We start from the raw sequence: 57,100 nt of genomic DNA on the forward strand, positions 1-57,100 counted from the left end.
CGTTGAGCGGCGTGCCTGCCGCGCGGATCGTGCGCAACTTGGCCTTATAGGCTGCGGCCATGGGCAGGGCAGGGATCAGCGGTGTGACGACAGCCATCGCATCGGGGGTTCCGATCTCGCGATCGATCTCGTCGATGATCTGGTCCGGCGGCGTTTCGGGGGCGAGGTTGAGCCGCCACATCGCCATTTCCAGCATGGTCGCAGGGCGGCGTGCCTCGAAGGCGCTGCCCAGACTGTTGCTTGTGCCGTTATCGGGCGGTTCGATCGCACCCATGCGGTTGGCGGCGACATCAGCGGCTTGTGCCGCAGCAAAGACCTCCAGTGCCCGACGGAAACCCTTGCCCGCATCAAAGGTATAGAGTTGCGAGAATTGCGGCACGTCGCAATAGCCCAACTGGTCGGGATCGGCACCGGTCTGGGCCATCCATGCGGTCAAGAGCGGAAGACCTTCCCGTGGGAGCGGACTGAATTTCGCCTGGCCCAGCTCGGTGGTCAGGGTGAAGCCGCCCGCCGCGTTGCCTGCCACTTTCGCACCGTTCATCCGGCGGATGAGGGGCTCGAAATAGAGCTTCTGGTCGGCGGTCGGATCGCCTGACTTGCGGTTGGCATCGCTCGGCTTGTCATCACGGGTCACGTTGCGGTCGGTCACCTTCAGCGTGCCGTCCTTCTCGCTATAACGCAGCTTCAGCCCGTCCCAAAGCATGTCGCAATAATCGGTGTCGCGGCAGGCCGTGGCATCGGGGGGCGTGATCGACGCATAGGTCACCGTGATCGTCGTTCCGTCGACCTGCAGATGGATATAGCGCGGATCGGTCTTCTCGGTATCGAGAATCGGGGTCGCCAGAAGATAGCCGCCATCAGGCAGGGCATGGGCCATATCGGCCCAGAGCAAAGCAGGAATCAGACAGAAAAGCGCACGCATGCCAAAGATCCGGAAGAACTCCTTCTTTCGTAGCCTGCGCCGCGTTCGCTGCGCAAGGCCGCAACGCAGATAAAACGTTTCATGCCCGCCAATATTACAACCGGACGGCGTATCCTGTGGCGATCAGACCGTGGGATAGGCTTCGGCTTCGGCCTCTTCCAGATCGATCCCCAGCGCCTCTGCCCCGAGTTCCAGATGTTCGGCCAGAAGAGGGTTGTCCAGAAGATACTCGGCCGTCGGAACAGAGGCTTCGGTCCGCGCCATTTCGATCGCGTCCTCGAGGTCTTCGGCGTCATAGGTGTCGCGTCCGATCCACATGATCGCGGTCAGGTCGGCCTGCTCGTCCTCGTTCATGGCGGCAATGAAGCCCTTCAGCTCACGCGCCTTGCCGCTGCCGGGGATATCGGCATCGAATTTACGCGCGCGAAGGATAACAGTGGCAAGTTTGGATGGGGATAGCGTCAGCATGGGTTTGTCCTCCATATGGGTCAAGTGTCGCGCTATCTCCAGCATCGGGCAAGTAAAATCAGCGGGCCCCTAATCTTGCGACGTATCGTCAGCCAGAAGCGGCGAGGACAGGGTGCGCGGATGCGCCTCGACGAAGGTGGGGCTCTCCAAGGTGCTCTCCTCGGGCACTACGCCCATCACCTCGAAGCGCCGCGCCGCCGGCAGGACCCGCCCCTCGAGCGAGCCCACGGCCTTGTTATAGCGGTCCACCGATTGCGTCAGCGCGCGGCCTATCCCGTCCACATGGGTGCCAAAGACCTTCAGCCGGTCATACAGATCGCGAGCGGTTTTCTGCACCTCCAAGGCGTTACGCGCCATACGCTCCTGCTGCCAGCCATAGGCGATGGCCTTGACCAGCGCCATCAGCGTGGTGGGCGTGGCAATCAGCACCTTCTGCGCGAAGGCGTAATCGATCAAACTGGGATCGGCTTCGGCCGCCGCCGATACGAAGGTCTCGCCAGGGATGAACATCACCACGAAATCGGGCGTTCCCTCGATCTGGGACTGGTAGGATTTGGAGGCCAGCTGCTTCACATGGGTACGGATATGGCTGGCATGGCGGGCCAGCTGGGCCGCCTGCTGGTCTGGTGTCTCGGCATCGAGCGCATCCAGATAGGCCTCGAGCGGCGTCTTGGCATCCACCACGATCGAGCGCCCGCCCGGAATATGCACCACCGCATCGGGGCGGCGCGCGCCGTCATCGGTCGCCAGATGCTGCTCCAGATGGAAATCGACATTTTCCGTCATTCCCGCCATCTCGAAGACCTGTTTCAGCTGCATCTCGCCCCAGCGGCCACGGGTCTTGGGCGCGCGCAGAGCCTGCACCAGCTTGCGGGTTTCCATCCCCAGATGGGCCTGCCCCTCGGCCAGCGCCTTCACCTGGTTATGGATCGCGCCATAAGCCTCGCCACGGGCCTTTTCCAGCTCGGCGATCTTGGTGCCCATCTCGCCCAGACGCTGGTCGAGCGGTTTTACCAGATGCTCTATCGCGGCGCGGCGACGGTCGAGCTCTTCCTGCGCGCCTTGGCTGTGGGTCTGGAACCGCTCCGAAACGAGCTTCAGGAACGCTTCCGAGTTCTGCTGCAACACACCCGAGGCCACATGCGAGAACCGGTCCTCGATCTCGCGCTTCATGCCGCGCAGCTCCTCGAGCCGCGCCTCATGCTCGCGCTTGAGCGAGTGGAAGGCCTGCTCGGCCTGCACACGGTGGCGGTATTCGCCTTCCAGCCGCGCACGGGTCTGGCGCAGCTCGTCCATGACTTCCGGCAGACGCTGGGAATTGGCTTCCTCGACCAGAAGCGCCTCGCGCATCCGCCGCGCCTCGCCTTCCCATGCGCGGGTCTGCGCGAGCGAGGCTTCCGCACGGCCCGCGCGGCGCAGGGTCGCCACCAGCGCCAAAAACAGCAGGGCCGCCAATGCGGCCAGCCCGAGAAGGAGAGGATCGTTCATCAAATGTTCCAAAGGCGGTGTCCGTTACACATAAAGGCCGGAGATCAGGTGCGGCCGAAAAGCCGCTCGATATCCGAAAGCTTCAACTCGACATAGGTGGGGCGGCCATGATTGCATTGACCGGAATGGGGCGTGGCCTCCATCTCGCGCAGGAGCGCGTTCATCTCCTCGGCGCGCATCTGACGCCCCGAGCGGATGGAGCCGTGACAGGCCATGCGCGACAGAACCGCCTCGATCTTGGCCTGCACCAGCTGGCTATCGCCCAGATCGGAAAGCTCATCCAGCACATCACGCAGCATCGCCTCGGCATTGATCTCGCCCAGAATCGCGGGGGTCTCGCGCACGGCAATGGCGCTGCCACCAAATTCCTCGATGCTCAGGCCCAGTTTGGACAAGGTATCGGCATGGTCCAGCAGAAGCGCCGCATCCCCTGCCGACAGCTCGACGATCTCGGGGATCAGGAGCGCCTGTGCGGGCACGCCGTTTTCGGCCATCTGGCGCTTGAGGCGCTCATAGACGAGCCGCTCATGGGCGGCATGCTGGTCTACGATCACCATCCCGCGCTCGGTTTGGGCCACGATGTAATTCTCGTGGAGCTGCGCACGCGCCGCGCCCAAGGGGCGGGCGGTCAGATCGGGGGCGGCGGGGGCAGTTTCAAACCGCGCCGACGGGGCGTCATAGGTAGGCTGCGCTTCGTGGAAGGCCGTGGTTTCCGCGAAGCCTTCCTGTGGGGGGGAGGGACAGGCTGGCGCAGGGTAGGCGGGCGCGGGACGGAAATCGGGCGCTTGGGCGGCATAGGCGGCGCGGGTCGCGCCCATGCTGGGCCGGTCCATCTGGTAGATGCGGGCAAAGGTCTGCTGCGCCGCCGGTTCTGGTCGTGCTTCGGGCCGGAAGGCCGCCAAAGTCGCATCGGCCACGGTGGTCGAGGCGCGATGCCCCGCCCCCCCCAGCGCCGCCCGCAGACCCGAAACGATCAGCCCGCGCACCACTTGGGATTCGCGAAAGCGCACCTCCGCCTTGGCAGGGTGCACGTTCACATCAACCCGCTCGGGATCACAGCTGATAAACAGCGCCGCCGCCGGATGCCGCTCGCGCGAGAGGAAATCCATATAGGCCGCGCGCAAGGCGCCGATCAGCATCTTGTCGCGCACGGGGCGGTTATTGACGAACAGGAACTGTTCCACCGCGGCACCACGCGAATATGTGGGCAGCGCCGCATAGCCCGTCAGCCGCACCCCCTCGCGCTCGGCGTCGATCGGGATCGCATTATCGGCAAATTCGCGGCCGATCACGCGGGCCAGCCGCATCCCCAGCGCATCGAACATCTCGCCCTGTTCGGCATCGAACCGGAAGATCTCGCGCTCGCGCTTGCCATCGGTTACATCGCGCAGGGTGAAGCTGATCTTGGGTTCGGCCATCGCCAGACGCTTCATCACATCCGAGATCGCCTGCGCCTCGGCACGGTCGGTGCGCATGAATTTCAGCCGCGCGGGGGTCGCGTAGAAGAGATCACGCAGCTCGACGACGGTGCCGCGGTTCAGTGCGGCCGGTTTCACGGCCCCGATCTGCCCGCCATTCACGGTGATGGTGGCCGCGTCAAACCCTTCGGCGCGCGAGGTGATGGTCAGCCGCCCGACCGATCCCAGCGAGGGCAGCGCCTCGCCACGGAAACCGAAGGTGTGGATGTTCAGCAGATCCGATCCGTCGATCTTGGAGGTGGCATGGCGCGAGAGCGCCAGCGGCAGATCCTCGGCAGTCATGCCACAGCCATTATCGGTGATGCGGATCATCGTCTTGCCGCCATCGGCATAAGCGACATCCACCCGCGTGGCGCCCGCATCGATGGCGTTCTCCACCAGTTCTTTCACGGCGGAGGACGGGCGCTCGACCACCTCGCCTGCCGCGATGCGGTTGGCGGCGGCGTCGTCAAGCTGCCGGATGACGGGGCGCATAGAATGCGTAACGGGGGGGTGCATATTGGGGGTGTCGAGCGTCATGCCACCAGACCTAGCATAAATGAAGCCCGTCCGAAACGGGTCCGGACGGGCTTTTCTGTGGATATCTGGCAAGCGGGTGTCGGGGCCTACTCGAGCCCTGTGGGTTTGCCCACAACCACGAATCGCAGATCATCGGCCTTCAACAGGCGCTTGGCGACACGGGCCACATCGTCCTTGGTCACCGCGTCGATCTTGGCATTGCGGGTGTTGATATAATCGGCGGGCATGTCAGAAAGCTGCATCCCCGCGAGAATCCCCGCGATCTGGCCATTCCCATCGAAGCGCAACGGGTAAGCGCCGGTCAGATAGGTCTTGGCATCGGTGAGTTCCTTATCGGTGATATCACCGGTGGCGGCCTTGGCCCATTGATCCTTCACCACCTTGATCGCCTCGGCGGTCTTGTCATTGGCCGAGGAGAACCCGCCCTGCCATGTCTTGGCCAGATCCTGATCGACGAGATAGGTGTAGATACCATAGGTCAGCCCGCGCTTCTCGCGCACCTCGTCCATCAGCCGCGAGGAGAACCCGCCCGCACCGAGGATCTGGTTGAGCACGAAGGCCGCGAAGAAATCGGGATCGTCCATACCGATACCCGCCTGACCGAAGACCACCACCGATTGCGGTGTGTCGAAATCGACGACTGTGGTGCCACCGGCCAGTGCGAGTTTGGCGGGGGCAGGCATATCGGCACCCGTGGCGGGCAGATCGCCCAGAAGATGGTCCAGCATCAGGCCCAGCTGGGCGGCGGTGATATCGCCAACAGCCGAAACCACCATGCGGTCTTTCGCCATCACGCGGGCTTTCGCGTCGAACATATCCTCGCGGGTCAGTGCCGCCACGCTATCGGCCGTGCCGTTGATCGAGCTGCCATAGGGATGGTCGCCAAACGCCTCATGGGCGAAGGTCTTGGAGGCGAGAGCGTTCGGATCCTGCGCGTTGGAGGCGATGATGGCCTGCACCTGACCGCGCACACGATCCACCGCCGACTGGTCGAAGCGCGGATTGATCAACGCCTGCCGCAGCAGATCCACCGCCTGATCGCGGTTCTCGCTGAGCATCCGCGCACTGATGGTCAGCGTGTCATCGCCCACATCAAAACCGAAATTGGCCGCCAGCCCCTCTTCGGCGGCGGCAAAATCCTGCGCCGACATATCGCCCGCGCCCTCTTCGAGCGTGGCGGTCATCAGATTGATCTCGCCGCGTTTGTTGGGCGCATCGAGGCTCGCGCCGCCCTTGAAACTGATGCGCAGCGCGGTGAAGGGGATGTCATGCGCCTCGACGAGCCATGCCTTGATGCCGCCCTCCGAGGTCACCTGCTGGATGTCGAGCGCACGGGCAGGCACCGAAAGGGTCAGCGCGAAAAGACCTGCAAGCAAAAGCCGGATCATTGTTGGGGTGCCTCCGATGCCGCAGGTTTGTCGAGATAGCCGGTCACGGCGTTGCGCTTCACGAGCACGTCCTTGGCCGCTGTCATGACATCCTCGGGGGTGACAGCCTCCAGCACGTCAGGCCAGTCCTGCACATCCTCGATCGAGAAGCCCTGCGCGAGCGCGGAACCGTAGCGTTGGGCCATGCCCTGAACGTCATCCTCGGCATAGATCTCGCTGGCATGGATCTGGGTCTTGATCCGCTGGAACTGGTCAGGATCGATCCCGTTGGCCATGAACTCTGCCAGCGCCTTGTCGAGCGCGGCTTCCGCTTCAGGCAGTGTGACATCGGCGGCAGGCACGACCGATAGGCCGAAGGTCGTCTTGTCCACAGACAGCCCGTTATACCACGCATTGACGAAGATCGCCTCGCCGGTGCCGAAGATCAGCTTGCGTCCCAGCACGGAGGTCTGCGAATTGCCGCCCAGGAGATCGGCCAAGACGGTCAGGGCCGCGGCTTCCTTCTGGTCGCCCGGATTGCGTTCGGGGGCCAGATAACTGCGCGTGAGCGAGGGTTGGGCCACACGCGGATCGCGGAAGTCGATCTTGCGCTCGGCCAGCTGGGTGGGCTCTTGCGGGCGCACACGCGGCGGCAGATCCGGATTGGCGGGGATCGGGCCGTAATATTTCTCGGCCAACGTCTTCACCTCCTCGGGAGTGACATCGCCCGCCACTACCAGAACGGCGTTATTGGGCGCGTAATAGCGGTGATACCATGCCAGCGCATCCTCACGGGTCAGCCCTTCCATCTCGGCACGCCAGCCGATGATCGGGGTGCCATAGGGCGAGTTCTGGTATTGCGCGGCATTCACCTGTTCCGAGAATAGCGCCTGCGGATTGCTATCGGTGCGCTGCGAGCGTTCCTCGAGGATCACCTGACGTTCGGTCTTCCAGTCATCGGGCGAGATCTGCAGATGCTGCATGCGGTCCGCTTCCATCTTCATCACCAACTCCAGCCGGTCGGAGGCGATGCGTTGGTAATAGGCGGTGTAATCATCGCTGGTGAAGGCGTTATCCGAGCCGCCATTGGCGGAGACGGTCTTCGATAGTTCGCCCGGCGCCATTGTGTCGGTGCCTTTGAACATCAGATGTTCGAGATAATGCGCAATCCCCGATTTTCCGGCCATCTCATCGGCAGCGCCCACCTTGTACCAGACCATCTGGACAACGGCAGGGGCGCGGTGATCCTCGATCACTACGGTCTGTAACCCGTTCTCCAGAGTGAAAGAACTGACCTCGGCCGAGACAGCGGGAAAAGCTGTCAGGGCAAAGGCAGCAGCAAGCCATGCGCGCACCATCGGGACCTCAAACGTTTTGCGCTACATTGTAGACAGAACCGTTCCGTCGCAAGCGGATTGACGGTGAGTTGATGGATAACTCACCCGAATAACGCAGAAATTACGATATTTGCAGCGTGGACGTCGCTATTGCGCGGCCTGAGCCGTTCCCGAAGGTGGTGCCGAAGGCGTTGCAACATTCAGGCGACGCCAGCGTTCCAGCTCGGTTTCCTGATTGAGGGCCATCGGCGCATAAGCTTTGTAATACAGGGTCTTGCCGGTAATGCGGTCCAGAAGGCGGCCACGGTGATCCTTGCGGTAGTCCAGATCGGCGGCGGCCAGTTCCTGACGGATCGACGGATCTGTGCCTTTGCGTGCCGCATAGCTGACAAGCGCACCATCGGAGTTGCCACGCGCATTCGGATTGCCGCCAAGAGCCGCGATCGCATCGGCTTCGGGTGTGGGGTCAACCAGATTGGACCCGCCCGGCGTGGGCGGCGGCAGGGTATTGAGATCCGTGGGCATCTGGAGCGCTTTGGTCGGCACAATGGCAAACTCGTCCGGCCCGGGCCGGTTGGTGCGCAGGTTCATCAGTTCGGGGACAGTCGAGCTGCCACAGGCGCTCAACAGAAGAAGCCCCGAAAGGGCGATCCCGAGATTTGATGCTGCCGACATTGGCCACTCCCTCATCGATACTGCCTCGTCATAACCTAAACTCCAGCGGGCGTCACGCCCCTTTGGCCGGTCCTTTTTTTCCGCGCGGATCATTGCCCGTGAAAAGGGCGAGCCCCACCGCCCCGACGAAAATCGCGATATCGGCGACATTGAAAGAAAACGGGTTCTGCCAGCCGGGCAGGGAGGTGTTGATGAAATCGGCCACCGCGCCATAGGCGATACGGTCGATGACATTTCCCAGCGCGCCTCCGATAAGCAACCCCGCCGAGACCTGCACCAGCGGACGCTGCGGCTTGCGCGCGATCCAGATGCCGACCCATGCGGCAATCACCAGCGCCAGCGCGATCAGGATTAGGCGGGTATAATCGGTATCGCCCGAAAACAGACCGAAATTCACGCCCCTATTCCAAGCCATGCGGAAATTCAGGAAGGGCGGCAGCACGTCGATGGCCAGTCGCTGGTCGAGCTGCATCAGATGCACCACGATATATTTCGATGCCTGATCCAGAACCAGAATAACAAAGGCCCAAAGAGCTGCCAGACGCATAGGTGATCCCTTTTCCAATTACCCCCCCTATGCCCTGAAAGCGGGGATGGGGCAAGGCACCCCGCGGGGCGATGGCGTTTTGGTGATGAGGATCAACCCTCTTCGGGGGGAGCGTCCTTGGGGGCACTGCGTTTGAACAGCACCACGCTCAGCCCGATGCCCAGGACGCACAGGACAAGCGGCGCGATCATGAAGAGGACCGAGAGCGCCAAGGCGGTTTCATGCGTGCAGGTGGTATTGGCGCAGGTCAGGCTGACCAGCAGCGGCGCGAAGACGAGACTGATGAGCCCCATGAGGGCGCTGATCACAAGGAGGATGATGGCGAAAGCGCGCATGGCGGATCGTCTTTTTGGAAGTGGAAACGGGCGGGCCGCGATGGCCCGCCCGAATGCAGGTTCAGTGGCGGAAGTGGCGCATGCCGGTGAAGACCATCGCCAGACCGCGCTCGTTGGCGGCGTCGATGACCTCCTGGTCACGCATCGAGCCACCCGGCTGGATGATCGCGGTGGCGCCGGCCTCTGCCGCGGTGATGAGACCATCCGCGAAGGGGAAGAACGCATCCGAGGCGACAACCGAGCCGATGGTCGGGGTCTTGTCGAAGCCGCAGGCCTCCATCATGTCCTCGGCTTTGCGCGCGGCGATGCGGGTGCTGTCCACGCGGCTCATCTGGCCTGCGCCCACGCCCACGGTCGCGCCGTCCTTGACATAGATGATCGCGTTCGACTTGACGTGTTTCGCGACTTTCCATGCAAACAGAAGGTCTTGCAGTTCCTGCTCCGACGGCTTGCGCTCGGTCACGACCTTCAGATCGTCGAGCGTGATGATGCCATTGTCCTTGTCCTGCACCAGAAGGCCACCGGCCACCTGACGGTAGGTGGTGATCGGCGCATAGACATCCGGCAGGCCGCCGGTTTCCAGAAGGCGCACGTTCTTTTTCTTGGCGATGACCTCTTTGGCCGCGTCATCGACCTTCGGTGCGATGATGACCTCGGAGAAGATCTTGGTGATCTCTTCGGCGGTCTCGGCATCGAGCGTCTGGTTCAGCGCGATGATGCCACCGAAGGCCGAGGTGCGGTCGCAATCGAACGCGCGTTTATAGGCTTCGATTACCGTTTCGCCTGTGGCCACGCCACAGGGGTTTGCGTGTTTGATGATCGCAACGGCCGGTTTTTCGGTGCCGAATTCCGAGACCAGCTCGAAGGCCGCATCGGTGTCGTTGATGTTGTTATAGGACAGTTCCTTGCCCTGCAGCTGCTTGGCCGTGGCCACACCCGGACGGTTCGAGCCATCGAGGTAGAAGGCCGCCTGCTGGTGCGGGTTCTCGCCATAGCGCAGGGTCTGCGCGATGGTGCCAGCGAAGGCGCGACGACGCGGGGTGGTCTCGCCAATGGCGCCGGCCATCCATGTGCTGACCGCCGCATCATAGGCCGCGGTGCGGGCATAGGCGATCTGCGCCAGTTTCTGACGGAAGGGCAGGGTGGTCGCGCCGTCATTCTCGTCCAGTTCTTTCAGGACCGCATCGTAATCTTCCACATCGACCACGGTCGCCACGAACCCGTGGTTCTTGGCCGCCGCACGGATCATCGCCGGACCGCCGATATCGATATTCTCGATGCAGTCGTCATACTCCGCGCCTTTGGCAACGGTCGCCTCGAACGGGTAGAGGTTCACCACCAGAAGGTCGATATTCAGGATATCGTGTTCCTTCATCGCGGCGAGATGCTCGTCATTGTCGCGCAGCGCCAGAAGGCCGCCATGGACCTTGGGGTGCAGCGTCTTGACGCGGCCATCCATCATCTCCGGAAAACCGGTGACTTCGGAGACATCGCGCACCGACATGCCTGCTTCGCGCAGAGCCTTGGCGGTGCCGCCGGTGGAGAGGAGCTCGACGCCGCGGGCGGACAGCGCGCGGGCAAAATCGATCAGGCCGGTCTTGTCGGAGACCGAGATAAGGGCACGGGTGAGCGGAACGGAACGGGTCACGGGCAGCTTCCTTGGATCAGGTGTCGGAATCGTCGCGATCCGCACCAGATTGCAGGTCGCGTATGCCCGCCGACCTATCCTGTGCCTTCGTGAAGGTCCAGCTAATCTGACATTTTTCGTCCAAAAGACGGCCTGAAAGCACGATCTGCTGCGTCGCGCGGGGCCTCAGCCGCCCTTTTTCAAGAAAAACGGAGGGCTCGAGCGCCAGTTCGAGCTGTTCGTCGTGGCGGAATACCCAGATTTCGCCCGATTTCAGCACGACGGAAACCGCATGACCGCCCATATCCAGCGTGGCATCCGCATCTGGATGCAGGTGGAAGCGGATCTGGTAGGGGATGCCGTGCAGCCCCTCGCGCTCGAGAATGGTCAGCAGGCGCTTTTGCCCCTGCGGTGTGGCCGAGCTGAGCGAGTCGAGCCCCTCGAGCAATTTGCCATCGGTCGAGAGCGAGAGCCTGCGCAGATGGGTCAGCCCGTGGGTAGGGCTATAGCCGTCATGGCCTGCGGTCCAGCTCTGGCCGCTATCCTCGTCGCGCACCGCCCAGACCAGTTCGGGCGTCTCTTCCAGCCAGTGATGCGGGCTGCGCCCGAAGCTGCGCTCGGGGCCAAGCCGCGAGGAGGAATACTCCACAAGCGCCAGTGTCGAATGGCTGGGGGTCGCCCGCCCCGCACGGTGCCAGTCGCGTCCGAACTGCGCCCCCGAGCCGCAATTGACGATGATGGGCCTGCGCCGCGAGGTCAGCTCGAAGGCCAGTGTCGAGGCATGGGCATCACTGGAGGCGGGGCCCTTGGGCGGCTTGTCGGCATCCATGATCAGCGTCGTGCCGCCGCCATGCAGGCGCGCAAATCCCATTGCGAGGTTGCCGGTCGGCCCCTGTCGCAGGCCGGTTTCCACAAGGGTCTGGTCGATCCGGTCGGGCAGACCCGCCTCGCCGCCATGGAAGCGCGCCAGCCCGCCATCGGCATGGCGCAGCGCGCGCAGGGTGGGGGTGATCCGCTCGATGGCCGACAGATGGGGGGCGGAGGGGGTGCCGCCGGTCGTCTCGATCGCGGCCTTCGCCCAGTTGAGCAGCGTCAGCACCTCCAGCAGCTCTTCGGGGTTGCGCGTGGCGATCCCGCCTTCGATGTCGATCTGGGTGGCGCATTCAGCAGCCAGCCCTGCAAGCGCCTGCGCACTATGGCCCTGCATGCCGGTCAGCGAGAGCGAGGCATAGATCAGTCCCGTCAGTGCCTCAAAACGCGGTAATCCGGGAGGTGCGGCTTTCCAGCGCTTGGCCAGATAGGTCGTCTGCGCGCCCAGAGCGGCAAAGAACGCATCGGCCTTGGGTTTGTCCTGCGCATGAAGGATCATCAGCGCGTTATTGATCCAGCGGATGACGCGGCGGCCAGTGAGGTCGGGTTGCCAGCCCGCGCCGGTGCCACGGCCATAGCGGTCGATCCAGCCAAAGACCCAGTCCTGCGCCCGTGCGCGTGCGGTGCGATCGCCCACGGCGGCCAGATCATCCAGCCAGCCGAAGCCGTGCAGCTCTTCCTCGAAGGCCGGATCGGGCATGGCCAGATCCCATGGGCTGCGGTCGCGCCCCTCGATCAGGAACCCTGCCAGCAGGAAATTCCCGCCGATCAGCTGGCGTCCGCGTGCGAGCGAGCCGATGGTGCGGGGCTCGGGCTGCGAGGTGAAGCCGGTGGCCGCCGCTCCGCGCGCGGCGCGACGTGCGGCCAGCGCGTTCAGCGTCTGCCCGAGGCGCGCCCGTTTCTGCCCGCGCGGAACGGAAGAGGAGGATGGCTTTGTGCGGGGACGGGAAGTGCTCTTGGCCAAGGTGCTGTCGCTCGATCTGGATTGGCTGAATATGGCGCCGTTCGGAGGCAATATGCGCGAGTATGCGCCGCGCGGCACGCTGTGCCAAGAGTATCACGCCCGCCTGACGCCGGAGGTGGGCGTGATGATGCCTGTTATTGCGGCCGCCGCCGGAGGGTGGCAATGTAGAACCCGTCCATCCCGCCCTTGTCGGCCCAGTAATCGGGACGCAGGCGCAACCCGCCTTCCTCGGTGATCCATGCGGGGTCAATGCCGTCGATGGTCACGGGCACCACCTCCCAGTCGGGATGGCGTTCCAGCGCGCGGCGGATCTGGGTCTCGCCCTCTTCGGGCAGAAGCGAGCAGGTCACGTAGGTCAGGCGGCCTTCTGGCGCGAGCCAGCCCATCGCCCGTTCGAGGATCTCTTCCTGCAGCGCGAAAAGCCCCTTGATCGAGGTGCTGTCCTTGATGGCGGGAAGCTCAGGATGGCGGCGGATGGTGCCGGTGGCCGAGCATGGGGCATCAAGCAGGATCGCATCGAAGGGCGCCTCGGGCTCCCAGCCCAGCGCATCGGCGGCGATCACGGTGGCCGTCAGTTTGCACCGCTCGAGGTTCTCGTGCAGGCGCTGCAACCGGCGTTCGGACAGATCGAGCGCGGTTACCTCCGCCCCCATTGCCGCAAGCTGCATGGTCTTACCGCCCGGCGCTGCGCACAAATCGAGAACGCGCATCCCTGCGCTGGGCGCGAGAGCCTTGGCGGCGAGAGAGGCGGCTGCATCCTGCACCCACCAGTCCCCTTCCGCAAAGCCGGGCAGGTCGCGGATCTGGCCGGGCTGATGCAGACGCACCGAGCCCGTGGGCAGGACCTCGCCCTCCAGCCGCTCGGCCCAGTCGGCGGGGTTTTCCTTCACGGAGATATCCACAGGGGCGGGGCGCTGATGGGCCTCTTCCATCTTCTGCACCGCGACCTTGCCATAGGACGACATGAGCCGCCCGCGCAGCCAGCCCGGCAGCTGGCCATAGGGCAGGGTCTCCCAGCGTGCTGTATCCTCGGCCACCTTGCGCAGCACTGCGTTTACCAGCCCCGCGAAGCTGTCGGTGCGCTTGCCGCCCGATTTGCACAGCGTGACGGCCGCATCGACCACTCCATGCGCGGCGCCCCCTTCGGCACAGAGTTCCACCGTTGCCAGACGTAAGAGCGCCATGATGTCGGGGGTGGGCTTGCGGCGCAGGAAGGGCTTGAGCATCTTGTCGGCCCGTTCCATGTGGCGCAGGGTCGAGGTGGCGAGCCTTTGGGCGCGGGCTTTCTCGCCGGGGCTGAGCCCATCGAGCGCGTTCATCGCGATCTGGTCGGCCAGCGACAGATGGTCTTCTAATACACCAACAATCAGGCCAAGGGCCGCGCGACGGGCAGGATCGGGTTTTGCCATGGCTGGCCTCCGGCTTGTGAGGATCGATTTCGCGGCCTATATCAGATGCGTCCCTAAGACAACTCTCATGACAGGAGGTGCCCCATGACAGACGACGTCACTCCGCCCACCGCGCCCAAGCCCGATCTGCCGCCCACGACCCCGCCGATGCCGGAACCGGATATGCCCACCCCGCCGCCGCCCATGCCCCAGCCCGACCTGCCGCCCGCCGCGCAGCGTGCGCTGGCCGAGGCCGAAGAGCGCCGGCGTCTGGCCAAGGGCGAGGCGCTGCCGACCGAACTGGGTGGGCGCGACGGTCCCGAACCCGTGCGGTATGGCGATTGGGAGAAGAAGGGGATCGCGGTCGATTTCTGATCCGGTTCCGATGTGGCACGTCCGGCGGGGCTTGCGCTTGCCCGCCAAACTGCTAGCCATTTGTGCATGACACATCCTCGCTATACCCGCATCGTCTCTTCCCTGCCTGCCTCGGTGCCTTTTGTGGGCCCCGAAACGCTTGAACGCGAGCGTGGCGCACCCTTTGCCGCCCGTCTTGGCGCGAATGAGAATGGCTTCGGCCCGTCTCCGCGGGCGATTGCGGCAATGGCCGCAGAGGCAGGCGAGGTCTGGAAATATGGCGATAGCACCAGCCTCGAGCTGCGTCAGGCGCTGGCCGCCCATCATGACCGCCCCGAGACCACCATTGTGGTGGGCGAGGGTGTGGACGGGCTTCTGGGCAGCCTCGTGCGGCTGATCATCGAGGCGGGCGATGCCGTGGTGACCTCGGCGGGCGCTTATCCGACGTTCAATTTCCATGTCGAAGGCTTTGGCGGTGTGCTGCATAAAGTGCCCTACAAGGACGATCACGAAGACCCGCAGGCGCTGGTTGCCAAGGCGCGTGAGGTGGGCGCGAAGCTCATCTACATCGCCAATCCCGATAATCCGATGGGCACATGGAATACGGGTGCCGCCATCGAGGCGATGATCGAAGAGATCCCCGAGGGCTGCCTTCTGGTGCTCGACGAGGCCTATATCGAGATGGCCCCCGATGAGGCCGTCCCGCAGGTCGCGGTTGAAGATCTGCGGGTGATCCGTATGCGGACATTCTCCAAACATTACGGGCTGGCAGGCGCGCGGATCGGTTATGCGATGGGCGCAGAGCCGCTGATCGCGCAATTCGAGAAGATCCGCAATCATTTCGGCGTGAACCGGATCGCCCAGGCGGGTGCCTTGGCGGCGCTGAATGACACCACATGGTCGGCCTTCATGAAACGCCTGATCGGTGGCGCGCGGGACCGGATTGCGGAGATCGCCGCCCTGAACGGGCTGGTCGCGCTGCCGTCGGCCACCAATTTCGTGGCCATTGATTGCGGGCGCGACGGGGCCTATGCCCGTGCGGTGCTTGCAGAATTGGCCAAGGCCGATGTGTTCGTGCGGATGCCGGGTGTGGCGCCTCAGGATCGCTGTATCCGCATTTCCTGCGGGCCGGATGCCGAGCTGGATCTGCTGGCCAAGGCTCTTCCCGGCGCGCTGGAGCGGGCGGCATCGGCGCTGTAACACGGGCTTTACGTCACGACGCTCTCGCCGAGCAGTGATTTGTGCCGGCGCGGGTTCGGGCCCACATTCGGATGAACCGAGAAGGGAGATCCGAAATGAGCCGTATCCACACAGTCGCGCTCCTGAGCCCCTTGGCCTTTGCCTTGTCCTTCGGGGCCTATGCCGGGGACGCAACCTATCCACAGATCTCGCAGGCGGCGATGGCCACGGCTGACGCCTCGCCTGCGACAGCCGCCTTCCAGCAGGCGCGTGCCCGCATGGTGCGCAACCAGCCGCAAGGGTTTAGTGGGAATGTCGATCTGGATTTCGTCCGCCAGATGATCCCGCAGAAGAAAAGCGAGATCGCGATGGCCGAGGTCGTGCGCGACTATGGCGAGGATCCCGCCGTGCGCCAGCGAGCGGGGCAGATGATCAAGGACCAGCAGGCCGATCTGGCATGGCTGCAGAGCTGGATGGCGGCCAATAGCCGCCAAGCCGAGAACAAATAAGCCGCTTACCGGCTATGGCGGGCGATGACCGCCGCCGCCGCTGCCACACCGCCTGTCCCGTGCGGAATATCGAGGGCCTGTAGCCCTGCTTCCATCGAGGCGATCACCCCCAGCACCATATGCGTGTTCACATGGCCCATATGAGCGACCCGCAGGAAGCTGTCGATCTCGGGCGTGCCTGGCTCTGCCATGCCAAGCCCGATCCCCAAGGTCACACCGGCCTCATTCTCCAGCCATTTGCGCAGGCGTTGGGCATTGCCTCCGCCGAAGCGCGCCGCCGTCACCGAATGGCTGCGCAGGGACGGGTCCGCCACGTTGAGCGCGATATCATGCCCGCCTGCCGACCACGCGTCGAACGCCGCCCAGAGCGCTTCCGACAGGGCCGCATGCCGCGCCCAGACGTTTTCCAGCCCTTCCTCGGCGATCATATCGAGGCTCTCGCGCAGCCCGAACATATGGTGGGTTGGCGAGGTGCCCCCGAAATACTCGTAGACGAATTTCGGGAAGAGGCGCGGTGTCCAGTCCCAGTAGGGAGTGCGCAGATCCGCCGATTTTCCCGCCTCGACCGCTTTGTCGGAGGCGAAGAGGAAGCCGAGACCGGGCGGGACCATCAGCCCCTTCTGGCTGGCGGAGATCATGATATCCACGCCCCAGTCATCCATGCGGAATTCGTCGCAGGCAAGCGAGGCGATGCAGTCCACGGCCAGAAGGGCGGGATGGCCTGCCGCATCGATCGCCGCGCGCATCGCGGGGATGTCGTTGCGGATCGAGGTGGCGGTATCCATATGGGTGACGAAGACGGCCTTGATCTTGTGATCCGTATCGGCACGCAGCGCGGCTTCGAGCTGGCCTGCATCGGCGGGCGCCTTCAGGCCGAAATCCAGCACCTCGACATTGATTCCCATCCGGCGCGCATAATCGGCCCAGCCATGGCCGAACCGGCCTGTCGCCATCACCAGTGCCGTATCCCCGCGCGAGAAGAGATTGGTATTTACCGCTTCCCACAGCCCGTGGCCGTTCGAGATATAGATCCCGCAATGGTATTGGGTCAGCGCGACCTTCTTGAGATCACGCACAAGATCTGCGGCCAGCACCTCGATCTCGCCCTCGTAGATATTGGGGGCAGCCCGGTGCATGGCGCGCAGGACGCGGTCGGGCATGGCGGAGGGGCCGGGAATGGCAAGGTAGGTGCGGCCGTTTGCAAGGCTCATCGGGTGTCTCCCTTTTGTTGGCCTATCGGTAGGAAACCGATCCGGCGGGGTCAATCCGTGCGAATGTGAGCATACAAAACTCCGATCGCTTGCGGTGCAAAACTGCCTAATAGGGAGGCGAACTTGCAGGACCCCCGAGCACTGGGGTAGAACCGCGCCACAAAGCCTCTCGCGCAGGAGCCCAAATGGCCAAGCCCAATATCTATACATCGCGCCATATGGTTGGCCGGATCTGGCGTGAATATCTGCGCTCCCATACGGGCTGGATGGCGATCGCGCTGGTTCTGATGGTCATCGAAGGCTCGACTCTGGGTGCGCTCAGTTGGCTGTTGCAGCCTCTCTTCGACAAGGTGTTCTCCGGCGAACAGCCCGGCCTGATCTACTGGGCGGGGGGCGCGGTCTTCGCGCTTTTCCTCGTGCGGGCTGTTACCTCGATCGCCTCGAAGACGATCATGACCAAGATCTCGCAATCCACCTCCACCGCGATGCAGGTCGATCTGGTGGCGCATGTTCTGCGGCTCGACCAGTCCTTCTATCAGGTCAATCCGCCCGGTGCGCTGATCGAGCGTATCCAAGGCGATACACGGGCGGTGCAGGACATCTGGAAGGCCTTCATCACCGGCGCGGGGCGCGATGCGATCTCGCTTGTCGGGCTCATGGTTGTTGCGCTCAATGTGGATGTGGTGTGGACGCTGGTCGCGATGGTGGGCTTCCCGCTGCTGGTCGCGCCCGCGGTGATGGCGCAGCGCTATGTGCGGCGTAAATCCATGCAGATGCGTGACAGTTCGAGCCAGCGTGCAACGCGGCTGGACGAGATGTTCCACGGGATCAATGCGGTAAAGCTGAACCGGATCGAGGACCAGCAGACGGGACGGTTCCGCGAGTTGGTGAACCTGATCATGGGCCAGCAGATCAAGATGGCCGCCATCAAGGCGCTGATCCCCGCAATGGTGGATATCGTGACGGGGCTGGGGTTCTTCGCCGTGCTGGTGGTGGCGGGGCATGGCATCTTGTCGGGTCAACGGACCGTGGGCGAGTTCATGTCGTTTTTCACCGCGATGACGCTGACCTTCCAGCCGATCCGCCGTCTGGCGGCGGGGACCGGCGCATGGCAAACGGCGGCGGCGAGCCTCGAGCGGGTCTATACCCTGTTTGACCTACAGCCTCATGTGGCCACGCCGACGGCACCCGAACCCATGCCCGAGGCGCTGGATATGGTGCTGGACGATGTGACCCTGTCCTATGGGACGACGCAGGTGCTGCACGGGCTGAGCTTTACCGCGAAAGAGGGGCAGACCACGGCGCTTGTGGGGCCATCGGGGGCGGGCAAGAGCACCGTCTTCGCGCTCCTTACGCGGCTTCTGGACGCGGATGGCGGCACGATCAAACTGGGCGGCGCCGATATCCGCCGGCTGGATCTGGGCGAGTTGCGGCAGATGTTTTCAACGGTGGCGCAGGATGCGGCGCTCTTTGACGAGACGATCCGCGAGAATGTGGTTCTGGGACAGGATGTGCCCGCAGCCCGTCTGCAGCAGGCTCTGGACGGGGCCTATGTGACCGAATTCACTCGCGATCTGCCCGATGGAATTGACACGCATGCCGGGCCGCGCGGCTCGGCGCTGTCGGGTGGGCAGCGGCAGCGGGTGGCGATCGCGCGTGCGATCTTGCGTGATGCGCCGATCCTTCTGTTGGACGAGGCGACATCGGCGCTCGATACCGCGTCCGAGAAACGGGTGTCCGAGGCGCTGGACCGGCTGTCGGTGGGGCGCACCACACTGGTGATCGCGCACAGGCTCTCGACGGTGCGGAATGCCGACAAGATCGTCGTGATCCGTGAGGGGCGCGTCGAGGATGAGGGCACCCATGACGAGCTTCTGGCGCGGGGCGGCACCTATGCCGAGCTTTGCGCCATGCAGCTGGTCGAGTGAGAACATGGACGCAGGCGCCCCGCGCGCCTATATCGGGCACAAAGGAGAGCATCATGAGCCAGCGTAGTATCTACAAGATCAGTGGTCCCGAGCGCGAACATTTCCTGCAAGGTCTGGTCAGCAATGACGTCTCCCGCCTGAAAGACGGGGCGGTCTATGCGGCACTCCTGTCGCCGCAGGGCAAATATCTGGCCGATTTCCTATTGGTGCCATGGGATGATGCGATCCTGCTGGATATCGATGCCAGCATCGCGCCCGCCACGATGCGCCGCCTTGCGATGTATAAGCTGCGCGCGAAGGCAGAGATCGAGGAAACGGAGCTGAAGGTCTATCGCGGCACCTCCGCGCCAGCGCCCGAGGGAGCGGTCATGGATCCGCGTCATCCCGCGCTTGGCTGGCGTCTCTATGGCGAGGCCGAGGGGGATGATGGCAGCGATTTCGACGCGATCCGTGTCGCGCATTGCATCCCCGAGACAGGGATCGAGCTGACGCCCGATACCTTTATCCTCGAGGCTGGTTTCGAGCGCCTGCATGGCGTCGATTTCCGCAAGGGGTGCTATGTGGGGCAGGAGGTCACTGCGCGGATGAAGCACAAGACCGAGTTGCGTAAGGGGCTGGTCTGTGTGGAGGTGACCGGCGCGGCTGCACCGGGCACCGAGATCCGCGCGGGGGAGAAGCCTGCAGGCATACTTTTCACACAGGCGGGCGGCAAGGGAATCGCCTATCTGCGCTTTGATCGCGCGGGCGAGGCGATGCAGGCGGGCGATGCGGTGGTCCGATATTCCTGAAACGGGACTATCTGGCCGGAGCAGGACCGGAATCCCCAGAAATATCACCCTCACTTATCTGTGAGATGGGGGCGTTGTGTTCGGGGCACAGGTGAAAGTTAAATGGTTAACGCCTGCCCTAATGTGACCATACTTATCAAAACTACTAGATGTTGTGTCGCGTAGCTAAAATTCTACACTATTCATACGGGCGAATTCAAGGTATTCGCTTTATGCATGTCAGGTATGATTTGAAGGGCATATCGAATCGTATGCTAAGCGGCCTACATGACCGTCACGCCCGGAAACGCAAGAGCAATAATACAAGGACGGAATAATGCGCGATTTCGTGGATGGCTCCGCATTCAACTATGAACAAGGTCAACGCGCACGGAAGCTGTTTGCTGCCGTCGTTCTGGCGGCTCTGGATGATGCGATTGCCGACGACAAGAAATACGGAAACGGCCCTGAGCAGATCGCTCGTTGGGCACGCTCGCGCGATGGCCGCGAGGTTCTGTCCTGTGCCGGTATCGACCCAAATGAGCGGGTTGTTGGCGGCCTGATGGAATTTGTTTCCAAAGGTATTCGCACCTCGGTGGCGCTGTCGCGCGAGGAAAGCGAACGCCGTATGGCAGCGGAAGAAGCCGAAGCTGCATGATCTGCGGGCCGGTCAGCCGGCCCATCGATCCTACCCCAAAAGACCCCGGCGGTTCAGACGCCGGGGTCTTTTGTCTTTCCGTGGGCCCAATCTGCTTAAAACGCCACGGATCGCGATTTGACGCTTGAAACGTGCCCGAGGCCCGCTAGCCTGTCCCTGAGGAACACGAGGGGGGTGGAATGTCGGAAAAATCCAATCTGAAAGGCGCGCTATACGGTCTTCTGGCCATGGCGATCTATGCGTCGCATGATGCGATTGTGAAGGGGCTGGGCGGGAAGTTTTCGGCCATTCAGATCGTCTTCGTCGCCGCCCTTCTGAGTTTTCCGATCATTTCCTTCATCATGCTTTCGGACAAGAAGGCGGGGCACTTGCGCCCGCTCTATCCGGGCTGGGTTGTTCTGCGCTCCGTCTGCATGATCGTCGCGGGTGTGGCGGCCTTCTATGCCTTCTCCACTCTGCCATTGGCGCAGGTCTACCCGATCCTCTTTGCCACACCGCTTCTGGTGACGATCCTGTCGATCCCGATGCTGGGCGAGACGGTGCGTCTGCGCCGCTGGGCGGCCATCGGGGTGGGGCTTCTGGGGGTGCTCATTGTGGTGCGCCCCGGACAGTCGGATCTGGAGCTGGGGCATCTGGCGGCGGTCGTGGCCTCCTTCTGCACGGCCATGGCCTCGGTCATCGTGCGCAAAGTGGGCTCGGAAGAGCGGTCTATCGTGCTGCTCATCTATCCGATGATGGGCAATTTCCTCGCGATGGGCGCGGCCCTTCCCTTCGTCTATGTGCCGATGGAGATTAGCGAATTCGCCCTGATGGGCCTGATCGCCCTCTTCGGGCTGATCGCGAGCTTCATTACCATTCTCGCCTATCGCGAGGGCGAGGCGGTCATTGTGGCTCCCATGCAATATAGCCAGATCATCTGGGCTGTTATCTTCGGTTATCTCTTCTTCGGCGAGGGCGTGGATGCTGCAACGATCATCGGGGCGGGCGTCGTCATTGCCTCGGGCGTCTATATGGTGCTGCGCGAGAAGTCCTCGGGCACTTCCGAGAACAAGCCGATCACCAATACCCGTCACCGCCTCGAGATGCCCTACGCGCCGCGCTCCTCGCTCTTCGGGCGTATCCTGAAACGGTCCTCCATCCCGCTGACGGAGCGCTCCGCGCGGGTGCGTTAAACAAAATGGGTTCCGGGCACGATTTCCTCTTGATCTTGCTTGGGCGGAGCGATACATCCCCGCCCACGGTCGGAGCGTAGCGCAGCCTGGTAGCGCACCTGCTTCGGGAGCAGGGGGTCGGAGGTTCGAATCCTCTCGCTCCGACCATTTTCCCGAATATCCATCAGTTGTTGGCGTCTTCCTGAGCTATGTCACGTCCGCATGGGCACTTGGATATTTTACGCCTCGGGCCGGCTGTCAGCGCCCGCTTTTCGGGCGTCGGCCGGATTGGCTTTCCGCTTCCTTTTATCTTGATTCAGATTGCGCAGGCATTGCGCTAGGATGGCTTGCAGAAAAACTGTAAACCTCTTCAGGATAGTGTGTGGCGTAGCAACTGCCACCTTGTAACTCAAACTTGCTTGGTATACATCGGCATACTAAAGGCTTGTGGCGAATCGGCAGGTGTTTAGCGGCCAGCGTTCAAGCGTGAAACGATAGCGACATCTAGGGACCGTCATGAGCTTGTACACAGACTACCTAACCGAGATCGAAACCCGTAAAGGCGAAGGCCTGCACCCCAAGCCCATCGACGATGGTGCGCTGGTGGCGGAGCTGATCGAGCAGATCAAGGACGAGGGCAACGCCTACCGCGAAGACTCGCTGAAGTTCTTCATCTACAACACCTTGCCGGGCACAACGCCGGCTGCGGGTGTGAAGGCGAAGTTCCTCAAGGAAATCATTCTGGGCGAGGCCAAAGTCGCCGAGATTACCCCCGATTTCGCTTTCGAGCTACTGTCGCACATGAAGGGCGGCCCGTCGATGGAAGTGCTGCTGGATCTGGCGCTTGGCGCGGATGCCGACATTGCCGCCAAAGCGGGCGAGGTCCTGAAGACGCAGGTCTTCCTCTATGATGCCGATATGGCGCGGCTGGCCGATGCCTATAAGGCGGGTAACACCGTCGCCAAGGATGTTCTGGAAAGCTATGCCAAAGCCGAGTTTTTCACCAAGCTCCCCGATATCGAGGAAGAAGTGAAGCTCGTCACCTATATCGCCGCCGAAGGCGATATTTCGACGGACCTTCTGTCGCCGGGCAATCAGGCGCATTCGCGCTCGGACCGCGAGCTGCACGGCAAGTGCATGATCTCGGAGACCGCGCAGAAGGAGATCGAGGCGCTCAAGCTTCAGCACCCCGACAAGCGCGTCATGCTGATCGCGGAAAAGGGCACCATGGGTGTGGGCTCCTCGCGTATGTCGGGCGTCAACAACGTGGCGCTGTGGACCGGTAAGCCGACCTCGCCCTACGTTCCCTTCGTGAACTACGCGCCGGTTGTTGCCGGCACCAACGGCATCTCGCCGATCTTCCTGACCACCGTTGGCGTGACCGGCGGGATCGGCCTCGACCTGAAGAACTGGGTCAAGAAAACCGACGCCGATGGCAAGCCGGTTCTGAACAACGAGGGCAACCCCGTTCTGGAACAGAAATACTCGGTCGCCACCGGCACTGTTCTGAAAATCGATACCAAGGCCAAAAAGCTGCTGAGCGAGGATGGCGAAGAGCTGGTGGATGTGTCCTCCGCCTTCACCGCGCCGAAGGTCGAGTTCATGAAGGCGGGCAGCTCCTATGCTGTGGTCTTCGGTAAGAAGCTGCAGACGTTTGCGGCAGAAACGCTGGGCGTCGAGGCCGCGCCGGTCTTCGCGCCTTCGAAAGAAGTCTCGATCGAGGGGCAGGGCCTGACGGCTGTGGAAAAAATCTTTAACGCCAATGCCGTGGGTGTGGAAAAGGGCAAGACCCTGCATGCCGGTTCGGATGTGCGCGTGAAGGTTAATATCGTTGGTTCGCAAGACACCACCGGCCTGATGACCGCGCAGGAACTGGAATCGATGGCCGCGACCGTAATCTCGCCGGTTGTGGATGGCGCCTATCAGTCCGGCTGCCACACTGCGTCTGTCTGGGATAAAAAAGCGCAAGCCAACATTCCGAAGCTCATGTCCTTCATGAACAACTTCGGCGTTGTCACCGCGCGTGACCCCAAAGGCGAATACCACGCCATGACCGACGTTATCCATAAAGTGCTGAACGACATCACCGTCAGCGACTGGGATATCATCGTCGGCGGCGACAGCCACACCCGTATGTCCAAAGGCGTGGCCTTTGGGGCGGATTCGGGCACTGTGGCGCTGGCGCTGGCCACCGGCGAAGCCACCATGCCGATCCCTGAATCGGTCAAGGTGACCTTCAAGGGCCAGATGAAGGATTACATGGACTTCCGCGATGTGGTGCACGCCACCCAGGCGCAGATGCTCCAGCAATTCGGCGATAACGTCTTCCAAGGCCGCATCATCGAAGTGCATATCGGCACGCTGCTGGCCGACCAGGCCTTCACCTTCACCGACTGGACGGCGGAGATGAAGGCGAAAGCCTCGATCTGTATCTCCAACGATGACGTGCTGATCGGCTCGCTGGAACTGGCGAAATCGCGTATCCAGGTCATGATCAACAAGGGCATGGATAACGAGGCCAAGACCCTGCAAGGTCTGATCGACAAGGCCGATAAGCGTATCGCCGAGATCCAGTCGGGCGCGAAGCCGGCCCTGAAACCCGACGCCAATGCGAAATATTTCGCGGAAGTCGTCGTGGATCTGGACCTGATCGACGAGCCGATGATCGCCGACCCCGATGTGAATAACGCCGATGTCTCGCGCCGCTACACCCACGACACTATCCGTCCGGTCTCCTATTACGGTGCCGAGAAAAAGGTCGATCTGGGCTTTGTCGGCTCGTGCATGGTGCATAAGGGCGATATGAAGATCGTGGCGCAGATGCTCAAGAACCTCGAGAAGGAAAAGGGCAAGGTCGAGTTCAATGCCCCTCTCGTGGTGGCCGCACCGACCTATAACATCATCGACGAGCTGAAAGCCGAAGGTGACTGGGATATCTTGCAGAAATATTCGGGCTTCGAGTTCGACGATCTCTTCCCGAAAGCCGAAGCGCGCAAGGAATACGAGAACATCATGTATCTCGAGCGCCCCGGCTGTAACCTCTGCATGGGCAACCAGGAGAAAGCCGCGAAAGGTGATACTGTTCTGGCTACCTCGACCCGCCTGTTCCAGGGTCGTGTCGTGGAAGACAGCGCCGAGAAGAAGGGCGAGTCGCTTCTGGCATCGACCCCTGTCGTGGTTCTGTCGGCAATCCTTGGCCGCACGCCCACCCTCGACGAATACAAGAAAGCCGTCGAAGGTATCGACCTGACCAAATTCGCGCCGCCGCTGGAAAAACCGGCCGATGCGAAATCGGTCCATTTCTAAGGCCGGACCTGCGGGAACGGATTGTGTGAAAGGGCGGAGCTACGGCTCCGCCCTTTTTACATGCGCGATCAATAGCCATCGTAAGGCGATCGCGGTGAAGCGGTGTGATGGGATGAGTGTGAGGAAGAGGGAAGTTGGTGACCCCGACAGGATTTGAACCTGTAACCTGCCCCTTAGGAGGGGGCTGCTCTATCCAGTTGAGCCACGGGGCCCCGATTGTTCTGAGGCAGGGACTTGATGCCCTGAAACAGGTGCCGGTTTCAAGCCTATTTCCACGGCGGTCTTCGCAGGATGTGCTGAACAGGTAGGGGAAAAATGAAAAGAGGAAGCGAATTGGCCCACCGCTTCCTCTTTGCTTCAGCATACCCGCGATCGGAGTCTACACGCGGTTTTGCCTATATCAGTCAGGGCTTTTGGAGTCTTCGCCCTTCCTGTTATCGCTAACATAGCGCGGCTGTTGCCCTTGCGCAAGACAAATATTTGGCGCTAACAAGAATAAACAGCTTTTGAGGACATGCCCGTGACCAGAACGCCCAACGATACGCGACGCCCGCTGACCCTGCGCGATGTGTCCGAAGCCTCCGGCGTGTCCGAGATGACGGTCAGCCGTGTGCTGCGCAATCGTGGCGATGTCTCGGCCAGCACGCGGGCGCGGGTTCTGGAGGCGGCCAAGAGCCTTGGCTATGTGCCCAACAAGATCGCGGGGGCGCTTGCCTCGCAGCGGGTCAATCTTGTGGGGGTGATCATCCCGTCCCTCGGCAATCTCGTTTTCCCCGAGGTGCTTGCGGGGATTTCCGACGGGCTCGAGGGCAGCGGCCTGCAACCTGTTGTGGGCGTGACCGATTATTCGCCCGAGAAAGAGGAAAGCGTTCTTTACGAGATGCTGTCTTGGCGCCCGTCAGGTGTGATCATCGCGGGGCTCGAGCATAGCGAGGCGGCACAGGCGATGCTGGAAAACGCCGGCATTCCGGTGGTCGAGATCATGGATGCCGATGGCGAGGGCGTTGATTCCGTTGTGGGGATCTCGCATCGCCGCGCAGGGCTGCAGATGGCCGAGGCGATCGTTGCGGCAGGCTACAAGAAGATCGGCTTCCTTGGCTCCAAGATGCCCGAGGACCACCGCGCACGGAAGCGTTTCGAAGGCTTCAAGGAAGGGCTCGCCGCGGTGGGGCTCACGATCTCGGATGAGGAATTCTATGGCGGTGGCTCGGCGCTCGCCAAGGGGCGCGAGATGACCCAGGCCATCCTGACACGCTCGCCCGATCTCGATTTCCTCTATTACTCGAACGACATGATCGGGGCAGGCGGCATGCTCTGGTGCCTTGATAACGGCTATGACGTGCCGGGTCAAATCGGGATGGCGGGGTTCAACGGGTTGCGTCTTCTTGATGGATTCTCGCGCCGTCTGGCGACGATGGATTCCTGCCGCCGCGAGATCGGGCTGAAGGCGGCCGAGATCATTGCCGGCGTGCCACATAGCGGGATGATCGGCGGCGAGAAAATCGTGCTGGAGCCGGTGCTGCAGCCCGGCGATACGATCCGCAAAGCCTGATTAGAACGCCTCGAGCAGGCTGTTATGGCGCGCGACAAACGCCTCGCGCGTCTCGCGCGGCGGGCGTAGCTGGAGCCGGAGCTGTTCTGCCAGCGCGGGTTTGACCTTGCCGAAGATCTTGTCGGCCTCTTCCGTGGAAAAGCCGGCAATCCGCTCTGCCTCGAGCCGTGCCGAGACGATATCGGCCCGCTTGATCTGGCGCTTGAGCTGCTGGCTGATCTGCGCGGGCAGGCCGAAGCGCAGATGGATCGCCGCTGTCAGCCGAGCATCAAGGATGCCGTAATCCTGCCCTATTGCCGCTTTCACCGGCGAAATCATATCGCCCAGCACATATTCGGGCGCATCATGCAGAAGGGCGGCGAGCCGCTCTCTGGGCGGTGCCTTGGGATAGAGAAGTCCGAAGATCTCCTCGACGAGGATGGAATGCTCGGCCACCGAATAGGCCCAGTCCCCCATGGTTTGCCCGTTCCAGCGCGCCACGAAGGACAGCCCGTGGGCAATATCCTCGATCTCGATATCCACAGGTGTCGGGTCCAAGAGATCCAGCCTGCGCCCCGAGAGCATCCTTTGCCATGCGCGTTTCATTTGATCACCGTCAGATCGGTGGGGAAGCGGGCAAGATAGCGGGCGATCGCCTTCGAGGAGAGAAGATGCTTGATCAGCATCTTGCGCATGCGCGCACCATCAGGGGGCAGCTGCGCCTCGGGGATGTGGCAATCGCCATGCTCGGGGAAATGGGTGCGGATGAAGCGGCTGTAATGCTGGCGGAAGCGGGGCGGGAATTGCCCGTCCTTGTCCTTCCACGGTTTGGAATTTCCGATGAAATGGATGACATTCGGCCCCTGCACATCGCAGAAGAACCGCGCCGCCCAGCTATATTGCCAGTTCCAGAACGGGCTGAGTTCGGCCCAGTTGCCCTGTAGCACCGAATTATAAAGGTTCTGGTCGTGGCGGATCATCCGCGGGGCTTCGCGGCGCCCCAGATCCAGACAGGCCTCCAGAAGCCCGCTCGCGATATAGTTGGCCACATCCATCAATAGGACACCGGCGTTGAAATAGGGCGCAGCCGGCAGGCCGAGCCGCTTGAACTGGGTCGCGCGGCGACCCGGGCTGCGCCACTGGATATTGTCGCGCACGGCCCCCAGAGGCCGGTCGCCCAGATCGGTCGCCATCAGCGCCGAGAAATCCCCGCCCTGCACATAGATATCGGAATCCATATAGAGGATGCGGTCATAGTCGTCGGCCAGCGCCTGCGGCAGTGCGAGGCGCAGATAGACGTCATGGCTTTTGCCCGCGTCCAGCCGGAGTCCCTCGAACATCGTGCCGATATCGACCTTCAGCAAACGGATGCCCAAATGTGCAAGGCTCTCGGGGATGGTGACGGGACGCTCGTTGAAGGCGATGCAGATATCGAAATCATGGGTCGGCGTCGAGTTCAGGATCTGCTCTGCCGCGAGCGCCGCGTAAGGCAGATAGCCATTGTCACAGCAGAAGATGATGGCTTTGCGATGGGTTGCGGGCCGGTTGGCGTTTACCTTTATTGTCACTATTTTCTCCCGCAGGCCCTATGACGTTAACGTCACTTAACCCATTTGAAATCACTCGGGCCCTATTGTCGATCCAAGCGCCGGGCGGCTGATGGCTCCCATCGGGCTGGTCGGGATTATCAGGTTTTTACAGGCTAGGGGAAGACCTCTTCCACGCGGCGCATATGTGGCGGTGCGGGAGAGCTTTGTGCCTGATTCAGGCCGGATATGACGTCAAACCAGCAATTCGGGAACAAATACGGACACGGCGCGTTGAGGTCACGAACAGGACGTAAGGAGGAACATCATGCGCCTCGGCCCGAAGAAAATTGCAGCACTCACCGCCGCTTCCGCTCTTGCGGTGGCACTTCCCGTTACGGTCGCCATGTCCAAGGTCAATGGCTTGGGAGCGATCGAGATGGAGATTCCGCAGATCGGAACGGCAGCAGCGCAGGCCGAGCCAGCAACTGCACATGATGTTCAGGATGTTGCCTATCAGGGTGATATGGGGGAGGCCGATATGGGCCGCCCGATGGATGGTCCGATGGGGCCGATCTATGGCAATGGCGATCTGTCGCTCTTTGACGAGATCCAGCAGATCGGCGATGATCAGGTCACCAACGTTCCCTATTGCGACCAGCCGGTCACGCTCGACGCGACCCTCAACCATGATTTCGCCGAGAATATGCGTATGGAACGCAAGATTGGCGATCAACGCTCGATCGAGTTCTGGGCCTCCGATGTGATGGGCACATGGACTGCCATCTACAATCGCGCGGATGGTGTGGCTTGCGTGCTGTCCTCGGGTATGGATTGGGAGCGTGGAGACAGCCCCGTTGCTATGCTCGAAAGCGCCGAAATTCTTCCCGTTAAGGGATAAGTGACCACGTTAATTGCCGGCGTTCAATTGCCGAAAGCCAGCCTGAGTGCTAGGTAGGCTTCCAACAGATATAAGTTGGGAGCCGACCATGGCTGATTATGCGATCAAGGACATCGCTCTGGCACCGTACGGGCGCAAAGAGCTGGACATTGCTGAAACCGAAATGCCGGGCCTGATGGCCTGCCGTAGCGAATTTGGCGCATCCAAGCCGCTCAAGGGCGCGCGTATCGTCGGGTCGCTCCATATGACCATTCAGACAGCCGTGCTGATCGAGACCCTTGTGGCTCTTGGCGCGGATGTCCGCTGGGCTTCGTGCAACATCTTCTCGACCCAAGATCACGCGGCAGCGGCCATTGCCGAGTCCGGTGTTCCGGTCTTTGCCGTCAAAGGCCAGTCGCTGGAAGAGCACTGGGATTATCTTGACCGCTCCTTCCAGTTCCCTGAAGGCGCCAATATGATCCTCGATGATGGTGGTGACGCGACGCTCTACGTTCTGCTTGGCGCGCGCGCCGAGGCGGGCGAGGACATCATTCCCGTGCCGCAATCGGAAGAGGAAGCCGTCATCAAGGCGCAGATCAAAAAGCGTATGGAGCAATCCCCGGGCTGGTTCACCAAGACCCGCGACGCGATCAAGGGTGTGTCGGAAGAGACCACCACCGGCGTGCACCGCCTCTATGATCTGCACAAGAAGGGCCAGCTTCCCTTCCCCGCGATCAATGTCAACGACTCCGTCACCAAGTCGAAATTCGACAATAAATACGGCTGTAAGGAATCGCTCGTGGACGGCATCCGCCGCGCGACCGATGTGATGATGGCGGGTAAGGTCGCTGTTGTCTGCGGTTATGGCGATGTGGGTAAAGGATCGGCAGCCTCGCTGCGTGGTGCAGGTGCCCGCGTGAAGGTGACCGAAGTCGACCCGATCTGCGCGCTTCAGGCCGCGATGGACGGGTTCGAGGTCGTGCTGCTGGAAGACGTGATCGCTGATGTGGATATCGTCATCACCACCACCGGCAACAAGGACATTGTCCGCATCGAGCATATGCGCGAGATGAAGGATATGGCGATCCTCGGCAATATCGGTCACTTCGATAACGAGATCCAGGTTGCGGCTCTGAAGAACCACAAATGGACCAATATCAAGGAACAGGTGGATATGATCGAGATGCCCTCGGGCAACCGTATCATCCTTCTGTCCGAAGGCCGCTTGCTGAACCTCGGGAACGCGACCGGTCACCCGTCCTTCGTGATGTCGGCCTCCTTCACCAATCAGGTTCTGGCGCAGATCGAGCTGTGGACAAAGGGCGAGGACTATCAGCCGGGCGTCTACATCCTGCCCAAGGCGCTCGACGAGAAGGTCGCCCGTCTGCATCTGGCTCGGATTGGCGTGAAGCTGACCGAACTGAAGCCCGATCAGGCCGAATATATCGGTGTAACGGTAGAGGGCCCCTATAAGCCCGAGCATTACCGTTACTGATCTATCGATCAGATGATCCCGAAGCCCCGGTTCGCGCCGGGGCTTTTTCTTTGGAGGCAAACGACGCCGTGTAACAACGAGAAGATGATCGGTCCGGTCGGGCGGACGGGGTTGACGCGGCGGGCGGCAGGCTGGATTGTGGGCGAAATTTCGTTGAAGGGGGCTTTTGATGGCTCGGATTACTGGGGTTGCGGTAACCGCGACCTGTCTGGCAATGATCGGCAGCGCCGGTTTCGCGGATGTGACGGCGCAGGATGTTTGGGAAAATGTGCAGGATCTCTATCGCGGCATGGGCTTCGAGGTCTCTGCCCGATCCGTGACGCCGACCGAAAAGGGCCTGACGGTTTCCGGCATCACCCTTGCGCGCGATAACAACGTGACGGATGAGGTGAAAACCTCCAACAGCTTTACGGTTCCGCAGATCGAATTCATCGAGATCGGTGACGGGCGTGTGCGCGTGGATGTGTCCGACCAGATCAAGGGTGTGGGCAAAACCGTAGGCGGTGATGGCAAGGATCTCGTCAGCTCCACGACCGAGTTCGATCTGACGGGCGATGATATCGTGGCCTCTGGCGACCCGAAGAATGTGCATTACCAGATGGGGCTCGAGGCGTTGACGCTGGGGATGCGCCAGACCGTCCACCAGCCCGAGGCCGATTTTCCGACCGATCTGACCTTCGGGCTGACCGGTGTGAAGGGGGATTATACCGTCGATCTGCGCGAGGGCTCGCAGCAGACGGGCAGCTATCATATCGACAGCGCCTCGCTGAACGGCAAAGGCACCGATCCGGCCGGTGGCAGCTTCACCGTTTCGGGCGGGGCACAACAGATCGATAGCAAGATGGCAACGGCGATCCCTGCCGGTGTGAAACTCGAAGCCGTAGGGGCCTATGGCGCGCCCGGTGTGTCGAGCCAGCTCGATAGCACGACCGGCCCGATCAAACTCGATCTGGAGACCCAGTCCGAGGATGGCGATGCCAAGATCCATTTCGCGGCCGATCATGGCAGCCAGACTGTCAGCATGATGGATGGCACTGCTCGCTATCATGCCATTGGTGACGCGATCAAAATGGATGTGCTGGCCCCCAATATGCCCTTCGAGGCATCCTTCGGGCTTGACCATGCGGAAGGCGGGCTGAGCTTCCCAACGACCAAAGGCGATGCACTCAAGCCTTTCGGGGTGGATCTGGCCCTGAAAGGTGTGACGCTTGATGACCAGATCTGGCGGATGCTGGACCCGCAGGGCAAGCTGCCGCATGATCCGGCGCAGCTGGAGCTGAAGCTGTCGGGCCATGCCAAGGTCAATCAGGATCTCTTTGACGAGAATTTCGGCCAGCTGCCGGTCTCGCCGGGCGAATTGCGCGATCTCAATCTCGATATGCTGCATCTCAATGCGGTGGGGCTCGACCTGACGGGCAATGGTGCGGTGACCTTCGATGGCGGTTCTGCAATGCCGTGGCCTGTGGGTAAGGTGCATCTGGCGCTGAGCGGGGCCAAGGGTCTGATGGGCACGCTGACCGAGATGGGGCTTCTACCGCAGGATCAGGCAATGTTTGCCCAGATGATTCTCGGGCTATATGCAAGATCAACCGGCGACGATGCGATGGAGACCGATCTGGAATTCACCCAAGACGGGCATATTCTGGCAAACGGCCAAACTATCCAGTAAGAGCAATCAAACTCGTGTGAGTCGCCCGGCCCGCGCCGGGCGTCTTGCCATCTGACGGAAGGAGATCCCATGTCTGGTACCGATCTTAGCGATCTGACAGCCCGGCTTCTGGACGCGGCCAAGAAGGCCGGTGCGGAAGCTGCGGATGCAATGGCGGTGGATGGCACGGCCGTGTCCATCGACGTGCGGCAGGGAGCTCTGGAACAGGCCGAGCGCGCCGAGGGCGTGGAGATCGGTCTGCGCGTGCTGATCGGCGGGCGTCAGGCCTGCGTGTCGGCCTCCGATATTTCCGACCGGACCATTGGTGATATGGCCGAACGCGCCGTCACTATGGCCCGTATCGCGCCCGAAGATCCCTATGCAGGGCTTGCCGACCCCTCGCAGCTGGCGCGTGACTGGGATCTGGCGGTGCTCGAGCTGAACGATCCAACCGAAGACCCGAGCGCGCAGGCGCTGGAAGAGGATGCGCTGCGTCTGGAGGCTGCGGCCTTGGGCGTGGAAGGGATCACTCAGGTCTCGGCGGCTTCGGCCTCCTTCACCCGTCAGCGAGTCGAGCTGGCCGCGAGCAATGGCTTCTCGGGCGGCTACGCGCGCTCATCGCGCGGGCTTTCGGGCGTGGCGATCTCGGGTGAGGGCCTGAAGATGGAGCGTGATTACGCAGGTGAAAGCCGCATCTTCCAATCCGATCTGCCGAGCCCTGAAGAGGTTGGCCGTCTGGCCGCAGAACGCACTGTGGCCCGCCAGAACCCGCGCCGCCCGAAAACCGGAGCCTATCCGGTAATGATCGACGAGCGGGTGTCGTCGAGCCTGATCTCGCATCTACTCTCGGCGGTGAACGGTTCCTCTGTGGCGCGCGGGTCGTCATGGTTGCGAAATGCGATGGGCGAGCAGGTCCTGCCCGAGGGGATGTCGCTTCTCGAGGACCCGCATCGCGTGCGTGTGCAGGGCTCGCGTCCGTTCGATGCCGAAGGTCTGCCGACCGCCAAGCGGGTGATCGTCGAGAACGGGATCCTGAAAAGCTGGACGCTGGATCTGGCGACCGCACGTAAACTGGGGCTGGAAAGCACCGGCAATGCCTCCCGCGGTCTGTCTTCGGCGCCGGGGCCGGCGGCGGGCAATATCGCCCTGACCCAAGGAACGAAATCCCAAAGCGAGCTTTTGGCCGAGATGGGCACCGGACTTCTGGTGACCTCGTTCATTGGCGCGACGATCAACCCCAATACGGGCGATTATTCGCGCGGGGCCAGCGGGTTCTGGGTCGAGAACGGGCAGATCGTCTATCCGGTGAATGAATGCACCATCGCGGGTAATTTGCGCGATATGCTGAGGGGGCTTGTGGCCGCGAATGACGCACGCACCCATCTGAGCCATGTGGTGCCGTCGCTTCTGGTCGAGGGGTTGACGCTTGCCGGTGAGTAACTATCGAGACGATTTGCAACTGTTGGAAAGTGTCGCCCGCGAGGCGGGGGATCTGTCGCTGAAATACTGGAAGCAGTCGCCCGAGGCGTGGAACAAGCCTGCCGATGCGGGCCCTGTCTCCGAGGCCGATCTGGCGGTGAACGACTTCCTCGAAGCGCGGTTGCGGGGCGCGCGGCCCGATTACGGCTGGCTTTCGGAAGAAAGCGTGGACAGCACCGAGCGGCTTGAAAACGAACGTGTTTTTATCATCGATCCGATTGATGGCACACGGGCATTCCTCAATGAAGATCCGGGCTTTGGACAGGCGATTGCGGTGGTCGAGAACGGGCGCGTGGTGGCGGGCGTGGTGCATATGCCGGCCCTTGCGCTGACCTATACCGCGACAGCCGATGGCCCTGCGCTTCTCAACGGGACGCCGATCCGGCCCAGCAACGCGACGCGGATCCGCGGCGCGACCGTGCTGACCTCGAAATTCAGCGATGATCCGGGGATCTGGCTGAACGGGTTCCCGGGCTACAAGCGCTCTTTGCGGCCGTCGATGGCATGGCGGCTCTGTCTGGTGGCCGAAGGCCGGTTCGATGCGACGATTTCCATGCGGAAATCCTGGGAATGGGACGTGGCCGCAGCCAGTCTGATTGCCGAGCGGGCAGGGGTCACCGTGACCAACCGTCTGGGCGAGCCCTTCGGGTTCAACCGCCCTGAATGTCAGGAAGACGGGCTGGTTGTTGCGCCGCCCGAGCTGCATGCGGATTTCATGGCACAGCTGCGGAACTGACATCCTATAAAACTTTAATAAAAGTCGCTGGTTACCAATTGCTAACGATTTCGGCCTAGCGTCCCACAAAGCAAGAATTGCGTTTGCGGGGCGAATCCCATGGTTGAATTCCGGCGGCTGGTGGCTGTCTTTTTACTCGGTCTCCTCGGGCTCTCGTCCGGGGCTTTTGCGGAGGATGCGCCGCTCTCGGCATTGCGTGCCGATCTGATGTCGGTCTGGAACGATCCGGCATCCTCGGATGACCCCGATGCATTGCCGGATCTTCCGCAGATGCCGGAGATCGCGCAGCTTCCCGATGGCAGCGTGCTGCGGGCCGACAGGCAGGCGGAAGAGCCTCCCGAGCCCCGGATCAATACCTATCCTTTCTTCCAGCAGGGCACGGCAGCCTCTTCGACCGCTGCGGGGAGCCTTTTTGCCATCGCACCGCCGATGATGGAGCCGATGGAGGATATCTCCGCCGGTAGCGATGATCTCGAGATTGCGGAGGAGCAGCCGTGAAACTCACCATCGCGCAGATCTTCCAGCCGACGATCCTTCTGGCCCTCGCCCTGATGGCGGTCATCGTGATGATGATCCTTCCGGTGCCGTCATGGGTGCTGGATCTGGGGTTGGCGGTATCCTTTGCCATCGCCATCCTGATTTTCACCGTGACGCTGTTCATCGAGCGGCCGCTCGATTTCTCGTCCTTCCCGACGGTCCTGCTGACATCGATGATGCTGCGGCTCTCGCTCAACGTCTCCTCGACCAAACTGATCATCGGGCAGGGTCATACCGGCACCGGCGCCGCAGGCGGCGTGATCGAGGGCTTTGCGAACTTCATCATGGGCGGCTCGGTCCTGATCGGCCTTGTGGTATTCTGCGTGATCCTGATCGTGAACTTCATCGTGATCACCAAGGGCGCGGGCCGGATGGCCGAGGTGGGCGCCCGTTTCGCACTCGACGCGATGCCGGGCAAGCAGCTGGCCATCGATGCCGATATGAGCGCCGGTGCTATCGATCACGCCGAGGCGCGCGCACGGCGCGAGCGCGAGCAGAAGGAGACGACCTTCTTCGGCTCGCTCGATGGGGCCTCGAAATTCGTGAAGGGCGATGCGGTTGCGGGTCTGATGATCACGCTGTTGAACATGATCGTCGGCCTGACCATCGGCATGGCGGTGCACGGGATGCCGCTGATGAGCGCGCTCGAAACCTACGCGATCCTGACCGTGGGCGATGGTCTGGTCAGCCAGATCCCCGCCGTCATCATCTCCATCGCCACCGCGATCCTTTTGTCGCGTGGCGGCGCAAGCGGCACGGCCGATAGCGATCTGTTCGGCCAGCTCTCGAAATATCCGCCGGCGCTGATCACCGTGGGAGTGCTGATGGCGCTCTTCGCTCTGGTGCCGGGCCTGCCCTTCACGCCCTTCATGCTGGGGGCTGCCGCGCTGGGAGGTTCGGCCTTCTACCTGCACAAGAAAACCCGCAAAGAGGAGGCGAAGGCCGCAATGCGCGTGCCGCCGCCCGAACCCAAGAAGAAAAAATCCATGGGTGATGTGCTGGATGTGGATGATATCCATGTCGAGTTCTCCGCCGATCTGGTGGCGATGGCGCTTGATCCTGCCACCGGCCTTGATGTGCGGATCAACAATATGCGCAACCATGTGGCCTCGAGTTTCGGGCTTATCCTGCCCGAGATCCGGCTGACCGACGATTCCACACTGGCGCCCGGTGAATACCGTATCCGTATTCAGGGGGTCGAGCAGGCGCGTGACAGGCTCTATCCGGAAAAGGTGCTGGCGCTTCTGGCCGATAATGCCGAACTGCTGCCCAAAGGCGAGAATGTGCGCGAGCCGGTCTATGGCGCGCCCGCGCGCTGGGTGCCGCAGGATGCACAGGAAGAAGCGGCGCTCAGCGGGTCGACGGTGGTGAGCCCGACCGAGGTGCTGGCGACCCATCTCCTCGAGGTTATCAAATCGAATTTCGGCCGTCTGATGACGCTCAGGGCGCTTCGCCGGTTGCTCGAAGAGGTGGGCAATCTCAGCGATCCGGCACGAGGCGAGGCCAACCGCCGTATCCTCGACGAGCTGGTTCCCGACAAGGTGTCCATCGACATGCTTCTGGCCGTTCTGCGGCTGCTCCTGGAAGAGCGGGTGTCGATCCGCAATCTCCTGCTGATCGTCGAGGCGATCGCCGAGGCTCGGGGCATGTCCTCGCCCGAGATGATCACCGAGCATGTGCGCCAGCGTCTGGGCTTCCAGCTTGTGGCCGAATACCGGCGAGAGGATGGCACGCTGCCGCTTCTGCAACTGGCCCCCGAATGGGAAGAGACCTTCAGTGCCTATCAGCTGCCGGACAATAACGGGAATGGCGATATCGCGCTGCCGCCCGAGAAATTCTCGCGGCTGGTCAATAACATCGCCGAACGGATCGCGCGGGTGGGCGAGCAGGGCGTGTTCCCGGCCATCGTGACCTCGGCGCGCCGGCGGCGCTATATCAAGACCGTGCTCGGAGCAAAGGGCATTGCCGCGCCTGTTCTGTCCTTCGAGGAAATCGGTCTGGATGCGAAACCCGCGATGCTCGGGGTGGTGCCGGTATGATCGATCTTGCCGCGCAGGTGCTGGATCTGACCCATCAGGGCTTCATGATCGCGTTTGCCGTGTTCCTGCGGGTGGGGGCAATGGTCTCGGTCATGCCGGGCTTCGGTGAGAGCTACCTGACGACCCGCGTGAAACTGGCGATGGCGCTGGCCTTCACGGCAGTTGTGGCCCCCGCGGTCAGCCCCGATCTGATGGGCCTGCCGCATGAGATCGGTCTGGATGTTATCCTGCCCGAGACCGCGATCGGGCTGCTGATCGGGGTGATCATGCGGATGTTCATGTATGCGCTGCAGACCGCAGGAATGATCATCGCGCAGGCCACGTCGCTTGCGCAGATGTTCGGCATGGGCGGTGAATCCCAGCCGGCGGTGGGCTTCATGCTGTCGATGGCGGGGGTGGCGCTGGCCTTTGCGATGGGGCTGCATGTGCAAGCGGCCGAGCTGATGATCGGGTCCTATCAGGCCTTCCCTTTCGCGCAGTTTCCGGCCCCCGATCTGGTGCGTGACTGGGGCGTGGCAGGGGTGGCAAAAGCCTTCCGTCTGGCCTTCTCCATTGCCATGCCCTTCGTGGTTCTGGGGCTCGTCTATAACGCCGCGCTCGGGGTCATCAACCGCGCCATGCCGCAGCTGATGGTGGCGATGGTCGGCGCTCCCGCCATCACTCTGGGCGGGATCCTCCTCATGGCGGTTGCGCTCCCCACGGGGCTGGTTGTCTGGCGTGAGGCCTTCGGTGATTTCCTCTTCAATCCCCTGTCGGTGATGCGATGAGCGGGGATTCAGACGAAAGTGAAAAGGAATACGAGGCCACACAGCAGAAGCTGGATCGGGCCCGCGAGAAGGGCGACCTTGTCAAATCCGCCGAGATGACCGTTGCGGCCTCTTATGCTGGCGTGCTGCTGGCATCCTATGCGTTCGGGGGCAATACGCTGATGACGCTTGGCTCCCGCCTGATGGATTTTCTGGGCAAGGCCGATATGCTGCAGGAGCAGATGGACTCGGGGGCCTCGACCGTTGCCGGAGCCATTCTGGGTGAGGTGGTGACGCCGCTGGTGATGTGGTTCATCGTGCCGATGGTGCTCGTTCTGGCGGCCTTGCTGGTTCAGAAGGCGATCGTCTTCGCACCGGACAAGCTGATGCCGAAAGGCAGCCGCATCAACCCGCTTGCCAATGCCAAGCAGAAATTCGGGCCGACGGGGCTGTTCGAATTCGTGAAAAGCTTCGTGAAGCTGGTGGTTGTCTCGGTTCTACTCGGTTGGTTTATCTCGCGCCATATCAACCGGATACTGATCTCGCAGCGGGTTGGCGTTGACCTGGCCACCAAAGACCTGATGCATATCATCCTCGAGTTTCTGGCGCTTGTGACGCTTCTGGCGGTGGTCATCAGCACGATCGACTATCTCTGGCAACGCTACGAGTTCCTGAAACGCCAGAAGATGACCCGCAAGGAACTGATGGACGAGATGAAATCGGCCGAGGGCGACCCGCATATGAAGGCACAGCGCCGTCAGCGCGGGGTCGAGATCGCGATGAACCAGATGATGGGTGAAGTGCCGAAGGCCGATGTGGTTCTGGTCAACCCGACCCATTATGCCGTCGCGCTCAAATGGGACCGCGCGGCCAAGCGTGCGCCGGTCTGCATCGCCAAAGGGGTGGATGATATCGCGCTGAAGATCCGCGAGATCGCCGCCGAGAACAATATTCCGATCCATCGCGATCCGCCGACCACGCGCGCGCTTTACGCGACGCTCGATATCGGGGACGAGATCAAGACCGAGCATTACAAGCCGGTGGCAGCGGCGATCCGCTTTGCGGACAAGATGCGCCAGCGCGCGCGGCAGAGGAGGGGCGCATGAGCCAGCAGGGATATTCACGGATGATCGCTATTGCAGCGATGATGAAAGACGTCGAACTGGGGAAGCTGGCGCGACTGAAACAGGCACAGGACTTGCTGGCAATGAAACAGGGCGAGATCAACGCTTCGGCCAGCACTGCTCTGCGTCAGCCGGTGCAGGATATGACCGATCTGAAGATGATCGAATCCTATCGCTCCTGGGCGGGCCGCAAGGTGGCCGCGCTGGAGAAGGAAAAGCGCGGCATGGATGCGCAGGTCGAACAGGCGCGCCAGCGTTCGGCGCGGCGCTTCGGCCAGCACATGGCGCTGACCCGGATCGACGAACAGCTCCGCGATCAGGCAAAGATCGAGAAGCTGCGTAAACAGGAGTGAGGCTTTCAGGGAGGGAGGAGAGCTGTCTGACCGGTTTCGGGGGAGGAGGACCGGCTTCGATCAGACAGCTCTATGGGTGCCTTTGCAGGAACCTGAAGGAAAGAAGCATATATTCCGTATCTCCACTCTCCGCGATTTCGCGACTTTCCTCAAAGCCTAAGGGGGGATTGTCAGAGAAAACGGGGTTAAAATAATCAAATGAACAAAAAATATGCACCTTTTTCGCGTAGGGTCCAAAATGCGGGCCGTCTGCAGTTACACCGGACAGAAGCGGCCCCTGTCTGTCTCACGGCAGGGTGATACAAAGGGTTGCACCGCCGGGAGGACGGGTTATCTGTTGCTCAGCGGCAAACAGACGGGATCACAATGACGGAAAGCGATAGAATAGACGCAGCGATTGGGGCAGCTGAAGAGAGCGGGAGCGTCCAGCTGGCAAATCCGGCGGATATCCGGTCGCTGCGAACGGCTCTGGGGCGCTTTGCGACGGGCGTGACCGTGGTCACCGCGCGCCGCGACGAGCCGGAGGCTGCGCCTTTAGGGATCGTGGCCAATAGTTTCGCCTCCGTGTCGCTCGATCCGCCGCTTGTGCTGTGGTCTCCGGCGCGGGCCTCGGTGAGGCATGCGCATTTCACCGCCGCCAAGGCCTTCTCGATCCATGTGCTGCATGACGGGCAGGCCGATCTGATCTCGCGCTTCGGGCGCGACGGGAAGGGTTTCGACGGGCTGCCGCATGGGTTCAATACCGAGAATGTGCCGGTTCTGGACAGTTATCATGCGCGTTTCGACTGTATGACAGAGACGATGCATGAGGGCGGCGACCATACGATCATTATCGGACGCGTCCTGCGCTTTGCCAGCGGAACGGGTGAGCCGATGCTCTTTGCCCATGGCAAATTCGGCAAATTCGAAAGCCTGTGAGGACGATTTCTCCGTAAAAAAGGCCCCGATTTCGGGGCCTTTTCTTTTTGGGCTATTTGAGTTGGGCGATCTGTGCCGCCAGCTGGCTGAGAGCGGCACTCTGGGTGCGGGCGATCAGACCAGGATCGGCATCCTTGCCGGTGGGGCCATTCATTGGCACCGCGATGGCGAAACGGTGCACCGTGTCCCCGCCCGAGGCGGAATAGCTGGCGGGCGAGACATAATAGACCCCGTCCAAGTGCACGGCCCCATCGGCTGCGGCGATGAACCGTTCCACACGCACCTCGATCCGGCGCTGCGGTTCCGAGGCCAGCGGCCAGGGTTCCGCCACGACGGTGGCGCCCGACATCTCGGAGATCTGGCGTGCCAGCGCCAGCGTCATCGACCGGCGCGGCGCATCTGCCCAGATATTGTCGGGGCTCGAGCGCAGCGCGCCATCTGCCGTCTGGAAGGCGATCTCCTGACCCGAGGCGTAATCGGGCAGGGAGATCTCGCGCAGTTCGGCGCGGCCCAGACGGTCGGGAAGCGTGTCCTTGGCCGTGGGCGGATCGATGGCATATTGCGCCGTATCCAGCGGGTTGGAGCAGGCCGCAAGCGCCACAAGCGCGGCCGCGATGCACGATAGGGTCGTTGGTTTCATCACATTCATCCTCAGCGCCCCGTAATGAAGGCTTGCGGGTTACGTTCGATCATGCGCGCCAGCGAGCCGACCGCATCGATCGTGCGGCGGAGGTCGCGCAGCGTGTCCATGACCTGCGAGTTGAAGGTAGAGCGATCTCCGTAAGCGCCCACCAGACCTTGCGCCTGCGTCGTCAGATCCTGCAACTGTTTCGTCAGCGCGGGCAGACGATCGGTCGCCGACTGGATCGAACCTGCTGCATCCTGTGCCGCGGTCAGCGTGCCGTTGAGTTTCTCGGCAACACCGCCCTCCCGTAGCTCGCGCAGCAACTGTGCCAGCTGGTTGAGCGTATCGGAGAGGTTCTGCGGCAGATCTTCGGCGCCCTGACTGTTCAGCATCTTGCGCAGATCGCCCAGAATACCGTCGACCTTGTCGCCGATCTCGCCCAGCGGCATCTCGGAGATCCGTTGCGCCGCCTGGTCGGCGGAGGCCAGCGTATCGTTGAGCCCGTCGATCTGGGTCATCACGCTGTCTGCCGCTTTCGAGACGTTGTCGATGGCCTCCGAGGCTTTTTTGCCGGTGTCGTTGGCGTTCAGATCGTTCACGAGGCTGCGGATCTCGCCCAGCGTGCCGGCAAGCTCGTCGGGGATCTGTTTGGTGCGATCCTGACCGGCAATGGCGGTAATCGACTGGAACATCTGCGTGGCCGAGGTCATCAGTTCCTCAATCGGCAGGCTCTCGACCCGCTTGAACACACCTTCCGCCGAGGTGGCCAGCGAGTTGGCCGTCTGTGGTGCGGTCGGGATGGTCGGGTAGGGCGAGGCGGAGGTGTCCATCTCCGCTTGCGGCCGGTCCGGCACATCGGTCAGCTCGACCACGAGCGTCTGGCCTAGCAGGCCGCTGCCGGTGATGCGGGCGCGTAGGCCGTTGGCGACCTCGTTCTGCAGGAACTGCGTGACGATGTCGTTATCGGTGTTGCGCTCCAGACCCAGACGTTCGGGCGAGAGCGAGATAACCACCTGCTGGCGCGCATATTTGGTGCCAAGACTATCCTCGTCGACCTTGATCGACAGGTCGGTGACCTCACCCGCTTCGACGCCTCGGAACTCGACCTTGGTGCCGATCTCGATGCCCTGCACCGGCTCGTCGAAGAGCAGCGTATAGCGGGCCGGCTCGAAGAACTCGCCGCCGAAGATGGAGTTGCGGGCCTCGTTCTCGTCGCTGAAGAGGCGATAGGGGAAGCCGTTCTGGATGAAGCTGCCGCCCGTGGCCAAGGTATCGAATTCGACCCCGCCCTGCACGATGGAGGCGAGCGAGCGCATGTTGACCGAGACACCGCTGGTGCCGAGATTGACCGAAATACCCGAGGCGTCCCAGAACCGCGTCGTGGTGGTCAGGCGCGAGTTATAGGGTTTGTTAATGAAGGCATCGATCAGCACGCCGCTGCCGCCCTCGTCCAGACGCAGGTTCTGGATCTTGCCGACGGTGAGGCCGCGATAGATGACCGGCGCGCCCTCGGCGAGCCCGCCCGCATCGCGCGCGCGCAGGATGATCTGGGTGCCCGAATTGGGGTCTTCGGTCACCGGGGCCTTGTCGAGACCTTCGAATTCGCTCTGGGCACCGTTGGGTTTGTTATCCCAATATCCTTGAATGAAGCCCCCCGAGAGGACGGTGTCGAGCCGCGAGATCCCCTGTGCCGAGAATTCCGGTTTGACGATCCAGAAGCGTGCATCCTTGTCGATATATTTCGAGACATCGCTATGGACGCGGATCCCCACGCGAACACCACTGAGATCATTGGTGAAACCCACGGACTCAACGGTGCCGACCGTCACTTCACGGTATTTCAGAACGGTCTCCCCGGCCGTGATGCCTGTGGCATCCTTGAAATCGACATAGATCAGCGCGCCCCTGTCGGAATAGGTATGCCATGCGACATAGCCCGTGACGAGCAGCGCGAAAATCGGCACCAGCCAGATTAGTGACAGGCGGGCCCAGAGGGGTTTCTTGGCCTGCGTTTTCTGCAGGTCGGCGGGTTTGGGAACTTCGGTCATTCGGAACTGGGTCTTTCTACGCTACGCCAGATCAGGCGTGGATCGAAACTTTGGGCCGAGAGCATGGTGAATGCCACGGACAGGGCAAAGGCGGCGGCCGCCGAGCCCGGATGGATGGAGGCCACGAAGCCCAGCTGGACGAGGGCGGAGAGGATCGCCACAACGAAGACGTCGATCATCGACCAGCGGCCGATGAACTCCACAATCTCGTAGAGAACGAGCCGCTTGTGCCCGTCCGAGGAGGCATTCGGCTGTGCCGTGCCGGATTTCACCGAGAGGGCCAGATAGGCGACGGCAATGAATTTCGCGATCGGGATACAGACCGAGGCGACAAAGACGATGGCCGCGATGCCGTAGCTGTGGTGGCCCACAAGCGTCAGCACCCCCCCGATGATGGTGGAGGGCGTATCCGAGCCAAGGAATTTCGTATGCATGATCGGATAGACATTGGCGGGGATATAGGCGATGAGCCCCGCCCACCAATAGGCCCAGACCTTGTCGAGGGATTTGAGACTGACCGGATGCAGTCTCGCACCGCAGCGCTCGCAACGGGCATGGTCCTCGGGCCAGACACGGCCACATTGACGGCACCCGATCAGCCCTGCATCCGTCGCAGACAGATATCTCAGTTCTTCCCGATGGCGTCCCATATTACCCACTTGCTCATAAAGCTGTTTTTTAGCGCCATAACGATGATCAGCGCGCAGAAGGCCCAGAAGGCGGGCCCGAAGGAGATGGTGGCCAGGCCACCGACTTTGACAAGTGCGACAGCCGTACCGATGATGAAGATCTCGGCCATGGACCATGGCTGCAGACGCTCGGCCAGACGGAAAATGCCGCGGGCCTTTGGCCATGGCTTATGTCCGAAGCTGAGCGGCAGCAGGACATAGATCAACGCGCCGAAGCGGAAGACGGGAACCCCGATAATCACCCCCACCGTCGCGGCCGAAAGGAGGGCGAACCAGCCGCCCGAGAAGGCGGCTGCGGCGCCGAGGACGGAGCTTTCATGCGAGAGCCCGCGCGTGGAAATCTCGAGAAACGGAAAGCAGAATGCCGCAACCATCAGGATCATGGCGGTAAAGGACAGTGCGACGACATGCAGGAAGGACCGATGGCGCGGAGCGATCAGCAACGTGCCGCAGCAGGCACAGGTCGCGCGTTCATTCTCCTCGAGGTCAGAGAGATGGTGCAGCGTATCACAATGCGGGCAAGCCATCAGCTTGCTGTGATCTTCCGTCATATTCATATCGGGTAATTTAGCTGAGTGGGGCGCGCATACAAGCGCACGACTTCGAGTGAGGCTTAAATACCACGCATTTTAAACGTTAAACAGTGTTTAATTGTGCTCTGCTAGAACCAACTCGGGTGAAAACGAGGTGGTGGCATGAGCTCTGGTGATAATCAGGCCCCGATTATTATTAAACGTAAGAAGGTGTCTGGCGGTGGCGGGCATCACGGCGGCGCATGGAAGGTCGCTTATGCGGATTTCGTGACCGCGATGATGGCGTTCTTCCTTCTGATGTGGCTGTTGAACGCGACAACCGAGAAACAGCGCAAAGGGATCGCGGATTATTTCAACCCGACGATTGCCGTAAACCGGATTTCCGGCGGCGGAGATGGTTCCTTCGGCGGCGATTCCGTTTTCTCCGAGGAGACGATTGCCCAGATGGGCACCGGCGCATCGATGAACCTTCCAACCGAGCAGCGTCAGGCCAAAGGCCAGAACGGTTCGGAGGCGAAGGATGAAAGCGATTCTGCCGAATTCGACCAGGTCGCGGCCAAGATCGAGGAAGCGTTGATGGGTGTGGGCGGCGAGTCCATGGTCACCGACCAGTTGGCCAAGCATATCGTGACGAAGGTCACCGATGAGGGGCTCATTGTCGAATTCTTCGATCTTGTCGACGAGCCGCTTTTCGCGCCCGAAACAGGAACACCTGAACCGATTCTCGAAGAGCTGGTCGCCATGGTTTCTCGTGTCTTTACGCTTGTGCCCAACGAGGTAGCCATTAACGGGTTTACCCGTTCCTACCCGGAAATGCTCAGAACAAATCCGGTCTGGGATCTTTCGACAGAGCGGGTGCAGCAGGTGCGGAAGCTTCTGCAGCAGGACGGCTTTGAAACAAAAAGAATCCAACGGGTTACAGGATTCGCAGATCGTAAGCCTGCCAGTGATATTCCGATGTCGATCCGGAATAACCGGCTGGAAATCATCCTTTTGCGTAACTGATCTGGCGCCTCCTCGCTCCGGTGAGGAGGCAATTTCAGTAAGAATTTTATTCGTTAGGGTGATCTTAAGAGGGCTAAGGCAAATCTGCTGGAGATCGAACGACACGTAGCAGCAGAAAGGCGCATAAATGTCGATTTCCTCCTCGCTTAATGCAGGCGTTGCCGGCCTGGCAGCGAACTCTACCAAGCTCTCGGCAATCTCGGACAACATCGCCAACTCGTCAACCTACGGGTACAAGCGCGTGAATACCGAGTTCGAAAGCATGGTCATTTCTTCAACCGCGGGCTCTTATAGCGCCGGGGGTGTGACCGCCACGACCAACCGCCTGATCGATGAACGTGCGAGCCTTGTCAGCACGTCGAACGCACTTGATTTGGCCGTGACTGGCCGCGGCTTCCTTCCGGTGACCACGGCGACGGCTGTCGAGAACGGAACTGAAGACCAGACCTTGATGATGACGACGACCGGCTCGTTCTCGACCGATGAGGACGGTATCCTGCGGACTGAATCCGGCTTGGTTCTGCTTGGCTGGCCCGCAACTGCAGACGGGACTATCCCGAGCTATCCGCGCGATTCGACGGCAGGTCTCGAACCGATCGTCATCAATCCGAACCAGACGGCGGGTGACCCCACGACCGAAATCAATATGGGCGTGAACCTTCCGGCCGTTGATACCGAGGCGGATGCGACGGGCGAAGCCCAGACGCTGTCGGTTGAGTATTACGGCAACCTCGGCACTTCCGAGACGCTGGAGGTGACCTTCACCCCCACCGTGCCTTCTGCAGGCGCCTCGAACGAATGGACGATGGAAATCCGTGATTCGGCGATTGATACCAGCACGGATCCCGATGCCAATATCGTTGGGACCTACACTCTGCAATTCGCGGATGACCGGATCAATGGCGGGACGCTGTCCGATGTAACGCGCACGTCGACCGCGGGCACCGATTGGGACGCGACGACCGGTATTATCACGGTCGAAGTTGAAGGTGGCCCGATCGAGATCAACTTGGGCACGCAATATGGCACGAATGGCCTGACGCAGCTGTCCGATACGTTCTCGCCGTCTTCAGTGACCCGCGACGGTTCGCCTGTAGGCAGCCTGACCTCGGTCGAGGTTGACGAAAACGGGTATGTGAATGCGACCTATGACACCGGCTTCATTCGAACGATCTACCAGATCCCGATGGTAGATGTGCCGAATGCCAATGGTTTGACCGCACTCGATAGCCAGACCTTCCAGGTTTCGGGCGAATCCGGTGGCTTCTTCCTGTGGAATGCAGGGGATGGCCCGACCGGCGGCATCGAGGGGTATGCCCGTGAAGGGTCCGCCGTTGATGTGGCCAAAGAACTGACGGACCTGATCCAGACGCAGCGTGCCTATTCGTCCAATGCGAAGGTCATCCAGACCGTGGACGAGATGCTGCAAGAAACCACCAATATCAAACGCTGATCTTGAGATAATTCATCTCTGAGGAGACAGAAGATGTCACTTTCCGCTGCCTTTACCAACGCGCTTTCGGGGCTGACCGTCTCGAGCAAGATGGCCCAAGTCGTCTCGTCCAACGTTGCGAATGCAATGACGGAAGGGTACGGGCGGCGGACTGTCGAAACCTCGGCTGTCTCCTCTGGCGGTGTTGGATATGGTGTGAAAATAGACGGGATTTCCCGTCAGGTGAACGAAAGCCTGCTTCAGGACCGCCGTCTTGCGGATGCTGCGGCTGGTGAAGCAAGCGTAACCGCCGATTTCTATGCGTCAGTCGAGGATATGATTGGTGATCCGACCGACGCCAATTCTCTTTCGGCAAAGATGGCAAGCTTTGAATCTGCGCTGGTCGAGGCTGCGAGCTCGCCCGATAGCACAGGTCGTTTGACGACGGTGGTCAACACCGCAAAGGCAGTCGCCGAGCAGTTGAATTCGATGTCGGATGAAATCAACGACATCCGTCTGAGTGCGGATAAGCAGATCGCTAACCAAGTCGATCTTTTGAATACCACTCTGAACCAAGTCGATGATCTGAACGACGAGATTCTAAAGGCTACGACGAATGGCCGTGATGCGACGGCCTTGATGGACGAGCGCCAGGCTTTGATCGACCAGATTTCAGAAATTGTCCCTCTCGAAATCAAAGAGCGCGATAATGGTCAGGTAGCCATCTATACTTCCAACGGCGCAACTTTGCTTGACGGCAAGGTCTACGAGGTTGGATTTACCGAAACCGGCCGGATGGCCGCGAATTTCTCTTTAGAGGGCGGTACGCTCTCTGGTCTGACTGTGAACGGCAAAGAAATTAACACGACGGAGGATGGGGCACTTGGTGGTGGCACGCTCTCGGCGCTTTTCGCAGTGCGAGACGAATTGGCACCGGCTGCACAGGAACAGCTCGATACCGTGGCAAGAGACCTGATCGAACGTTTGAGCTCTTCCGATGTCGACACGACGATCACAACGGGAAGCGCTGGCTTCTTTACCGATTCCGGCTCGGCCTTCGATACCGCTGACGAGTTGGGAATTGCAGGCAGAATCGAGGTCAACGCTGCAATTGACCCTTCTGAAGGAGGAGAAGTCTGGCGTGTCCGTGACGGTATCTACGCGACGACGGCAGGCGACGTGGGTGATAGTACGATCCTCAATAATATCGCAGATGCCTTGAGTGCGACCCGCGCAGCCTCTTCGTCAGCATTCGGTGGCAGTAGCTATTCCGCCTCCGGTCTGATGTCAGAATTGTTGTCGAACTACTCAACGGCCCGTCAAAGCGCTGAATTGACAGAAAGTTACACTACCGCCAAGCAGGAGGCTTTGGTCGAGGAAGAGCTTTCCAACGGGGTCGATACAGATCAGGAGCTGCAATCGCTACTTGTGATCGAGCAATCCTATGCTGCTAACGCAAAAGTAATGCAAACGCTGGATAGTCTAATGCAAGAACTACTGGATCTCTGACATGAGCTATTATTCCGTTGGCGATATGGCGCAGGCCTATTCACTGCGTAAGCACAATACGAGCCTCAAGACACTGGTGACGACTCTTAGTGAAGAGGCGACCACTGGTCTGAAGTCGGATGTTGGGAAGGCGGTCAGCGGGGACTATACCCAACTTTCTGCTATCTCGCGCAGCTTGGATAACCTTGAATCCTATAGTCTGGCGACGACTGAGATCTCCCTGACAGCAGAGATGATGCAGAACTCCTTGGAAACGATCCAAGACTATGCAATCTCTCTTGGACCGGAGTTGATCTCAATCGGATCCACGGGAGATCAGACCTCTGTCGAAACGCTCTCGGCGCAAGGCGAAAGCAGCCTTTCGATGATCGTCTCATCTTTGAATTCGTCTGTCGCTGGCCGTTTTGTCTTCAGCGGTGCCGCGATCGACACTCCGGCCGTCGTGAGCGCGGACGAAATGTATGAGCAGGTAATGGCTTACATCGGTGGGGACACCACAAGCGACGGAATCATTGCAGCTGTGAATGCATTCTTTGACGCGCCCGCCGGTGGCGGTGGATATCTCGATCAATCTTATCTTGGTTCTGACAATAGTCAGGGTGCTGTACGTATATCCGAAAATGAAACCGTTCAGTTGGATCTCACCGCAGCCGCATCGGAGATCCGGGAGTCTCTGAAGGGTGCTATGCTGGCACGTATCGCTGCAAACGACGATAATGCTTTGGATCTCTCCACCCGGTCTGCTCTACTTGTTGAGGGGGGAACCGTGCTCACCGCGACTTCAGTGAATATTTCTACGACACGCGGAAAGGTGGGCGCGATTGAGGAAACAATTGCCAATACTGCTACGCGGAACGACGCTGAAGCAAGCAGCCTTGAGATTGCACGCAATAACCTGATTACGGCCGAGCCGTATGAGACATCGACGGCTCTGATTGCAGCTCAGACGCAACTCGAAACGCTCTACGAAATCACATCGCGTCTTTCTCAACTCACGCTGGCGGACTATATCTAATGCGCATCATCTTCGCTTTGTTACTGATTGTCATGCCCGTTGTGTCTTGGGCGTCCCCTATTCGCATTAAGGATTTGGTCGAGTTTGACGGTGTTAGAGGTAATGACATCGTCGGTTACGGTCTGGTCGTCGGTCTCAACGGGACCGGTGACGGCCTACGTAACGCGCCTTTCACTGAAGAAATTATGACGAATGTGCTCGAGAGATTGGGCGTTAACGTTACCGGAGAAACGTCGCGGCCGAAAAACGTCGCTGCTGTTCTGGTAACAGCCGAATTACCTCCGTTCTCCCGTGCTGGAAGTTCGATCGATGTGACTGTCTCTGCTATTGGCGATGCGACCAGTCTTTTGGGGGGGACGCTCATTATGACGCCGCTGAAGGCCGCGGATGGCGAGATCTATGCTGTGGCCCAAGGTGAAATTATTGCGGGTGGTGCAACTGCTCAAGGTGATGCAGCAACGGTTACGCAAGGTGTTCCGACATCTGGTTCTATCCCATCCGGTGCGCATGTTGAACGCGAAATTGCTTTCGAGTTCAATAGTCTAGATCGACTTAGGCTTGCGTTGCGTACGCCCGATTTTACAACCGCCAGCCGAATTGAAAGCGTCATAAATAACGCTTTTGGACGCAATGTCGCAGCGATGCAGGATTCGGGGACCGTTGCACTTGATGTCGGTTTGACAGGCCAGCGCTCTACAGCACATGTGATGAGCCGGATAGAAAATCTCGAGGTAGAGCCGGAACAGCGAGCGCGGGTTGTCGTTGATCAGCGCTCTGGCACAATCGTTATGGGCGAAAACGTTCGCATTTCCCGTGTTGCCGTTAGTCAGGGCAATCTTACTTTGAGAGTGCAAGAGGCTCCTGTAGCCGTTCAGCCGAATCCATTCGCAGAAGGTCAAACTGTCGTAGTTCCAAGAACCGAGGCATCTATCACGGAAGAACCAGGTATTCAGATGGCCGAAGTACCAAGCGGAAATTCACTCTCCGAAGTCGTGGCAGGGCTGAATGCATTGGGAGTTTCACCTCGCGATATGATCGACATTTTAAAGAGCATTAATGCTGCTGGAGCATTGCATGCGGAATTTGTCGTCAACTAGGCTGAGATGGAGAGGAATTGTTATGTCAGGTGAACCGCGCTGGGTTTGCCGGAGGCTGATTTTCGTTAGTCACGCGGCCATGCCTTCAATTTCCAGAGCTGCATAGAGATTGGTCTCCGCCTTCGCGGGCGGAATCTTCCCGATTTGCTCGAGCAGGCGGCGGTTATTAAACCCGTCGCCCCATTCCAGCGTGGCGTATTTGACGGCTTCGAAGCTCAGCAACGGACCACGCCGGGGAATGATCTCATTGACCTGCCCCCTGCTGGTGCCTCATTCATAACGAGAGTCTCCAGATTGGATCTCGGCATATGGCTTCGTCGTCTGGCGCAAGTGCGCCGGGCGTGGAGCCCTCAAATTGCGTAGCACCGGATCCGGTGAACGCTGAACCTCATTTCAGTCATCCTTCGATCCGCACTGACAATCCGGCACCCCCGCCGCTCCGAGAGCGTGAGGCAGGCGCTCAGATGCGCGATCGCCTCGCGCTTCACGACAGGCGTCAGCACTTTATTGAAACCATTTCTTTCATTGCTGCGAGATCGAGCATCTGTTCGGCCAAAAGGTTCTTCGTAAGCGTCGCCTCGACCTCACGTTGCGGATGATGGTCCCGGATGCGAGGTGATTTCCATCTCATGATGGGGAGTGCGTTTCGCAATGTTAGCTACAACTTCGTTTCTCAAATCGCTGAGCGTCGAGATCTGCGCGTCAGGTCACCGCAGTTGGCCCGAAGAAGCAAAGGCCCTAGCCGTTTCGATGACCTTTGAGGTGGGTGCGACGGTGAATGCCGTGGCGGAGCGGTTTGGTATCCTGCCCAATCAGCTCTCGGCGTGGCGCCGAGAGGCCAAGCAATGCAAGCGTGTGCTGCCTGCGGCCAGAGTTGCGGAACCTGTCTTTGCGCCTCTTGTTGTCTGCCACGTCACCGAGGAGGGATCGCATCGAGAGGTAACATCGCAGACGACCCCGATCAGGATTATTCGGGGTGCTGTCGTGATTGAGCTCGCGCATGATATCCCCGCCACTCGGATGGCGCAGATCGTCCATGCGCTGGAGGCGCGTCCATGCTGTTGCCCTCGCAGGGCATAGGGATCTTGAGGGCGACAAAGCCTATCGACTTCCGGAAGGGGCATGACGGTCTCGCGGCGTTGGTCCAGTCGACGCTCACCGAGGATCCCTTCACCGGCACGGTCTTCGTGTTCCGTTCAAAGCGCGCGGACCGAATGAAGATCCTGTTCTGGGACGGCAGGGGCTTGTGATGGCCTACAAGCGGCTAGAGGAAGGCACCTTTACCTAGCCTGCGATCCGCGACGGGGCAATGACGCTGAACCGGGCACAGTTCGAGGCCCTGTTTGCCGGCCTGGATTGGCGTAGTGTGCGATCGCTGGAGATGCGCAGACCAGCTATGGCAGAATGACTCACCCCAGAGAATGCGAGGACATCGGCACCTTGGGCGCGCTATAATCCGCGCGTGTCCAACGCCCCGCGGTTTGGGCGCGGCTGCAGGAGCGGGACGCCCTCAAGGAAGCCAACCGGCGGCTCGAGTATCTCGTGGCTGAGCTGAACCATATCGTGCATGGCAAACGCTCGGAGAAATTGAGCGAGGATGATCGGCAACCGGCCTTCGAAGACTTGGAACTGGCCGTCGCCGCGGTCGAGACCCGCAAGGAGCAGACAGCGCCATCCACCACGCAGCCGCGCCGGACACAGCGGCGCAATCTCGGCTATCTGCCCGCGGATCTGCCGCGCATCGAACGTGTTATTGAACCGAAGAGCCTTGAATGCTCGCCAGTGTCGCGCCATCGGTTCGAGCGACGATGAGGAAGTGTCTAAAAAGCGCTGAGACCGGCCATCGGATGCAATGGCACGAATGACGGCAATGGGCCGTGAGTGTCAGGCAGCGGGAGGCCGGAGGGACCATGCGGTTTGTCCGCTTCAGCAGTTTCGCCACGGAATGTCGCGATCACGGTCAGTTGACCCGCTGCGCACAGATGAAGTCGGCGCGTGTTGTAATGTCGGCGCGCGGCAACTCCGTGATTTGGTATCCGAGCGCGGTGTAGGTCTCCCGTATGACGGCACAGGTCGCTTCAGCTTCGGCGCGAGTCTTCTTGCGTTCGCTGTCTTGCGTGAAGATCTTATCCCAGAACGGCACCAGGAAGGCGCGACGGTTGTAGCGGGCTGACTTGGCTGCTGCGGCGACGTGGGGCGGCACGGGGAGGCCGCAGAGGGTCAGGTAGCCCAAGATATCAGGGATGCCGCGGTCGAAGATCACGGCGCCTGAGAGTGCCTGTGTGGCGCTGTAGGCGCGCAGGTCCTGCTCCAGCATTCGTTCGGCATAGGCAAGGCGATCGGCCCAGGGGAGGGCGTCTCCGCCGCGCTGCAATTCTTCGGAAATGATCGCGCGGCCGGATTCGGGGATTGTATGGAAACCGCGGCGGGCGAGCTCGGTGATGAGGCTGGTCTTGCCCGCACCGGGACCGCCCGTCACGACGAAGAAATGGTCGCTCATGGGCCATCCTGGGGTTTTACAGGGGAAGGGCTGCGCAGCGATCGACACGCCGAAAAGGCGCGGATAAAAGCAGCATGGATTTTCATAGGGAAAACAGCACCCGCCTGCACGGCGGCAGAGGCAAATCCTCTGACGAAAAAGGCAGAACTATCTGGTGCTTTTCAAGTAAATGGGAGTTGTCAGAAAGTTCTGCCTCGGAGGTCCAAGTTTCCCTTTGATTTCAGTGCTTGAAAATCTCGATGCTGAACTGAAGCTGCCTTTTTCGTCAGATAATATTGCCTTTGGCTGCACATGAAAAAGCCGGCGCGGCGGCCGGCTTCTGTGCTTCACAGCTGTATTTTCTGCTCTTACGGCACAATTGAAGGTATTAAGAATGCTGAGGTTACGAGGATATATCCTAAGCTCAGTCGCAAAATGCGATCGTTAGTTAGGAGCGCCAAGGCTTCAAGGACAGCCATCACAATGATGGACGCAGATAAGGCAAGGGCACACGACCCAAGAACGTCTAGAAGGGAAAGGCTCCAAGTTCCTATGGCTAGACCAAAAATTAGCGAGAATGGTCTGCCCCACTTGAGTGGTCCGGTTTGAAAGTTAGTGCATCGTGGGCCTTTGGTCTACGGGCACGATACTTTCGGGTGCTGGTGGGCGATATCCCAAAGAGCTATGCGGACGCACCGTGTTGTAATGCTGGCGCCAGCGTTCGATCAGGATCTGAGCTTCTCTTGAGCCGAATAAAACACCTCCCCATCCAGTAATTCGTCACGAAGCCTAGCATTGAAGCTCTCCACGTCGCCGTTCTCCCAGGGTGACCCCGGTTCGATATAGGCCGTTTTAGTCCCGACCGCGTCGATCCAGTTGCGCAGCTTGGTCGCGATGAATTCGGGGCCGTTATCTGACCTGATAAACCCGGGCGGACCGCGAAGGATGAACAGATCAGTCAGTGCGTCGATGACATCGACCGAGTTCAGCTTGCGTTTGACGCGGATCACCAGCACCTGCCCTAGGTGTACTCATCGACGATATTGAGCATGCGGTAAGCCCGCCCGTCCGCTGTCCGGTCCTGGACAAAATCATAGGACCACACATGGTTCGGCCGCTCGGCCCGCAGCCGCACGCAGGAGCCATCCGCTAGCCAGAGCCGCCCTCGTTTCTTCTGCTTTTGCGGGACTTTAAGCCCCTCGCGTCGCCAAATCCGTTCGACCCGCTTATGATTGACGCACCATCCCGCTTGAACCAACAAGCCAGTGATCTGGCGATAGCCATACCGTCCGTATTGCCTTGCCAGTTCAATGATGTCAGCCGTCAGCAAAGCTTCATCTTGACGACTAACCGGGATCTTGCGCTGGGTTGAGCGGTGCTGCCCAAGAGCCAGACCAAGCACGGCGTTCGGAAACGCCAAGTTCCTGCCGGACATGGTCAATGCACTGTCGGCGACGCGAAGGGCTTAGAAGTTTCCCCGAGCCGCCTCCGTCAGGATCAGCTTGTCGAGCGTCAGATCTGATACGGCCCGTCTAAGCCGCGTATTCTCTTTCTCGAGTTCCTTCAGTCGCTTGAGCTGATCGCGGTTCATCCCGCCAAACTCACGCCGCCAGCGGTAGTAGGTTTGTTGGTTCGGCATGGCCCTCGAACCAGTGGCGGGCACATGCCTCACCGCCAATCTGGCGCACCGCATCCGCCAGCTTCGCGCCTTGATCCTGCAAGACCTCAACCTGACGCAGCTTCATAACGATATCTTCCGGCTTTTCGCGTTTGCCTGCCATCGAAGTAGTCCTCCATCATACGGGATAAATTATCCCAAAAGGTGGACCACTTCAGTGGGGCAAGACCACGACCTAACGCACGACCCCGTCGGGTCGTCAGGAAGATGCTCTACTGACAGCCGATATCACCGAACTGGCACGCCAATACGGGCGAGATGGCTATCGCCAGATCGCCGGTTTATTGAACCAGGGGGGGCAGGTCGCGCCAACCACAAGCGGATCGAGCGGATTTGGCGGCGCGATAGGGGTGAGGAGGATCAGAAAACAGTCCGGGGGACTGTTTTTCCAACGAACGGTCCCACAGAAACAGAAGAAACGGGGCAGGCTCTGGCTGGCGGATGGCTCTGGCTGGCGGCGGCGGGCCGAACGGCCCAACCATGTCTGGTCTTAGGATTTTGTGCAGGACCGGACGGCGGACGGAAGGGCCGATCGCATGCTCAACATCGTTGATGAATACACTCGGGAGGTGCTGGTGATCCGCGTTAAACGCAAGCTCAACTCGGTCGACGTCATCGACGCACTGACCGATCTGTTTATCCTCCGAGGCGCCCCGAGTTCATACGGTCCGATCACGGGCCCGAATACATTACCACCAATCTCCGCAACTGGATCGAAGCGGCAGGCGCCCAAACGGCTTACATGAGCCGGGTTCGCCCTGGGAGAACGGCTATGTAGAGAGCTTCAATGCTAGGCTTCGTGGCGAGTTTCTGGATGGGGAGGTTTTCTATTCACTGAAAGAGGCCCAGATCCTGATCGAACGCTGGCGTAAGCTTTACAACACGGTGCGTCCGCATAGCTCTTTGGGATATCGCCCACCAGCACCCGAAAGTATCGTGCCCGTAGACCAAAGGCCCACGATGCACTAACTTTCAAACCGGACCACTCAGGTGGGGCAGACCAAGGTTTTGCGACATAGGTCGGCGCATTTTGCGTCGTTGCCATATAAGTCGATCCTGCATCGGCTAAGATGCCGATGATCTGTTCGTCCATGCATCTCATTGGATTCATTGTCCGTCCTTAAGTTGGGCCGGACTCTGATCGTTCATGGAGGAAACATCCCGTGGCAAGTCACGATGAAGGCGCATTTCTGCTGAACTGGCAGCTTCAAGATGGTAGGTGGCGCGGTATCGCTTCTCTCCACAGCGATGGCTTCGCCGCCTGCGCTGGCCGTTTGAACAAGCGGCGAAGCCATTGGAAACTTCTTGGACGAATGGTGGAAAGTGGCGCGCCTGAGACAAAACCGCTCGCCCTGAGCCTGTGTATATTTAATCGCCGTCTTATCTACGCCATACTTCGCCGTAGGTCCGGAAATCATTCTCTTGGACGGACAATCTCTGGTCCTGCAAGATGCAAGCTCATAGACAGGGCATGCAGGGAGCGGGGCTCGCGCATCATACTGCGCAAACCCCTATTGGCTTAGAAATCGAGGTTCTCGACGTTCAGCGCGTTCTGCTGGATGAAGTCGCGGCGGGGTTCCACCACATCGCCCATCAGCTTGGTGAAGATGTCGTCGGCCTCGGCCACGTCATCCACTTTCACTTGCAGCAATGTACGGGCAGACGGATCGAGCGTTGTTTCCCAAAGCTGCTCGGGGTTCATCTCGCCCAAGCCCTTATAGCGTTGCAGTGCCAGACCTTTTTCGCCTTCCTGCAGGATCGCGTTCAGCAGTTCCAGCGGGCCGTGGATCAGCTGGTGGCGGTCCTTGCGATGCAGACGCGCGGGCTTGCCGTAGATATCCTGTAGTGCCTTGGTATGCGTGCCCAGACGGCGGCTTTCGCCCGCGCGCATGACCTGACCATCCAGCGTCCGTACTTCCTCGACCCCGCGCAGGATACGGGTCAGGCGCAGGCCGTGATCCTGCGTCTGGCGACCCTGCCAGCCACGCTCGTATTCGAGTGCGACAAGATCCAGGCGGGCGGCCACGGCATCGGCGGTGCCTTGCGCATCATTGTCCAGAACGCCCGGAACCATCGCGCCCGCGATGGCGGCCTGTTCCAGAATATGGCGCGGATAATGGGTCGGGAAGGTGCCTAGGATCCGCTTGATGACGCGGGCCTCCTCGACCACGCGCTGCAGGTCGTTGCCGACGATCTCCTCGCCCGTGCCGAGCTTCAGGACAGCGCCCTCAACCCCTTGGGCGATCAGGTAATCTTCCAGGGCATTCTGGTCCTTGAGGTAAACCTCGGACTTGCCGCGCGAGACCTTATAGAGCGGCGGCTGCGCGATATAGAGATAGCCGCGTTCGATCAGTTCCGGCATCTGGCGGAAGAAGAATGTCAGCAGAAGGGTGCGGATATGGGCGCCGTCCACGTCCGCATCGGTCATGATGATGATCTTGTGGTAGCGTAGCTTGTCGATATTGAACTCGTCGCGACCGATACCGGTGCCGAGCGCGGTGATCAGCGTGCCGATCTGGTCGGAGGACAGCATCCGGTCGAACCGCGCGCGCTCGACATTGAGGATCTTGCCGCGCAGCGGCAGGACGGCCTGATTTTGTCGTGCGCGCCCCTGTTTGGCCGAGCCACCTGCCGAATCCCCCTCGACGAGGAAGACTTCGGAGAAGGCCGGATCCTTTTCCTGACAATCCGCCAGCTTGCCCGGAAGCGATGCCACATCCATCGCCGTTTTCCGACGGGTCAGCTCGCGGGCCTTGCGCGCGGCCTCGCGGGCCAGCGCCGCCTCGACAATCTTGCCGACGATCTGACGGGCTTCGGCGGGATGCTCCTCGAACCATTCGCCAAGCTTCTCGTTCACGAGGTTTTCCACCGCGGGGCGCACCTCGGAGGAGACCAGCTTGTCTTTGGTCTGGCTGGAGAATTTTGGGTCC

General features: G+C 60.9%; 49 protein-coding genes, 2 tRNA genes and 4 pseudogenes (2 of these 55 cut by a window edge). 30 read left to right on the top strand and 25 right to left on the bottom strand.

Translation table 11 applies throughout. The features are described 5' to 3' along the window. The 12 genes from ABEB22_RS05935 to ABEB22_RS05990 all read right to left on the bottom strand — a co-directional run. Positions 1-922, bottom strand: the 5' portion of a protein-coding gene (locus tag ABEB22_RS05935; protein WP_406871051.1) for a hypothetical protein. Its footprint begins 41 nt before the window's first position; the window shows 922 of its 963 coding nt (coding positions 1-922); its start codon is at positions 920-922; its stop codon lies off the left edge, out of view. A gap of 123 nt (positions 923-1,045) precedes the next feature. After that, positions 1,046-1,390, bottom strand: a complete 345-nt coding sequence (locus ABEB22_RS05940; RefSeq protein ID WP_339113809.1) for a DUF3775 domain-containing protein — start codon at positions 1,388-1,390, stop codon at positions 1,046-1,048. Between the two features lie 69 nt (positions 1,391-1,459). Further along, positions 1,460-2,878: a DNA recombination protein RmuC gene (rmuC, locus tag ABEB22_RS05945; protein ID WP_406871052.1), complete on the bottom strand. Its 1,419-nt coding sequence runs from the start codon at positions 2,876-2,878 to the stop codon at positions 1,460-1,462. A 44-nt stretch (positions 2,879-2,922) separates the two neighbouring features. After that, complete coding sequence (gene mutL / locus ABEB22_RS05950; RefSeq protein ID WP_406871053.1) at positions 2,923-4,875, bottom strand: DNA mismatch repair endonuclease MutL; 1,953 nt, start codon at positions 4,873-4,875, stop codon at positions 2,923-2,925. Between the two features lie 86 nt (positions 4,876-4,961). Continuing rightward, positions 4,962-6,263 carry a M16 family metallopeptidase gene (locus ABEB22_RS05955; protein ID WP_406871054.1) on the bottom strand — a complete coding sequence of 434 codons (1,302 nt, stop codon included), beginning with the start codon at positions 6,261-6,263 and terminating at the stop codon, positions 4,962-4,964. Then, positions 6,260-7,600 (bottom strand): M16 family metallopeptidase, encoded by a 1,341-nt coding sequence (locus tag ABEB22_RS05960; protein ID WP_406871055.1) that lies wholly within the window; start codon positions 7,598-7,600, stop codon positions 6,260-6,262. The genes ABEB22_RS05955 and ABEB22_RS05960 overlap by 4 nt, the downstream gene beginning before the upstream one ends. A 126-nt stretch (positions 7,601-7,726) precedes the next feature. After that, positions 7,727-8,254 carry a DUF3035 domain-containing protein gene (locus ABEB22_RS05965; protein WP_339113804.1) on the bottom strand — a complete coding sequence of 176 codons (528 nt, stop codon included), beginning with the start codon at positions 8,252-8,254 and terminating at the stop codon, positions 7,727-7,729. Positions 8,255-8,306: 52 nt separating this feature from the next. After that, positions 8,307-8,801 carry a signal peptidase II gene (gene lspA / locus ABEB22_RS05970; protein WP_350938391.1) on the bottom strand — a complete coding sequence of 165 codons (495 nt, stop codon included), beginning with the start codon at positions 8,799-8,801 and terminating at the stop codon, positions 8,307-8,309. Positions 8,802-8,893: 92 nt separating this feature from the next. After that, positions 8,894-9,136: a hypothetical protein gene (locus ABEB22_RS05975; RefSeq protein WP_339113802.1), complete on the bottom strand. Its 243-nt coding sequence runs from the start codon at positions 9,134-9,136 to the stop codon at positions 8,894-8,896. 61 nt (positions 9,137-9,197) lie between these two features. Further along, positions 9,198-10,784, bottom strand: coding sequence for a bifunctional phosphoribosylaminoimidazolecarboxamide formyltransferase/IMP cyclohydrolase (gene purH / locus ABEB22_RS05980; protein WP_339113801.1), 1,587 nt, complete (start codon positions 10,782-10,784; stop codon positions 9,198-9,200). A 16-nt stretch (positions 10,785-10,800) separates the two neighbouring features. Then, on the bottom strand, positions 10,801-12,597 hold the full coding sequence (locus ABEB22_RS05985; protein ID WP_350938387.1) for a heparinase II/III family protein: 1,797 nt from the start codon (positions 12,595-12,597) through the stop codon (positions 10,801-10,803). 134 nt (positions 12,598-12,731) lie between these two features. Then, positions 12,732-14,006, bottom strand: coding sequence for an RsmB/NOP family class I SAM-dependent RNA methyltransferase (locus ABEB22_RS05990; RefSeq protein ID WP_406871056.1), 1,275 nt, complete (start codon positions 14,004-14,006; stop codon positions 12,732-12,734). Between the two features lie 84 nt (positions 14,007-14,090). Here ABEB22_RS05990 and ABEB22_RS05995 point away from each other — a divergent pair, with 84 nt between their 5' ends. From ABEB22_RS05995 to ABEB22_RS06005, 3 genes are all read left to right on the top strand, one after another. Further along, complete coding sequence (locus tag ABEB22_RS05995; RefSeq protein ID WP_406871057.1) at positions 14,091-14,360, top strand: DUF1674 domain-containing protein; 270 nt, start codon at positions 14,091-14,093, stop codon at positions 14,358-14,360. A 66-nt stretch (positions 14,361-14,426) separates the two neighbouring features. Next, entirely contained in the window at positions 14,427-15,539 is a 1,113-nt protein-coding gene (locus ABEB22_RS06000) for a pyridoxal phosphate-dependent aminotransferase (protein WP_339113798.1), read from the top strand. Between the two features lie 95 nt (positions 15,540-15,634). Further along, complete coding sequence (locus tag ABEB22_RS06005; protein WP_339113797.1) at positions 15,635-16,027, top strand: DUF305 domain-containing protein; 393 nt, start codon at positions 15,635-15,637, stop codon at positions 16,025-16,027. 5 nt (positions 16,028-16,032) lie between these two features. On the opposite strand, the gene ABEB22_RS06010 is transcribed toward ABEB22_RS06005, so the two are convergent. After that, on the bottom strand, positions 16,033-17,238 hold the full coding sequence (locus tag ABEB22_RS06010) for an aminotransferase class V-fold PLP-dependent enzyme (RefSeq protein WP_339113796.1): 1,206 nt from the start codon (positions 17,236-17,238) through the stop codon (positions 16,033-16,035). 185 nt (positions 17,239-17,423) lie between these two features. On the opposite strand from ABEB22_RS06010, the gene ABEB22_RS06015 reads away from it, so the two are divergent. From ABEB22_RS06015 to ABEB22_RS06040, 6 genes are all read left to right on the top strand, one after another. Beyond that, complete coding sequence (locus ABEB22_RS06015) at positions 17,424-19,166, top strand: ABC transporter ATP-binding protein (RefSeq protein ID WP_350938379.1); 1,743 nt, start codon at positions 17,424-17,426, stop codon at positions 19,164-19,166. Positions 19,167-19,219: 53 nt separating this feature from the next. Then, positions 19,220-19,954, top strand: coding sequence for a folate-binding protein (locus tag ABEB22_RS06020; RefSeq protein WP_350938377.1), 735 nt, complete (start codon positions 19,220-19,222; stop codon positions 19,952-19,954). A gap of 316 nt (positions 19,955-20,270) precedes the next feature. Continuing rightward, positions 20,271-20,591 carry a DUF6280 family protein gene (locus ABEB22_RS06025; RefSeq protein WP_339113793.1) on the top strand — a complete coding sequence of 107 codons (321 nt, stop codon included), beginning with the start codon at positions 20,271-20,273 and terminating at the stop codon, positions 20,589-20,591. Between the two features lie 179 nt (positions 20,592-20,770). After that, positions 20,771-21,763 (top strand): DMT family transporter, encoded by a 993-nt coding sequence (locus tag ABEB22_RS06030; RefSeq protein ID WP_339113792.1) that lies wholly within the window; start codon positions 20,771-20,773, stop codon positions 21,761-21,763. 70 nt (positions 21,764-21,833) lie between these two features. Further along, positions 21,834-21,910 (top strand) — tRNA-Pro (locus ABEB22_RS06035). 348 nt (positions 21,911-22,258) lie between these two features. Beyond that, positions 22,259-25,048 carry a bifunctional aconitate hydratase 2/2-methylisocitrate dehydratase gene (locus tag ABEB22_RS06040; protein WP_350938372.1) on the top strand — a complete coding sequence of 930 codons (2,790 nt, stop codon included), beginning with the start codon at positions 22,259-22,261 and terminating at the stop codon, positions 25,046-25,048. A gap of 135 nt (positions 25,049-25,183) precedes the next feature. On the opposite strand, the gene ABEB22_RS06045 is transcribed toward ABEB22_RS06040, so the two are convergent. Continuing rightward, positions 25,184-25,260: transfer RNA gene (locus ABEB22_RS06045), tRNA-Arg, on the bottom strand. Between the two features lie 302 nt (positions 25,261-25,562). Here ABEB22_RS06045 and ABEB22_RS06050 point away from each other — a divergent pair. Beyond that, a complete protein-coding gene (locus ABEB22_RS06050; protein ID WP_339113779.1) occupies positions 25,563-26,600 on the top strand; it encodes a LacI family DNA-binding transcriptional regulator in 1,038 nt (345 codons plus the stop codon). On the opposite strand, the gene ABEB22_RS06055 is transcribed toward ABEB22_RS06050, so the two are convergent. Further along, a complete protein-coding gene (locus ABEB22_RS06055) occupies positions 26,601-27,185 on the bottom strand; it encodes a hypothetical protein (protein WP_406871058.1) in 585 nt (194 codons plus the stop codon). Continuing rightward, complete coding sequence (locus ABEB22_RS06060) at positions 27,182-28,147, bottom strand: glycosyltransferase family 8 protein (RefSeq protein WP_406871059.1); 966 nt, start codon at positions 28,145-28,147, stop codon at positions 27,182-27,184. The genes ABEB22_RS06055 and ABEB22_RS06060 overlap by 4 nt, the downstream gene beginning before the upstream one ends. Positions 28,148-28,433: 286 nt before the next feature. Here ABEB22_RS06060 and ABEB22_RS06065 point away from each other — a divergent pair, with 286 nt between their 5' ends. From ABEB22_RS06065 to ABEB22_RS06115, 11 genes are all read left to right on the top strand, one after another. Continuing rightward, positions 28,434-29,006 carry a hypothetical protein gene (locus ABEB22_RS06065; RefSeq protein WP_406871060.1) on the top strand — a complete coding sequence of 191 codons (573 nt, stop codon included), beginning with the start codon at positions 28,434-28,436 and terminating at the stop codon, positions 29,004-29,006. A gap of 88 nt (positions 29,007-29,094) precedes the next feature. Continuing rightward, positions 29,095-30,480 (top strand): adenosylhomocysteinase, encoded by a 1,386-nt coding sequence (gene ahcY / locus ABEB22_RS06070; RefSeq protein WP_339113775.1) that lies wholly within the window; start codon positions 29,095-29,097, stop codon positions 30,478-30,480. Positions 30,481-30,649: 169 nt separating this feature from the next. Further along, a complete protein-coding gene (locus ABEB22_RS06075) occupies positions 30,650-32,149 on the top strand; it encodes a hypothetical protein (RefSeq protein ID WP_406871061.1) in 1,500 nt (499 codons plus the stop codon). A gap of 69 nt (positions 32,150-32,218) precedes the next feature. Next, entirely contained in the window at positions 32,219-33,568 is a 1,350-nt protein-coding gene (locus tag ABEB22_RS06080; RefSeq protein ID WP_339113773.1) for a TldD/PmbA family protein, read from the top strand. A gap of 13 nt (positions 33,569-33,581) precedes the next feature. Next, a complete protein-coding gene (locus tag ABEB22_RS06085; protein WP_339113772.1) occupies positions 33,582-34,343 on the top strand; it encodes a 3'(2'),5'-bisphosphate nucleotidase CysQ in 762 nt (253 codons plus the stop codon). 99 nt (positions 34,344-34,442) lie between these two features. Beyond that, positions 34,443-34,841 carry a hypothetical protein gene (locus tag ABEB22_RS06090; protein WP_339113771.1) on the top strand — a complete coding sequence of 133 codons (399 nt, stop codon included), beginning with the start codon at positions 34,443-34,445 and terminating at the stop codon, positions 34,839-34,841. Between the two features lie 53 nt (positions 34,842-34,894). Further along, positions 34,895-36,919, top strand: a complete 2,025-nt coding sequence (gene flhA, locus ABEB22_RS06095) for a flagellar biosynthesis protein FlhA (RefSeq protein WP_406871129.1) — start codon at positions 34,895-34,897, stop codon at positions 36,917-36,919. Beyond that, complete coding sequence (locus ABEB22_RS06100; protein ID WP_339113769.1) at positions 36,916-37,686, top strand: flagellar biosynthetic protein FliR; 771 nt, start codon at positions 36,916-36,918, stop codon at positions 37,684-37,686. The genes flhA and ABEB22_RS06100 overlap by 4 nt, the downstream gene beginning before the upstream one ends. Beyond that, positions 37,683-38,771 carry a flagellar type III secretion system protein FlhB gene (locus ABEB22_RS06105; RefSeq protein WP_339113768.1) on the top strand — a complete coding sequence of 363 codons (1,089 nt, stop codon included), beginning with the start codon at positions 37,683-37,685 and terminating at the stop codon, positions 38,769-38,771. The genes ABEB22_RS06100 and ABEB22_RS06105 overlap by 4 nt, the downstream gene beginning before the upstream one ends. Next, positions 38,768-39,142 carry a hypothetical protein gene (locus ABEB22_RS06110; protein ID WP_339113767.1) on the top strand — a complete coding sequence of 125 codons (375 nt, stop codon included), beginning with the start codon at positions 38,768-38,770 and terminating at the stop codon, positions 39,140-39,142. The genes ABEB22_RS06105 and ABEB22_RS06110 overlap by 4 nt, the downstream gene beginning before the upstream one ends. 366 nt (positions 39,143-39,508) lie before the next feature. Continuing rightward, positions 39,509-40,060 (top strand): flavin reductase family protein, encoded by a 552-nt coding sequence (locus ABEB22_RS06115; protein ID WP_406871062.1) that lies wholly within the window; start codon positions 39,509-39,511, stop codon positions 40,058-40,060. 52 nt (positions 40,061-40,112) lie between these two features. On the opposite strand, the gene ABEB22_RS06120 is transcribed toward ABEB22_RS06115, so the two are convergent. Genes ABEB22_RS06120 through ABEB22_RS06135 form a run of 4 tightly spaced genes read right to left on the bottom strand, consistent with a single transcriptional unit; the run spans position 40,113 to position 43,973 of the window. Continuing rightward, the gene (locus ABEB22_RS06120; protein WP_339113765.1) at positions 40,113-40,700 is read right to left on the bottom strand and encodes a PqiC family protein; all 588 of its coding nucleotides are present in this window, start codon (positions 40,698-40,700) and stop codon (positions 40,113-40,115) included. Between the two features lie 11 nt (positions 40,701-40,711). Further along, on the bottom strand, positions 40,712-42,733 hold the full coding sequence (locus ABEB22_RS06125; protein WP_406871063.1) for an intermembrane transport protein PqiB: 2,022 nt from the start codon (positions 42,731-42,733) through the stop codon (positions 40,712-40,714). Further along, positions 42,730-43,383: a paraquat-inducible protein A gene (locus ABEB22_RS06130; protein WP_406871064.1), complete on the bottom strand. Its 654-nt coding sequence runs from the start codon at positions 43,381-43,383 to the stop codon at positions 42,730-42,732. The genes ABEB22_RS06125 and ABEB22_RS06130 overlap by 4 nt, the downstream gene beginning before the upstream one ends. Next, entirely contained in the window at positions 43,359-43,973 is a 615-nt protein-coding gene (locus ABEB22_RS06135; protein ID WP_339113762.1) for a paraquat-inducible protein A, read from the bottom strand. The genes ABEB22_RS06130 and ABEB22_RS06135 overlap by 25 nt, the downstream gene beginning before the upstream one ends. 144 nt (positions 43,974-44,117) lie before the next feature. On the opposite strand from ABEB22_RS06135, the gene ABEB22_RS06140 reads away from it, so the two are divergent. From ABEB22_RS06140 to ABEB22_RS06160, 5 genes are all read left to right on the top strand, one after another. After that, positions 44,118-44,960 (top strand): flagellar motor protein MotB, encoded by an 843-nt coding sequence (locus ABEB22_RS06140; protein ID WP_339113761.1) that lies wholly within the window; start codon positions 44,118-44,120, stop codon positions 44,958-44,960. A gap of 127 nt (positions 44,961-45,087) precedes the next feature. Then, positions 45,088-46,413 (top strand): flagellar hook-basal body complex protein, encoded by a 1,326-nt coding sequence (locus tag ABEB22_RS06145; RefSeq protein ID WP_339113760.1) that lies wholly within the window; start codon positions 45,088-45,090, stop codon positions 46,411-46,413. A gap of 33 nt (positions 46,414-46,446) precedes the next feature. Beyond that, entirely contained in the window at positions 46,447-47,901 is a 1,455-nt protein-coding gene (flgK, locus tag ABEB22_RS06150) for a flagellar hook-associated protein FlgK (protein ID WP_350938347.1), read from the top strand. Position 47,902: 1 nt separating this feature from the next. After that, a complete protein-coding gene (locus ABEB22_RS06155) occupies positions 47,903-48,916 on the top strand; it encodes a hypothetical protein (protein ID WP_406871065.1) in 1,014 nt (337 codons plus the stop codon). Beyond that, positions 48,916-50,013 (top strand): flagellar basal body P-ring protein FlgI, encoded by a 1,098-nt coding sequence (locus ABEB22_RS06160; RefSeq protein ID WP_339113757.1) that lies wholly within the window; start codon positions 48,916-48,918, stop codon positions 50,011-50,013. The genes ABEB22_RS06155 and ABEB22_RS06160 overlap by 1 nt, the downstream gene beginning before the upstream one ends. A gap of 69 nt (positions 50,014-50,082) precedes the next feature. On the opposite strand, the pseudogene ABEB22_RS06165 reads toward ABEB22_RS06160, so the two are convergent. Together ABEB22_RS06165 and ABEB22_RS06170 are read right to left on the bottom strand one after the other, a co-directional pair. Next, positions 50,083-50,259 (bottom strand): annotated as a pseudogene (locus ABEB22_RS06165) (IS3 family transposase); the annotation flags it as partial. Between the two features lie 111 nt (positions 50,260-50,370). After that, positions 50,371-50,578, bottom strand: a pseudogene (locus tag ABEB22_RS06170) (IS3 family transposase); the annotation flags it as partial. An 86-nt stretch (positions 50,579-50,664) separates the two neighbouring features. On the opposite strand from ABEB22_RS06170, the gene ABEB22_RS06175 reads away from it, so the two are divergent. The 3 genes from ABEB22_RS06175 to ABEB22_RS06185 all read left to right on the top strand — a co-directional run bounded on the left by ABEB22_RS06175 (position 50,665) and on the right by ABEB22_RS06185 (position 51,825). Continuing rightward, positions 50,665-51,093, top strand: a complete 429-nt coding sequence (locus ABEB22_RS06175; protein WP_406871130.1) for a transposase — start codon at positions 50,665-50,667, stop codon at positions 51,091-51,093. Further along, the gene (tnpB, locus tag ABEB22_RS06180; protein WP_339113756.1) at positions 51,069-51,263 is read left to right on the top strand and encodes an IS66 family insertion sequence element accessory protein TnpB; all 195 of its coding nucleotides are present in this window, start codon (positions 51,069-51,071) and stop codon (positions 51,261-51,263) included. Before ABEB22_RS06175 ends, tnpB begins: the two co-directional genes overlap by 25 nt. Before the next feature lie 241 nt (positions 51,264-51,504). Beyond that, on the top strand, positions 51,505-51,825 hold the full coding sequence (locus tag ABEB22_RS06185; RefSeq protein ID WP_406871131.1) for a transposase: 321 nt from the start codon (positions 51,505-51,507) through the stop codon (positions 51,823-51,825). Positions 51,826-51,973: 148 nt separating this feature from the next. On the opposite strand, the gene ABEB22_RS06190 is transcribed toward ABEB22_RS06185, so the two are convergent. Next, positions 51,974-52,513, bottom strand: coding sequence for an AAA family ATPase (locus tag ABEB22_RS06190; protein WP_406871066.1), 540 nt, complete (start codon positions 52,511-52,513; stop codon positions 51,974-51,976). A 591-nt stretch (positions 52,514-53,104) separates the two neighbouring features. After that, a pseudogene (locus ABEB22_RS06195) lies at positions 53,105-54,273 on the bottom strand (IS3 family transposase). A gap of 76 nt (positions 54,274-54,349) precedes the next feature. On the opposite strand from ABEB22_RS06195, the pseudogene ABEB22_RS06200 reads away from it, so the two are divergent. Further along, positions 54,350-55,139, top strand: a pseudogene (locus tag ABEB22_RS06200) (IS3 family transposase); the annotation flags it as partial. Positions 55,140-55,689: 550 nt separating this feature from the next. Here the strand turns inward: ABEB22_RS06200 and gyrB are convergent. Beyond that, a protein-coding gene (gyrB, locus tag ABEB22_RS06205) for a DNA topoisomerase (ATP-hydrolyzing) subunit B (RefSeq protein WP_339113752.1) crosses the window boundary here: on the bottom strand, positions 55,690-57,100 show its 3' portion. The gene runs 1,040 nt beyond the window's last position; 1,411 of the gene's 2,451 nt are visible here — the last part of the coding sequence; its start codon lies off the right edge, out of view; the stop codon is at positions 55,690-55,692.

This window comes from Thioclava sp. 'Guangxiensis' (assembly GCF_045348365.1).
In the GTDB taxonomy this organism is placed as follows: Bacteria; Pseudomonadota; Alphaproteobacteria; order Rhodobacterales; family Rhodobacteraceae; genus Thioclava; species Thioclava kandeliae.

Coding starts and splice junctions, on each gene's coding strand:
- ABEB22_RS05990 (WP_406871056.1), bottom strand. CDS start 14,006: ATGGCAAAACCCGATCCTGCCCGTCGCGCGGCCCTTGGCCTGATTGTT.
- mutL (WP_406871053.1), bottom strand. CDS start 4,875: ATGACGCTCGACACCCCCAATATGCACCCCCCCGTTACGCATTCTATG.
- flgK (WP_350938347.1), top strand. CDS start 46,447: ATGTCACTTTCCGCTGCCTTTACCAACGCGCTTTCGGGGCTGACCGTC.
- rmuC (WP_406871052.1), bottom strand. CDS start 2,878: ATGAACGATCCTCTCCTTCTCGGGCTGGCCGCATTGGCGGCCCTGCTG.
- ABEB22_RS06135 (WP_339113762.1), bottom strand. CDS start 43,973: ATGACGGAAGATCACAGCAAGCTGATGGCTTGCCCGCATTGTGATACG.
- ABEB22_RS06125 (WP_406871063.1), bottom strand. CDS start 42,733: ATGACCGAAGTTCCCAAACCCGCCGACCTGCAGAAAACGCAGGCCAAG.
- ABEB22_RS06145 (WP_339113760.1), top strand. CDS start 45,088: ATGTCGATTTCCTCCTCGCTTAATGCAGGCGTTGCCGGCCTGGCAGCG.
- ABEB22_RS06020 (WP_350938377.1), top strand. CDS start 19,220: ATGAGCCAGCGTAGTATCTACAAGATCAGTGGTCCCGAGCGCGAACAT.
- ABEB22_RS06005 (WP_339113797.1), top strand. CDS start 15,635: ATGAGCCGTATCCACACAGTCGCGCTCCTGAGCCCCTTGGCCTTTGCC.
- ABEB22_RS06075 (WP_406871061.1), top strand. CDS start 30,650: ATGGCTCGGATTACTGGGGTTGCGGTAACCGCGACCTGTCTGGCAATG.
- ABEB22_RS06120 (WP_339113765.1), bottom strand. CDS start 40,700: ATGAAACCAACGACCCTATCGTGCATCGCGGCCGCGCTTGTGGCGCTT.
- ABEB22_RS06055 (WP_406871058.1), bottom strand. CDS start 27,185: ATGAAACGCGCATGGCAAAGGATGCTCTCGGGGCGCAGGCTGGATCTC.
- ABEB22_RS06025 (WP_339113793.1), top strand. CDS start 20,271: ATGCGCGATTTCGTGGATGGCTCCGCATTCAACTATGAACAAGGTCAA.
- ABEB22_RS05940 (WP_339113809.1), bottom strand. CDS start 1,390: ATGCTGACGCTATCCCCATCCAAACTTGCCACTGTTATCCTTCGCGCG.
- ABEB22_RS06030 (WP_339113792.1), top strand. CDS start 20,771: ATGTCGGAAAAATCCAATCTGAAAGGCGCGCTATACGGTCTTCTGGCC.
- ABEB22_RS06105 (WP_339113768.1), top strand. CDS start 37,683: ATGAGCGGGGATTCAGACGAAAGTGAAAAGGAATACGAGGCCACACAG.
- ABEB22_RS06130 (WP_406871064.1), bottom strand. CDS start 43,383: ATGGGACGCCATCGGGAAGAACTGAGATATCTGTCTGCGACGGATGCA.
- ABEB22_RS06000 (WP_339113798.1), top strand. CDS start 14,427: ATGACACATCCTCGCTATACCCGCATCGTCTCTTCCCTGCCTGCCTCG.
- ABEB22_RS05965 (WP_339113804.1), bottom strand. CDS start 8,254: ATGTCGGCAGCATCAAATCTCGGGATCGCCCTTTCGGGGCTTCTTCTG.
- ABEB22_RS06115 (WP_406871062.1), top strand. CDS start 39,509: ATGACGGAAAGCGATAGAATAGACGCAGCGATTGGGGCAGCTGAAGAG.
- ABEB22_RS05955 (WP_406871054.1), bottom strand. CDS start 6,263: ATGATCCGGCTTTTGCTTGCAGGTCTTTTCGCGCTGACCCTTTCGGTG.
- ABEB22_RS06160 (WP_339113757.1), top strand. CDS start 48,916: ATGCGCATCATCTTCGCTTTGTTACTGATTGTCATGCCCGTTGTGTCT.
- ABEB22_RS05975 (WP_339113802.1), bottom strand. CDS start 9,136: ATGCGCGCTTTCGCCATCATCCTCCTTGTGATCAGCGCCCTCATGGGG.
- ABEB22_RS06050 (WP_339113779.1), top strand. CDS start 25,563: ATGCCCGTGACCAGAACGCCCAACGATACGCGACGCCCGCTGACCCTG.
- ABEB22_RS06175 (WP_406871130.1), top strand. CDS start 50,665: ATGTTAGCTACAACTTCGTTTCTCAAATCGCTGAGCGTCGAGATCTGC.
- ABEB22_RS06065 (WP_406871060.1), top strand. CDS start 28,434: ATGCGCCTCGGCCCGAAGAAAATTGCAGCACTCACCGCCGCTTCCGCT.
- ABEB22_RS06140 (WP_339113761.1), top strand. CDS start 44,118: ATGAGCTCTGGTGATAATCAGGCCCCGATTATTATTAAACGTAAGAAG.
- ABEB22_RS06190 (WP_406871066.1), bottom strand. CDS start 52,513: ATGAGCGACCATTTCTTCGTCGTGACGGGCGGTCCCGGTGCGGGCAAG.
- ABEB22_RS06100 (WP_339113769.1), top strand. CDS start 36,916: ATGATCGATCTTGCCGCGCAGGTGCTGGATCTGACCCATCAGGGCTTC.
- ABEB22_RS06010 (WP_339113796.1), bottom strand. CDS start 17,238: ATGAGCCTTGCAAACGGCCGCACCTACCTTGCCATTCCCGGCCCCTCC.
- ahcY (WP_339113775.1), top strand. CDS start 29,095: ATGGCTGATTATGCGATCAAGGACATCGCTCTGGCACCGTACGGGCGC.
- flhA (WP_406871129.1), top strand. CDS start 34,895: ATGGCGGTCATCGTGATGATGATCCTTCCGGTGCCGTCATGGGTGCTG.
- ABEB22_RS05960 (WP_406871055.1), bottom strand. CDS start 7,600: ATGGTGCGCGCATGGCTTGCTGCTGCCTTTGCCCTGACAGCTTTTCCC.
- ABEB22_RS06015 (WP_350938379.1), top strand. CDS start 17,424: ATGGCCAAGCCCAATATCTATACATCGCGCCATATGGTTGGCCGGATC.
- ABEB22_RS06040 (WP_350938372.1), top strand. CDS start 22,259: ATGAGCTTGTACACAGACTACCTAACCGAGATCGAAACCCGTAAAGGC.
- ABEB22_RS05995 (WP_406871057.1), top strand. CDS start 14,091: ATGACAGACGACGTCACTCCGCCCACCGCGCCCAAGCCCGATCTGCCG.
- tnpB (WP_339113756.1), top strand. CDS start 51,069: ATGCTGTTGCCCTCGCAGGGCATAGGGATCTTGAGGGCGACAAAGCCT.
- ABEB22_RS06080 (WP_339113773.1), top strand. CDS start 32,219: ATGTCTGGTACCGATCTTAGCGATCTGACAGCCCGGCTTCTGGACGCG.
- ABEB22_RS06110 (WP_339113767.1), top strand. CDS start 38,768: ATGAGCCAGCAGGGATATTCACGGATGATCGCTATTGCAGCGATGATG.
- ABEB22_RS06155 (WP_406871065.1), top strand. CDS start 47,903: ATGAGCTATTATTCCGTTGGCGATATGGCGCAGGCCTATTCACTGCGT.
- ABEB22_RS06090 (WP_339113771.1), top strand. CDS start 34,443: ATGGTTGAATTCCGGCGGCTGGTGGCTGTCTTTTTACTCGGTCTCCTC.
- lspA (WP_350938391.1), bottom strand. CDS start 8,801: ATGCGTCTGGCAGCTCTTTGGGCCTTTGTTATTCTGGTTCTGGATCAG.